The 56,782-nt window shown below is 70.8% G+C and carries 50 protein-coding genes and 3 pseudogenes (1 of these 53 cut by a window edge); 30 read left to right on the plus strand and 23 right to left on the minus strand.

What is annotated here, in order from left to right; all coding sequences use genetic code 11:
• Positions 1–542 precede the first annotated feature (542 nt).
• The 5 genes from ACFWAR_RS04270 to ACFWAR_RS04290 all read left to right on the plus strand — a co-directional run bounded on the left by ACFWAR_RS04270 (position 543) and on the right by ACFWAR_RS04290 (position 8,033).
• Positions 543–1,193, plus strand: coding sequence for a hypothetical protein (locus ACFWAR_RS04270; protein WP_385772875.1), 651 nt, complete (start codon positions 543–545; stop codon positions 1,191–1,193).
• Positions 1,194–1,253: 60 nt separating this feature from the next.
• Positions 1,254–3,926: a Helicase associated domain protein gene (locus ACFWAR_RS04275; protein ID WP_385772877.1), complete on the plus strand. Its 2,673-nt coding sequence runs from the start codon at positions 1,254–1,256 to the stop codon at positions 3,924–3,926.
• Between the two features lie 1,271 nt (positions 3,927–5,197).
• Positions 5,198–6,076 (plus strand): CPBP family intramembrane glutamic endopeptidase, encoded by an 879-nt coding sequence (locus ACFWAR_RS04280; protein ID WP_385772879.1) that lies wholly within the window; start codon positions 5,198–5,200, stop codon positions 6,074–6,076.
• A 26-nt stretch (positions 6,077–6,102) separates the two neighbouring features.
• Positions 6,103–7,329 carry a sensor histidine kinase gene (locus ACFWAR_RS04285; RefSeq protein ID WP_385772881.1) on the plus strand — a complete coding sequence of 409 codons (1,227 nt, stop codon included), beginning with the start codon at positions 6,103–6,105 and terminating at the stop codon, positions 7,327–7,329.
• Between the two features lie 5 nt (positions 7,330–7,334).
• Complete coding sequence (locus ACFWAR_RS04290; RefSeq protein WP_385772883.1) at positions 7,335–8,033, plus strand: response regulator; 699 nt, start codon at positions 7,335–7,337, stop codon at positions 8,031–8,033.
• 39 nt (positions 8,034–8,072) lie between these two features.
• On the opposite strand, the gene ACFWAR_RS04295 is transcribed toward ACFWAR_RS04290, so the two are convergent.
• A complete protein-coding gene (locus ACFWAR_RS04295) occupies positions 8,073–9,446 on the minus strand; it encodes an NAD(P)-binding domain-containing protein (RefSeq protein WP_385772884.1) in 1,374 nt (457 codons plus the stop codon).
• Positions 9,447–9,697: 251 nt separating this feature from the next.
• On the opposite strand from ACFWAR_RS04295, the gene arsM reads away from it, so the two are divergent.
• The 3 genes from arsM (at position 9,698) to ACFWAR_RS04310 (ending at position 11,556) form a co-directional block, all read left to right on the plus strand.
• Positions 9,698–10,570, plus strand: a complete 873-nt coding sequence (gene arsM / locus ACFWAR_RS04300) for an arsenite methyltransferase (RefSeq protein WP_385772886.1) — start codon at positions 9,698–9,700, stop codon at positions 10,568–10,570.
• Positions 10,571–10,687: 117 nt separating this feature from the next.
• A complete protein-coding gene (locus ACFWAR_RS04305) occupies positions 10,688–11,062 on the plus strand; it encodes an ArsR/SmtB family transcription factor (RefSeq protein ID WP_385772888.1) in 375 nt (124 codons plus the stop codon).
• The gene (locus ACFWAR_RS04310; protein ID WP_385772890.1) at positions 11,059–11,556 is read left to right on the plus strand and encodes a GNAT family N-acetyltransferase; all 498 of its coding nucleotides are present in this window, start codon (positions 11,059–11,061) and stop codon (positions 11,554–11,556) included. Before ACFWAR_RS04305 ends, ACFWAR_RS04310 begins: the two co-directional genes overlap by 4 nt.
• Before the next feature lie 269 nt (positions 11,557–11,825).
• Here ACFWAR_RS04310 and arsB read toward each other — a convergent pair whose 3' ends face one another.
• Both arsB and ACFWAR_RS04320 read right to left on the minus strand, forming a co-directional pair.
• Complete coding sequence (arsB, locus tag ACFWAR_RS04315) at positions 11,826–12,917, minus strand: ACR3 family arsenite efflux transporter (RefSeq protein ID WP_385772892.1); 1,092 nt, start codon at positions 12,915–12,917, stop codon at positions 11,826–11,828.
• Positions 12,914–13,222, minus strand: coding sequence for a helix-turn-helix transcriptional regulator (locus tag ACFWAR_RS04320; protein ID WP_266967092.1), 309 nt, complete (start codon positions 13,220–13,222; stop codon positions 12,914–12,916). The genes arsB and ACFWAR_RS04320 overlap by 4 nt, the downstream gene beginning before the upstream one ends.
• A gap of 99 nt (positions 13,223–13,321) precedes the next feature.
• Here ACFWAR_RS04320 and ACFWAR_RS04325 point away from each other — a divergent pair, with 99 nt between their 5' ends.
• Positions 13,322–13,741, plus strand: a complete 420-nt coding sequence (locus tag ACFWAR_RS04325; protein ID WP_385772895.1) for an arsenate reductase ArsC — start codon at positions 13,322–13,324, stop codon at positions 13,739–13,741.
• Between the two features lie 97 nt (positions 13,742–13,838).
• Here ACFWAR_RS04325 and ACFWAR_RS04330 read toward each other — a convergent pair whose 3' ends face one another.
• From ACFWAR_RS04330 to ACFWAR_RS04340, 3 genes are all read right to left on the minus strand, one after another.
• Positions 13,839–15,290: a CehA/McbA family metallohydrolase gene (locus ACFWAR_RS04330; RefSeq protein ID WP_385772897.1), complete on the minus strand. Its 1,452-nt coding sequence runs from the start codon at positions 15,288–15,290 to the stop codon at positions 13,839–13,841.
• 320 nt (positions 15,291–15,610) lie between these two features.
• Positions 15,611–16,663, minus strand: coding sequence for a ricin-type beta-trefoil lectin domain protein (locus ACFWAR_RS04335; protein ID WP_385772899.1), 1,053 nt, complete (start codon positions 16,661–16,663; stop codon positions 15,611–15,613).
• A 108-nt stretch (positions 16,664–16,771) separates the two neighbouring features.
• The gene (locus tag ACFWAR_RS04340; protein ID WP_385772901.1) at positions 16,772–22,561 is read right to left on the minus strand and encodes a PA14 domain-containing protein; all 5,790 of its coding nucleotides are present in this window, start codon (positions 22,559–22,561) and stop codon (positions 16,772–16,774) included.
• Positions 22,562–23,139: 578 nt separating this feature from the next.
• Here ACFWAR_RS04340 and ACFWAR_RS04345 point away from each other — a divergent pair.
• Entirely contained in the window at positions 23,140–23,334 is a 195-nt protein-coding gene (locus tag ACFWAR_RS04345) for a hypothetical protein (protein WP_385772903.1), read from the plus strand.
• Positions 23,331–23,858 (plus strand): hypothetical protein, encoded by a 528-nt coding sequence (locus ACFWAR_RS04350; protein WP_385772905.1) that lies wholly within the window; start codon positions 23,331–23,333, stop codon positions 23,856–23,858. Before ACFWAR_RS04345 ends, ACFWAR_RS04350 begins: the two co-directional genes overlap by 4 nt.
• 75 nt (positions 23,859–23,933) lie before the next feature.
• Here the strand turns inward: ACFWAR_RS04350 and ACFWAR_RS04355 are convergent, their stop codons facing one another.
• Complete coding sequence (locus ACFWAR_RS04355; RefSeq protein WP_385772907.1) at positions 23,934–24,233, minus strand: hypothetical protein; 300 nt, start codon at positions 24,231–24,233, stop codon at positions 23,934–23,936.
• 207 nt (positions 24,234–24,440) lie between these two features.
• Here ACFWAR_RS04355 and ACFWAR_RS04360 point away from each other — a divergent pair, with 207 nt between their 5' ends.
• The 4 genes and pseudogenes from ACFWAR_RS04360 to ACFWAR_RS04375 all read left to right on the plus strand — a co-directional run bounded on the left by ACFWAR_RS04360 (position 24,441) and on the right by ACFWAR_RS04375 (position 28,472).
• Positions 24,441–25,067, plus strand: a complete 627-nt coding sequence (locus tag ACFWAR_RS04360; protein WP_385772909.1) for a hypothetical protein — start codon at positions 24,441–24,443, stop codon at positions 25,065–25,067.
• 3 nt (positions 25,068–25,070) lie between these two features.
• A pseudogene (locus ACFWAR_RS04365) lies at positions 25,071–25,347 on the plus strand (transposase); the annotation flags it as partial.
• Positions 25,348–25,449: 102 nt separating this feature from the next.
• Positions 25,450–25,911, plus strand: coding sequence for a hypothetical protein (locus ACFWAR_RS04370; protein WP_385772911.1), 462 nt, complete (start codon positions 25,450–25,452; stop codon positions 25,909–25,911).
• Between the two features lie 203 nt (positions 25,912–26,114).
• Positions 26,115–28,472: a tetratricopeptide repeat protein gene (locus ACFWAR_RS04375; protein WP_385772913.1), complete on the plus strand. Its 2,358-nt coding sequence runs from the start codon at positions 26,115–26,117 to the stop codon at positions 28,470–28,472.
• Between the two features lie 161 nt (positions 28,473–28,633).
• Here the strand turns inward: ACFWAR_RS04375 and ACFWAR_RS04380 are convergent.
• Both ACFWAR_RS04380 and ACFWAR_RS04385 read right to left on the minus strand, forming a co-directional pair.
• Positions 28,634–28,781 (minus strand): annotated as a pseudogene (locus ACFWAR_RS04380) (transposase); the annotation flags it as partial.
• A gap of 169 nt (positions 28,782–28,950) precedes the next feature.
• Complete coding sequence (locus tag ACFWAR_RS04385) at positions 28,951–29,799, minus strand: SDR family NAD(P)-dependent oxidoreductase (protein WP_385772915.1); 849 nt, start codon at positions 29,797–29,799, stop codon at positions 28,951–28,953.
• 104 nt (positions 29,800–29,903) lie between these two features.
• Here ACFWAR_RS04385 and ACFWAR_RS04390 point away from each other — a divergent pair, with 104 nt between their 5' ends.
• Entirely contained in the window at positions 29,904–30,515 is a 612-nt protein-coding gene (locus ACFWAR_RS04390; RefSeq protein WP_385772917.1) for a CGNR zinc finger domain-containing protein, read from the plus strand.
• Positions 30,516–30,759: 244 nt separating this feature from the next.
• On the opposite strand, the gene ACFWAR_RS04395 is transcribed toward ACFWAR_RS04390, so the two are convergent.
• Positions 30,760–31,602: a helix-turn-helix transcriptional regulator gene (locus tag ACFWAR_RS04395; protein WP_385772919.1), complete on the minus strand. Its 843-nt coding sequence runs from the start codon at positions 31,600–31,602 to the stop codon at positions 30,760–30,762.
• Positions 31,603–31,734: 132 nt separating this feature from the next.
• Between ACFWAR_RS04395 and ACFWAR_RS04400 the strand changes: the two genes are divergently transcribed.
• A complete protein-coding gene (locus ACFWAR_RS04400) occupies positions 31,735–32,799 on the plus strand; it encodes an aldo/keto reductase (RefSeq protein ID WP_385772921.1) in 1,065 nt (354 codons plus the stop codon).
• 134 nt (positions 32,800–32,933) lie between these two features.
• On the opposite strand, the pseudogene ACFWAR_RS04405 reads toward ACFWAR_RS04400, so the two are convergent.
• Both ACFWAR_RS04405 and ACFWAR_RS04410 read right to left on the minus strand, forming a co-directional pair.
• Positions 32,934–33,738: pseudogene (locus ACFWAR_RS04405) on the minus strand (TSUP family transporter).
• On the minus strand, positions 33,693–34,031 hold the full coding sequence (locus ACFWAR_RS04410) for a MerR family transcriptional regulator (protein WP_385772923.1): 339 nt from the start codon (positions 34,029–34,031) through the stop codon (positions 33,693–33,695). Before ACFWAR_RS04410 ends, ACFWAR_RS04405 begins: the two are co-directional and overlap by 46 nt.
• 920 nt (positions 34,032–34,951) lie before the next feature.
• On the opposite strand from ACFWAR_RS04410, the gene ACFWAR_RS04415 reads away from it, so the two are divergent.
• From ACFWAR_RS04415 to ACFWAR_RS04425, 3 genes are all read left to right on the plus strand, one after another.
• Positions 34,952–35,125 carry a CsbD family protein gene (locus ACFWAR_RS04415; protein ID WP_385772925.1) on the plus strand — a complete coding sequence of 58 codons (174 nt, stop codon included), beginning with the start codon at positions 34,952–34,954 and terminating at the stop codon, positions 35,123–35,125.
• 268 nt (positions 35,126–35,393) lie between these two features.
• Complete coding sequence (locus ACFWAR_RS04420; protein ID WP_385772927.1) at positions 35,394–35,924, plus strand: DinB family protein; 531 nt, start codon at positions 35,394–35,396, stop codon at positions 35,922–35,924.
• Positions 35,925–36,208: 284 nt separating this feature from the next.
• On the plus strand, positions 36,209–36,790 hold the full coding sequence (locus ACFWAR_RS04425; protein ID WP_385772929.1) for a DUF4383 domain-containing protein: 582 nt from the start codon (positions 36,209–36,211) through the stop codon (positions 36,788–36,790).
• A gap of 92 nt (positions 36,791–36,882) precedes the next feature.
• Here ACFWAR_RS04425 and ACFWAR_RS04430 read toward each other — a convergent pair whose 3' ends face one another.
• Complete coding sequence (locus ACFWAR_RS04430; protein WP_385772931.1) at positions 36,883–38,913, minus strand: glycosyltransferase; 2,031 nt, start codon at positions 38,911–38,913, stop codon at positions 36,883–36,885.
• Between the two features lie 152 nt (positions 38,914–39,065).
• On the opposite strand from ACFWAR_RS04430, the gene ACFWAR_RS04435 reads away from it, so the two are divergent.
• From ACFWAR_RS04435 to ACFWAR_RS04455, 5 genes are all read left to right on the plus strand, one after another.
• Positions 39,066–40,388, plus strand: a complete 1,323-nt coding sequence (locus ACFWAR_RS04435) for a glycosyltransferase (RefSeq protein ID WP_385772933.1) — start codon at positions 39,066–39,068, stop codon at positions 40,386–40,388.
• A 187-nt stretch (positions 40,389–40,575) separates the two neighbouring features.
• Complete coding sequence (locus ACFWAR_RS04440) at positions 40,576–40,755, plus strand: DUF6480 family protein (RefSeq protein WP_385772935.1); 180 nt, start codon at positions 40,576–40,578, stop codon at positions 40,753–40,755.
• A gap of 74 nt (positions 40,756–40,829) precedes the next feature.
• Positions 40,830–41,324 carry a DUF427 domain-containing protein gene (locus ACFWAR_RS04445; protein WP_385772937.1) on the plus strand — a complete coding sequence of 165 codons (495 nt, stop codon included), beginning with the start codon at positions 40,830–40,832 and terminating at the stop codon, positions 41,322–41,324.
• Between the two features lie 237 nt (positions 41,325–41,561).
• Positions 41,562–41,993, plus strand: a complete 432-nt coding sequence (locus ACFWAR_RS04450) for a TspO/MBR family protein (RefSeq protein WP_385772939.1) — start codon at positions 41,562–41,564, stop codon at positions 41,991–41,993.
• Between the two features lie 20 nt (positions 41,994–42,013).
• The gene (locus ACFWAR_RS04455) at positions 42,014–42,988 is read left to right on the plus strand and encodes a MerR family transcriptional regulator (protein WP_385772941.1); all 975 of its coding nucleotides are present in this window, start codon (positions 42,014–42,016) and stop codon (positions 42,986–42,988) included.
• A 290-nt stretch (positions 42,989–43,278) separates the two neighbouring features.
• Here ACFWAR_RS04455 and ACFWAR_RS04460 read toward each other — a convergent pair whose 3' ends face one another.
• On the minus strand, positions 43,279–43,941 hold the full coding sequence (locus ACFWAR_RS04460; protein ID WP_385772943.1) for an HAD family acid phosphatase: 663 nt from the start codon (positions 43,939–43,941) through the stop codon (positions 43,279–43,281).
• A 380-nt stretch (positions 43,942–44,321) separates the two neighbouring features.
• On the opposite strand from ACFWAR_RS04460, the gene ACFWAR_RS04465 reads away from it, so the two are divergent.
• Both ACFWAR_RS04465 and ACFWAR_RS04470 read left to right on the plus strand, forming a co-directional pair.
• Positions 44,322–45,626, plus strand: a complete 1,305-nt coding sequence (locus ACFWAR_RS04465; protein WP_385772945.1) for a class I SAM-dependent methyltransferase — start codon at positions 44,322–44,324, stop codon at positions 45,624–45,626.
• 35 nt (positions 45,627–45,661) lie between these two features.
• A complete protein-coding gene (locus tag ACFWAR_RS04470; RefSeq protein ID WP_385773241.1) occupies positions 45,662–46,333 on the plus strand; it encodes an alpha/beta fold hydrolase in 672 nt (223 codons plus the stop codon).
• A 34-nt stretch (positions 46,334–46,367) separates the two neighbouring features.
• On the opposite strand, the gene ACFWAR_RS04475 is transcribed toward ACFWAR_RS04470, so the two are convergent.
• The 7 genes from ACFWAR_RS04475 to ACFWAR_RS04505 form a co-directional block, all read right to left on the minus strand.
• Complete coding sequence (locus ACFWAR_RS04475; protein WP_385772947.1) at positions 46,368–46,676, minus strand: hypothetical protein; 309 nt, start codon at positions 46,674–46,676, stop codon at positions 46,368–46,370.
• A gap of 502 nt (positions 46,677–47,178) precedes the next feature.
• Positions 47,179–47,511, minus strand: coding sequence for a UBP-type zinc finger domain-containing protein (locus ACFWAR_RS04480; protein WP_385772949.1), 333 nt, complete (start codon positions 47,509–47,511; stop codon positions 47,179–47,181).
• Positions 47,512–47,650: 139 nt separating this feature from the next.
• Positions 47,651–47,794, minus strand: a complete 144-nt coding sequence (locus ACFWAR_RS04485; protein ID WP_385772950.1) for a hypothetical protein — start codon at positions 47,792–47,794, stop codon at positions 47,651–47,653.
• 138 nt (positions 47,795–47,932) lie between these two features.
• The gene (locus ACFWAR_RS04490; protein WP_385772952.1) at positions 47,933–50,173 is read right to left on the minus strand and encodes an ATP-binding protein; all 2,241 of its coding nucleotides are present in this window, start codon (positions 50,171–50,173) and stop codon (positions 47,933–47,935) included.
• 334 nt (positions 50,174–50,507) lie between these two features.
• Positions 50,508–50,912 carry a transglycosylase SLT domain-containing protein gene (locus tag ACFWAR_RS04495; RefSeq protein WP_385771993.1) on the minus strand — a complete coding sequence of 135 codons (405 nt, stop codon included), beginning with the start codon at positions 50,910–50,912 and terminating at the stop codon, positions 50,508–50,510.
• A gap of 753 nt (positions 50,913–51,665) precedes the next feature.
• Positions 51,666–52,427, minus strand: a complete 762-nt coding sequence (locus tag ACFWAR_RS04500; protein ID WP_385772954.1) for an SDR family NAD(P)-dependent oxidoreductase — start codon at positions 52,425–52,427, stop codon at positions 51,666–51,668.
• Position 52,428: 1 nt separating this feature from the next.
• Positions 52,429–53,157, minus strand: a complete 729-nt coding sequence (locus ACFWAR_RS04505; protein WP_385772956.1) for a DUF4386 domain-containing protein — start codon at positions 53,155–53,157, stop codon at positions 52,429–52,431.
• A gap of 86 nt (positions 53,158–53,243) precedes the next feature.
• Here ACFWAR_RS04505 and ACFWAR_RS04510 point away from each other — a divergent pair, with 86 nt between their 5' ends.
• The 3 genes from ACFWAR_RS04510 (at position 53,244) to ACFWAR_RS04520 (ending at position 55,343) form a co-directional block, all read left to right on the plus strand.
• On the plus strand, positions 53,244–53,756 hold the full coding sequence (locus ACFWAR_RS04510; protein ID WP_385772959.1) for a MarR family winged helix-turn-helix transcriptional regulator: 513 nt from the start codon (positions 53,244–53,246) through the stop codon (positions 53,754–53,756).
• A 111-nt stretch (positions 53,757–53,867) separates the two neighbouring features.
• Positions 53,868–54,071 (plus strand): tryptophan biosynthesis modulator TrpM, encoded by a 204-nt coding sequence (gene trpM, locus ACFWAR_RS04515; protein ID WP_385772961.1) that lies wholly within the window; start codon positions 53,868–53,870, stop codon positions 54,069–54,071.
• A 63-nt stretch (positions 54,072–54,134) separates the two neighbouring features.
• Positions 54,135–55,343, plus strand: coding sequence for an MFS transporter (locus ACFWAR_RS04520; protein ID WP_385772963.1), 1,209 nt, complete (start codon positions 54,135–54,137; stop codon positions 55,341–55,343).
• A gap of 50 nt (positions 55,344–55,393) precedes the next feature.
• On the opposite strand, the gene ACFWAR_RS04525 is transcribed toward ACFWAR_RS04520, so the two are convergent.
• Positions 55,394–56,149, minus strand: coding sequence for a dienelactone hydrolase family protein (locus tag ACFWAR_RS04525; protein WP_385772965.1), 756 nt, complete (start codon positions 56,147–56,149; stop codon positions 55,394–55,396).
• A 234-nt stretch (positions 56,150–56,383) separates the two neighbouring features.
• Positions 56,384–56,782 carry the final stretch of a phosphotransferase gene (locus tag ACFWAR_RS04530; RefSeq protein ID WP_385772967.1) on the minus strand. 414 nt of this gene lie beyond the right edge of the window, so only the last 399 of its 813 coding nucleotides appear in the window; its start codon lies off the right edge, out of view; the stop codon is at positions 56,384–56,386.

Raw genomic sequence — 56,782 nt, forward strand, 5'->3', positions numbered from 1 at the left:
CGGCGGAGCTCGGCTTCGCCGAGCCAGAGCCGGCCCTTCGGGCCGGAGTCCTGCGCCTTCGCTACGGACTGACGCTGCGCGCTTTGGAGTGGAACACCTCCGCTGCGCTCCGGACCGAACGCCCTCGCTGCGCTCGGCCGGGGCCCTTCTGGCCCACTCTCCGCTTCGCTCCGAGTCGTGGCCGGCCCTTCGGGCCGGAGTCCTGCGCTGCGTTCCGGACCGCCTCCCGGTTCCGCTGCGCTCCACCGGGAGGGGCCCGCTCTGCGGGCCACGGGACCCCAGGCGCTGCACGAAGGTGACTCCATTTCACGGGACCTGGGCCTAGCGGCCTGTCGGTGGGTCCGCTTCGCTCCCCCACCCTCAAGGGACCTTGCGGCTCCGCCTTCAGGTCCTGAACCCGCTTCGCGGGTTTGCCCGCTACATGAAGAGTGGGTTGATGTGGGGCTTCAGTGTAACGCGAAGAGGAGAGATGATGCACATGTAGCATTGGTAAAAATGAAGGACATTTGGAGGGTCGTCAACCTCCGACAGGAGCAGTCAGAATGTCGATCAATAAGGGAATCCCTGAAGGCATCACACGCGACGCCAAATATTTCATCAGTGCCCACGGGCACTGGACCGGCCGAGCCGACCTGGAGCAGTATCGGGCTCGATGGGTAGAGGACGGAATCCCTGGCGATCAGATCGACCGCGTGGTCGCCTACGAGGCGGTCTGGGGTGGACTCGCCCTTCCTCCTTCTCCCCACTACGACGGCGGCCCGCGGACCCTGAGCGGGGACGTACCTGAAGGACCAGCACCGGACTGGCACTTCGGAGCAGGCGACCAGCGCACCGCCCTGCCCTACGCGTTCATGATCGGGCCCAATGGGGAGTTCGGTCTCCATGCAGGCACTTGGGCGCCGCTGCACGCTAGCGTCGAGGGGTGGGTGGAAGCCCTGGCGCTGGCCGACCGTGCCCGCAGGTGCGCACGCACCACCACAACGGTGACAGGCGACGAGGTGGACGGTCTTGATCTCCGCGGGTTCGAGCCTGTGCCGGAAGTCGCCGGCCTCGCAGACACCTGGTGGCGCGGCACTGACTCCCTCATCGCCGTCTACCGCGGTGAAGCCGCCGTCATGCGCGCACCACAATGCCGCACCGCCACCATCTACGCAGGACTCGACGAATGGGGGCTCAAAGGACTCAGTACGTAGCGGAAACCCCGCGACCGCTGTTCCGGGTGAACATCCGCCGTAGAGAAGACGGGACCAAAAATGCAGAGAGTCTCACTCAGGGAACACCAGGTGGACGCGAATGCGCGAATCCGCAAGTGGGTGGGATTCCCTGCGCGCAACATGGTGCCCGCTGCAGGTGCCCGTGCCACCGTCGTGTCAGCGACCGGGTCCGGGAAGACGATCACCGCCGCCTCCGCCGCCCTGGACTGCTTCCCCGGCGGCCGGCTCCTCGTCACGGTGCCCACCCTCGACCTCCTCGTGCAGACCGCGCAGGCATGGCGGCGGGTCGGTCACCGGTGCCCGATGGTCGCCGTGTGCTCGCTGGAGAAGGACGCCGTCCTGGAGCAGCTCGGCGTACGCGCCACGACGAACCCGATCCAGCTCGCCCTGTGGGCCGGCAGCGGGCCCGTCGTCGTCTTCGCCACGTACGCCTCCCTCGTCGACCGCGAAGGACCCGACGGCCCACTGGGCCAACGGAGGGTGCGCGGGCCCCTGGAGGCCGCTCTGGCGGGCGGGGAGCGGCTGTACGGGCAGACCATGGTTCCCTTCGACCTCGCCGTAGTGGATGAAGCACACGGGACCGCCGGGGATCTCGGTCGGCCCTGGGCCGCCATCCACGACAACACCCGGATCCCGGCCGCCTTCCGGATGTACCTGACCGCCACCCCGCGCATCCTTGCCGCGGCCCGCCCGCAAAAGGGCAAGGACGGGGAGGAGCTCGACCTCGCCTCCATGGCCTCCGACCCGGCGGGTACGTACGGCGAGTGGATCTACGAGCTTGGGCTGAGCGAGGCCATCGAGCGTGAGGTCCTCGCCGGTTTCGAGATCGACGTCCTGGAGATCCGCGACCCCTCCCCCGTGCTCGGGCTGTCAGAGGAGGCTCTGCGGGGCCGCCGGCTCGCGCTCCTGCAGACCGCCCTCCTGGAGCACGCGGCCACGTACAACCTCCGCACCGTGATGACGTTCCACCAGCGGGTCGAGGAAGCGCAGGCCTTCGCTGAGAAGCTGCCCGAGACCGCCTCCGAGCTGTACGTCACCGATACATCCGACGCCGACCTGGCGGAGGCGAAGAGCCTGCCGAAGTCGTCGATCGAGGCAGAGTTCTACGAGCTGGAGGCCGGCCGCCACGTACCGCCGAACCGGGTCTGGTCGGCGTGGCTGTGCGGCGACCACCTCGTCTCCGAGCGCCGCGAGGTAATCAGGCAGTTCGCCAACGGCATCGATGCAGCCGGCCACCGCATGCATCGCGCGTTCCTCGCCTCCGTACGCGTCCTCGGAGAAGGCGTCGACATCGTCGGCGAACGCGGAGTCGAGGCCATCTGCTTCGCCGACACCCGCGGCTCACAGGTGGAAATCGTCCAGAACATCGGCCGCGCACTACGCCCGAACCCGGACGGCACCACCAAAGTCGCCCGCATCATCGTGCCCGTATTCCTTCACCCCGGCGAAGACCCCGAGGACATGGTCGCCTCCGCGTCGTACGCGCCGCTCGTAGCCGTGCTCCAAGGGCTGCGCTCGTACTCCGACCATCTCGTCGAGCAGCTCGCCTCCCGCGCACTCTCCCGCAGCAGCCGGGACCGGCAGCCGCACCTGACGCGCGACGCAGACGGCCGCATCATCGGGGCCGGCGGCCAAGGCGGCGGCACCGGTGAGGAACAGACGGACCAGACCGAGGCCGCGGTGGAGTCCGCTCTGCTTCACTTCTCCAGCCCACGCGACACCGCGACCATCGCCGCATTCCTGCGCACACGGGTCTACCGACCAGAATCACTGGTGTGGCTGGAAGGGTTCCAGGCCCTACGGCGGTGGCGTGCCGAGAACGGCATCACGGGGCTGCACGCCGTCCCGTACGACACAGAGACCGAAGTCGGCATCACCGATACGTTCCCGCTCGGCCGGTGGGTCCACCAGCAGCGCAAAGCCCTGCGGACAGGCGATCTGGAAGACCACCGCAAGGAGCAGCTCGACGCCGAGGGGATGGTGTGGGAGCCAGGCGAGGAGGCCTGGGAGACCAAACTCGCCCAGCTCCGCTCCTACCGGCGAGCCCACGGCCACCTCGCACCGCGCCAGGACGCCGTCTGGGGCGAGGACGGCGAACAGATCGCGCTCGGGCAGCTGATGGCCAACCTTCGGCGGCCCGGCGGCCTCGGCAAGAACGAAGAGACGGCCAGAACGCGGGCCGAGCAGCTCGCCGCCATCGACCGGGACTGGAATTGCCCGTGGCCGCTGGACTGGCAGCGGCACTGCCAGGTCCTCACCGCCCTCGCCGACACCGAGGCGGGAGGCGTGCTGCCCGACATCGCCCCCGGCGTGCTCATGGACGGCGACGACCTCGGACGCTGGCTCCGACAGCAGAAGCAACCGGCCACCTGGGCGCGGCTGTCAGCCGAGCAACAGGAACGGCTCACCGAGCTCGGCGTACAACCCGACCAGACGCCCCTTCCCACGCCCACGCCGGACCGCGGGGCGAAGCGGCCGAGCAAGGCACAGCAAGCATTCCAGCGGGGGCTGGCCGCCCTCACCCAATGGGTCGAGCGCGAAGGCCCCCACCGACCCGTACCCCGCAGCCACGCTGAGGAGACGTTCGAGGGTGGGGCCGAGCCGGTCGTCGTCAAGCTCGGCGTCTGGATCTCCAACACCCGAGCCAGAAGGGACAAGCTCGACACCGAACAGGTCGAGGCGCTGCGGGAGCTCGGCATCGACTGGGCGTAGAGATGGGGTCGTCAGGGCCGCCAGCAGATGTCCCTGGCGGCGACCGGCGGGCCGCCGCTGGCCTGTCGGGCTGGTCAGACCGTGCGGCGATGTGGTCCCCGGGGTGCCGCCCGTAGCTTTGTGGCGACCGATACGGACCGAGTGCCCCCTGGCCAGGCCATTTGCGGCTGCCTGTACTTTGACCTGCGCATGTAGGTGGAATCGAGGGGGGACGACAGTCGTGGTGCAGTGGAGAAGGCGGAATGGAGAGCGGAGACCGGGGGGCTTCCTGAGAGGGTGCTCCGGGTTCGCCCTCGTCGTGGTTCTGGTAGGCGCGGGCAGTTGGTGGTTCGCCGATACGCACGGGCCGAAGGGGCCGTCTGACGCCTATCTCGACGGGGAGGCGTACGGTGTTGATCAGCAGGAGCAGGGGCATGTACCGAGGTACGGCTTCGCGGTATCCGAGGCAAAGCGGATCTGCGACACGGCAGTAACGGAGCTGGGTGTGACCGCGGAGGACGCCCGCGACTGGTCCGTCGGGTGCATCAACGGCCTGGAGGCTCCTCCTCGCTAAGTAATCACCGCCTGGTCCTGCCCGTGACGGGTCGTGGGGCGCGGCCTTCCGCCTAACGAGCTCGTGCACGGTTGGCGGTGCGACCTCGAAAGGTGCGGGTCCGGCGTGGACCGGACCAGCCGAAGGCCCCGGACCCGGCACCCAGGCCCCCGTCACCCCCGGCCGGGCCTGCGGCGCCGTCGTCGTCGTGGTTCCCTACCGCCGAGCAACGGCACCGGAACGGCGCACAGCGCGGCCGCCCCGCCTCCACAGACCACCAAGTCAGGCAGTCAACCCGTCGGGGGAGATTGCCGAGTACATGGACTCGGTTCCACGAAGGACATCCTGCACAAGGTCGGCAAGTCCAGCCCGAACGCGCTCCTGTTCGCCGCCGGTCCGCAACCCCCGGACCTCCCACCGGCACCCCATTCACCCCGTCGTCCCGCTCCACACGGTGACGTCGGGGGACGCCCGCAGCGCCGCCACCCGACCCCGCTCAGGTCGGCCGCGAAGCCCCGCACCACACCGCGGTAGACCTACCGGGCCCCCTCACGCCGGTCTCGCGCATCACCCGCTCGTACGGCCTTCCGGCCGACGCACAGCGCGAAACGGGGTGCCTGTGCATCCCCCGCCAGAGCTACACGCCATGTCCCTGCACGGGTGATCCCCGAAGGCCATCGGATTTCTACCGTGGTCCTCAGAGCGCCACCGCACGGTGCCACCGCGACAGGAGACCACCATGGACGCCACGTCCGACACCCAGCACGAGCCCGACTCCACCCCTGGACGGGCCCCCGACGAACGCAGTGGACGGCTGCGCCGGATCGTACGCTCGCCGCTCGGCTGGCTGCTGGCGGGCGTGGTCGGCGTCGGTCTGGTCTCGGCGCTGACGGCCACGGGTCCCGGCCCGGTGCCGGCGCTGGGCGCGGCGGCAGCAGTTGCCGTGTACTGGTGGGTATCGCACCGTCTGGCCGGGCGTGCCACGCCGGAGATCGCCCGGTCCGGAGCTGTTCGTGAGGCCCTGCTCGGTGGCGGGATCGGTCTGGGCTTCATCCTCGTCCCCGTCCTCCTCCTGACCGTCTTCGGGGGCTACTCCTTCTCCTGGGCCGGCCATGGGTTCTTCGGAATCCTGTGGACCACGGTGATGGTGCAGATCGGCGGGTCGGTCACCGAGGAGCTGCTCTTCCGAGGTCTCGCCCTCCAGGCCCTGGAGCAGATGTGGGGCAGCCGGGCCGCCGTCGTCATCACCTCGCTGTTCTTCGGCGTCGCCCACCTCGGCGCGGCGGAGGCCACCGTGTGGAGCGCCCTGGCGATCGCCGTGGAAGCGGGGGTCCTGCTGGGAGCGGCGTTCCTGTGGCGTCGTAGCATCTGGTTCGTCGCCGGGCTGCACTTCGCCTGGAACGCAGCGGAACAGCTGCTCGGCATACCGGTCTCCGGACACACCCCGGAAGGCTGGTTCACCCTGGATGTCCACGGCCCCGCTTTCCTGACCGGCGGTGGTTTCGGCCTGGAGGCATCGATCCTGTCCGTCCTGGTCGGCTCGGCCATCGCCTACTGGATGCTGCGCCGGGCCCGGGCCGGCGGCGGGATCAAGACCCGCAGCCGTGCTGGCCGCTGAGAGCGGTCGAATCCCCAGGAGACGAAGTGGCGATCCCTCAGACACTGTTCGGACTTCAGCTGCTGAGGGCGCCCTACGACCGGTGGCGGCGACGGAATGCCTTCGTCCAGGACTCCCTCCTCGCTCTGGCGCTCACGGCGCCGGCCTTCGTACCGAACTTCTCGCACATCGGCGGACAGATCAGCAACCTGCCCCAGCAGCCAGGCAACGCACTGGGCCTGCTGCTGGTCCTGGCGCAGGGCCTGCCACCGGCATTCCGCCGCCGATGGCCCGCGGGCGCACTGGCCATCGCCGCCGTCGCGTTCGCCACCCACCAGGCCCTGGGCTTCCCCACCACTTTCGCCAGCCTCGGCCTCTACCTGACCCTCTACTCCGCGGGCGCTCACCAGGTCCGCCACCGCCGCGAGGTGGCCCTCGCGCTGAGCGCCTGCTACGCCGTGCTGACCCTCCTTCTCAACGCTCTCGGTTCGCCCGAGGCGTTCCTCGACTTTCTCGCGTTCTATCTGTTCATGGCTGCTTTCTGGCTGGTAGGGAGGACCGTGCGCAAGCACCGGACACAAGAAGCAGAACGGCAGCGCCTGACCGCCGAAGTCGCCACGGCCACCGAAAGGGCGCGCATCGCCCGCGAACTGCACGACGTGGTCACCCACCACGTCACCGCCATGGTCATCCAGGCCGACGCCGCGCAATTCCTCCTCACCTCCGCACCCGAACGCGCCGGCGAGTCACTGACGCACGTGAGCGACACCGGACGCCGCGCTCTGACGGACCTGCGCCACCTCCTCGGCGTCCTCGAAGCGACCGGAGAGACCGCCTCGGAGCACCTCACAGCCACCGGCGACCGTTCACCGACCCTGGGGCAGGTGGGCGAACTCGTCGAGCAGACCCGCAGGGCGGGTCAGCCGGTCGACTTCACCGAACAGGGTGAGCGCCGGGCGCAGAGCGTGGAGGTCGAGCTCGCCGCCTACCGGGTCGTGCAGGAGGCACTCACCAACGCGGTCAAGTACGCGGCCGGACAGCCGACCCACGTCCAGCTGCGGCACATCGAGGAACTCACCGAGATCGCCGTGACCACCGACGGACCCCCCAACGCACCAGGGACGGAGCGGCCGTTCCCCGAGAGCGGCGGACGCGGGCTGGGCGGACTCCACACACGCGTGATCATGCTCGACGGCCACTTCGAGGCAGGCCCCCGCCCCGAAGGCGGCTTCGAGGTCCGCGCCACCATCCCCTTCCAGCCCAGGCAGGCGTGAACCCCGTGAGCACCGCACCCGACCCGATCCGCGTCCTCGTCTGCGACGACCAGGCCCTCGTCCGCACCGGCTACGTCACCATCTTCTCCGCACAGCCCGACATGGAGGTCGTCGGCGAAGCCGTCAACGGACACGAGGCCGTCGCGGCCTCGCGCCGCCTCGATCCCGACGTGGTCGTGATGGACATCCGCATGCCCCTGCTCGACGGCATCCAGGCCACCCGCCAACTCGCCGGCCCCGACATCGACGACACGAGCCCGCCGAAGATCCTGGTCGTCACCACCTTCAACGTCGACGCCTACGTCTACGACGCCCTGCGCGCCGGAGCCAGCGGCTTCCTCCTCAAGGACGCGCCCCCGACCGAGCTGGTCAACGCGATACGCACCGTGGGCCGCGGCGAAGCCCTCCTCGCACCCGCGGTGACCCGACACCTCATCGGCCACTACGCCGGACACCTGCGCCCCACCGGCAACGCCCGGCCGGCCAGGGACGACGTCGTGCGCGCGCTGACCCCCCGCGAACTCGAAGTTCTCCAGCACATCGCCGAAGGCCTCTCCAACATCGAGATCGCCACCGCGATGTACATCACCCCCGAGACCGTCAAGACCTACGTGTCCCGCATCCTCGCCAAACTCGGTCTCCGCGACCGGGTCCAGGCGGTCGTCCTCGCCCATCGCACAGGACTCGTCCCGGACACGACGTGAACGGGGCGGCCATGTCGAGCAGCCCGACCCCCAGCACGGTCAGCAGCCGCCGGAGGAGGCCGACTGGCCCGCGATGGTCAGCGTGGCGGGAGCCGCGCAGCAGCCTCCGCCGGTCTCCTCGGTGGCCGCGGGCCGCTCGTCGAAAAGGCCGGCGCCGCCGCAGACCCCGGTCTCCGGGAGGGTGAGTTCCACGCGTTCGGCGGCTTCCCGGTCGCCGGCCAGGTGGGCGGCGATGGAGCGGACCTGCTCGTAGCCGGTCATCGCGAGGAAGGTGGGGGCGCGGCCGTAGGACTTCATGCCGACGAGGTAGAGGTCCTTCTCCGGGTGGGAGAGCTCGTTCACGCCGTGGGGGTAGACGGTGCCGCAGGAGTGCTGGTTCGGGTCGATCAGCGGCGCCAGTTCGACCGGGGCCTGGAGGCGTTCGTCCAGGCCGAGGCGTAGTTCGGAGACGAAGGACAGGTCGGGGCGCAGGCCGGTGAGGACGATGACCTCGTCGACGGGGTCGAGGCGGCGGCCGTCCTCGGCGATCAGGGTCAGGCGGCCGTCGGTGTCGCGTTCGACGGCGTCGGTGCGGAACCCGGTGACGGCGTCGGCGAATCCCTCGTCGACGGCGGCCTTCGCGGCGAGGCCGAGGGCGCCGCGAGCGGGGAGCTGGTCGGCTTCGCCGCCGCCGAAGGTGGAGCCGGAGATGCCGCGGCGCAGGATCCAGGTGGCGTGTGTGCCCGCGCCGTCGTCGAACTGGGCGAGATCGGCGAGGTAGGCGAGTGCTGTGAAGGCGGAGGCGCCGGAGCCGATGACCGCGGTGCGCTTGCCCGCGTACCTGGCCCGGGTGGCGGGGTCCTTGAGGTCGGGGATCCGGTAGGAGATCTGGTCGGCGGCCGCGTGCTCGCCGAGGGCGGGCAGGCCGTCGCCGCCGATCGGAGAGGGGGTGGACCAGGTGCCGGAGGCGTCGATGACGGCGCGGGCCGGGATCCGCTCTTCGCTGCCGTCCGCGTTCACGACGCGGACGGTGAACGGCTGCTGCTCGCGGTCGGCGTCGACGATCCGGTCGCGGCCCTGACGGGAGACACCGGTCACGGTGGCGCCGTAGCGGACCTTGTCCCCGAGGACGTCGGCGAGGGGCTGGAGGTAGAGGGTGGCCCAGTCGGCGCCGGAGGGGTACGTCCTGCCGTCCGGTGCGGTCCATCCGGTGGGCGCGAGGAGCTTCTCGGCTGCCGGGTCGACGACCTCGGACCAGGTGGAGAACAACCGTACGTGGCCCCACTGGCGCACCGCGGCGCCGGCGGCGGGCCCGGTTTCCAGGACGAGGGGGTCGATGTCGCGGTCGACCAGGTGGGCAGCGGCGGCCAGGCCGGCGGGGCCGGCCCCGATCACGATGACGGGCAGGGTGGTGGAGGTGGCAGGGCTGGTCACGACGACTCCTCGATCTGTTTCGACGTTTGTCGATTTGGTGGCGCCGGATCAGCATCGCACCGGCTTCGATGTTCGTCAACATAGACAAACTTCAAATCAAACCGTTCGCGCCGAGTCGCGACAGGGCGCGTAGGTAGCCTCTGAGCTGTTTGTTTCGATATTCACCTATGTTGACGTTTGTCGATTCAGGGAGCAGGGTGGGTGCGAGGGCGCCTAGGCAGCGGTGCCCCGAGAGCTGGAGGAGTGCCGTCATGTCCGAGAACCCCGCCCCCGCCCCCGCCGCGATGCCCGCGATCTCCGGTGACGCCGAGCTGAGGGAGACGGTCCGGTTCCGGTACGCGGCGGCGGCCGTGCAGGTCGCCGAGGGCGGGAGCGCGTGTTGCGGGCCGTCGGCGATCGAGATCGACGCGAGCTTCGGCGCCGGCCTCTACGCCGACGCCGACCGTGGCGAGCTGCCCGCCGAGGCGGTCGCGGCGTCTTTGGGGTGTGGCAACCCGACCGCGGTCGCCGACCTGAACGAGGGCGATCGCGTGCTCGACCTCGGGTCGGGCGGCGGCATCGACGTCCTGCTCTCCGCACGCCGCGTCGGCCCGGCCGGGAAGGCGTACGGGCTCGACATGACCGAGGAGATGCTCGCCCTGGCGCTGGCCAACGCGGCCAAGGCCGGGGCGGGGAACGTGGAGTTCCTCAAGGGCGCCATCGAGGCCATCCCCCTACCGGCCGGGACGATCGACGTGGTGATCTCCAACTGCGTGATCAACCTGTCCACCGACAAGCCGGCCGTGTTCGCCGAGACCTTCCGCGTCCTGGTCCCGGGTGGGCGGATCGGCGTCCTGGACGTCGTCGCCGATGACGCCCTCACCCCCGCCCAGCGAGCCGAGCGCGGCGACTACGTCGGCTGCATCGCAGGCGCCCTCTCCTTCACCGAGTACCGGCAAGGGCTCGCAGCGGCCGGGTTCACCGACATCACCATCACGGCGACGCACCAGGTCGCCGACGGAATGCACTCCGCGATCATCAAGGCCGTCAAGCCCACCGACGCGCACTCCATGCCCCCTCTCATGCAGGCCGAGACCGGCTGCTGCGGCGCCACGGCGGCCGACAAGGCATCGGGCTGCTGCTGACGAAAGGTGCGCACGGGGGGGTGCCACGGCGGCTCGGGTGCCGCCCTCACGGGGGTGGGAAGGTTGGTCGGACGGCCGCACCCCCCCCGTTGTTTCGACATGTGTCAACATAGACGTATGTCGAATGCGAAGGTTCTGCCGCTCCTGGAGCCCGAGGCCGTCGCCCCGTGCTGCCCCCCGCTCAACGAGCGCCCCCTGTCCGCGGACGAGGCCGAGATCGCGGCGAAGATGTTCAAGGCGCTCGGAGACCCGGTGCGGCTGCGCCTGTTCTCCGCGGTCGCCTCCCACGAGGGCGGCGAAGCCTGCGTGTGCGACATCTCCGACGTGGGCGTCTCCCAGCCCACCGTCTCCCACCATTTGAAGAAGCTCAAAGAGGCGGGCCTGTTGTCCTCCGAGCGCCGGGGGACGTGGGTGTACTACCGGGTCGAGCCGTCCGTCCTGGCCGCGATGGGCGCCCTGCTGACCGGCCCCGCGAAGACCACGTCCGCGTGAGCGGCGTCCGGATCCGCCCGCTGCAGCCCGAGGACGCCGAGCAGGTCCTGGCGATCTACCAGGCCGGCATCGACGAGGGCAACGCGACCTTCGAGACCACCGTCCCGACCTGGGCCGACTTCGACGCGGCGAAACTGCCTGGCCACCGCTTCGGCGCCATCGGCGGCAACGGTGAACTTTTCGGCTGGGTCGCCGCCACCCGGGTCTCGGACCGCTGCGCGTACGCGGGCGTGGTCGAGCACTCCGTGTACGTCCACCCCGCCGCCCGCGGCCGAGGCATCGCCCGCGCGCTCCTGGACGCGCTGATCACCTCGACCGAGGCGGCGGGCATCTGGACGATCCAGTCCGGGATCTTCCCCGAGAACACCGCGAGCCTGGCCCTGCACCAGCGGGCCGGCTTCCGGGTCATCGGCACCCGTGAGCGCATCGGCCGTCACCACGGTGCGTGGCGCGACGTCGTCCTGCTGGAGCGGCGCAGCCCACAAGTCGACTGAGCGTCGTATGGGTGCGCACCCAACTGGCCGAGTTTATCTGGTTATCGGAGACCTATCGTTCCGCCCGACGACCCCGGGGCGATGGCCGACCGCCGCCTCAGGAACCGGGGCATGCGGCCGGAGGTCGTCGCGAGTGCACAGGTGGTGGGTCGGCTGGGCCGTGCGGAGTTTGGCGTCGCGGGCGTCGCGGGCGTCGCGGACCGGGGGTACGGCGGCGATCTGGACGCCGGAGTTCCCGCCACCGATCACCACCACGTCGGCGCGTTGCGTCATGAGGTGAGGGTGTCCTGGGTGAACTTGCGGCGCCAGGCCAGCGATACGTAGACGAGTGCGACGAGGACGGGGACCTCGATGAGGGGGCCGACGACGCCGGAGAGGGCCTGGCCGGAGGTGACGCCGAAGGTGGCGATGGCGACCGCGATGGCCAGCTCGAAGTTGTTGCCCGCCGCGGTGAAGGCGAGGGTGGCGGTGCGGTCGTAGGCGAGGCCGATCGCCTTGCCGAGCGCGAAGGTACCGAACCACATCACCGCGAAGTACACGAGCAGCGGCAGCGCGATCCGGGCGACGTCCCAGGGCCGGGAGGTGATGGTCTTGCCCTGGAGGGCGAAGAGGATGACGATCGTGAACAGCAGTCCGTACAGGGCCCAGGGGCCGATCTTCGGCAGGAACGTGGTCTCGTAGTTCTCGCGGCCCATCCTCTTCTCGCCGATGCGGCGGGTGAGGAACCCGGCCAGCAGCGGGACGCCGAGGAAGATGACGACGTTGAGGGCGATCTTCCACATGGAGATGTCGAGGTGTTCGCCGTTGCCGAGGCCGAGCCAGCCGGGCAGCAGGTCGAGGTAGAACCAGCCGAGCACGCCGAAGGCGATGACCTGGAAGACGGAGTTCAGGGCGACCAGCACGGCGGCGGCCTCCCGGTCGCCGCAGGCCAGGTCGTTCCAGATGATGACCATGGCGATGCAGCGGGCCAGGCCGACGATGATCAGGCCGGTGCGGTACTCGGGCAGGTCCGCAAGGAAGATCCAGGCGAGCGCGAACATCAGCGCCGGGCCCAGGACCCAGTTGATGACCAGCGAGGAGACCATCAGCCTGCGGTCGCCGGTGACCGCGTCGAGGTTGTCGTAGCGGACCTTCGCCAGCACCGGGTACATCATGATCAGCAGGCCGACCGCGATCGGCAGGGAGATCCCACCGATCTCCACCTTGGCGAGCGCGTCGTTCAGGCCGGGGATCAGGCGGCCCAGGCCGAGGCCGAGGCCCATGGCGAGCAGGATCCAGACCGCGAGGAAACGGTCCAGGGTGGAGAGCTTGCCGACGACCGAGGAATCCTCGGCGACGGCGGGAGCGTGGGTGGGGGTCACGGACAGGCCCTCTTGTTCTCGGCGGCGGTGCGCGCGGATGCGGCCAGGTCGGCGAACTGGCCGGCGAGCTGGGCGATGACGTCCGGGCGCAGCTTGTAGTACACGAAGCGGCCGCACGGTTCGGTCTCCACGACCCCGGCCTCTCTGAGGACCTTCATGTGGTTGGAGAGGTTGGTCTGCTTCGCGCCGGTCTCCTCCACGAGGTGGGTGAGGCAGAGCGTCTCGCGGGCGAGCAGGGTCACGATCTGAAGCCTGAGGGGGTCGGCCAGGACTCGGATCACTTCAGTGTCGACTGACGTCATCATGCACTGATACTGTCACATCAGTCAGGACTGACACTAGTCTGGGCTGACTTGTTGGATCGTGCCGCAGCCGGCCGACCCTGGTTGATGAAGGAAGAGACGATGTCCTCCACCCCGCTCGCATCCGTCCTGTTCGTCTGCATCCACAACGCGGGCCGCTCCCAGATGGCCGCCGGGTTCCTGCGCCACCTGGCCGGCGACCGCGTCGAGGTCCGCTCCGCCGGCTCGGTGCCCGGCGAGCAGATCAACCCCTCCGCCGTCGCGGCGATGGCCGAGCTCGGCATCGACATCTCCCACCAGAAGCCCAAGGTCCTCACCCCCGAGGCCGCGCAGGCATCGGACTACATCATCACCATGGGCTGCGGCGACGCCTGCCCCTACTTCCCCGGCAAGACCTACCTCGACTGGCAGCTCGAAGACCCCGCCGGCCAGGGCGTCGAGGCCGTCCGTCCCATCCGCGACGAGATCAAGAGCCTCATCGAGGGCCTGATCGCCGACATCGACGCCAAGAAGCGGGTCTGACCCGTGACCGACACCACCACCGCCGCCCTCTAGCGCCGCGGGCAGACGGCCTGCCCGCGGCGCCCGAGGCGCCGCGCCCGACTCGGGCGGCCTTGTGTCAACTGGTGAGCCAGATGGGGTTGGTGAAGGCCGCCGGGGCGCCGGGCAGGGGCGGTGCCTGTGCCGGATGGCGCACCTCCGCGCGTACGTACGCCGACCGGGCCGGCGTCGTACGCCACTCCAGGGGGCCGGGCCCCTGGGCGGTCAGGGCCAGGCCCTGGTCCGTGACGAGGCGCAGCTCGCAGTCCCCGGCGGCGCCGGTCACCGACAGCCGGACGAGCACCTCCGTGTCCGGCCCGCCCGTCCGGAGCCGTTGCCCGATGCCCGCGTGGGCGCCGCGCGGCGTAACGGCGGCGAAGTCGACGGAGATGGCCGAGGACTCCGCGGTGTAGACCCGCCCGGCGCGCAGGCCCGCAAGGATCGCCGTACGTGACAGGTCGTCGGCCAGGACCACGGTCTGCGGTCCGCCGACGCGGTCCGGAGCGCGGTGGTAGTCGCTGTGTGCCAGGGCAGGGAGCCAGCGCTCGTCCCCGGCTCCGCGGAGGGTGGCGTCCCAGGAGGCCAGGGAGACCTCGTCGTCGGGGGTCCAGGGGCCGTTCCACACCTCGACCGCGTCGGCCTCGCCGAACCCGAACTTCCAGGCGCAGCCGATGCAGGTGGCATGCGGGTGAGCGGGTACGACGAGGCCGCCCGCCTGCCGCACGGCGTGCGCGAAGCGCCCGAAACGGCCGTCGCGCGCCCGGTAGCGCCAATCGACGAACGTGCCCGGATCGGTGCCGACGGCCAGGACGTGGCCGGTGCGGGTGGTGATCTCCTCGCCGGTGAGGACGAGCAGGCCCGCTTCGGCGGCCCCGGCCCAGGCGGTGTGCGAGCTGTGGGTGTTGTGCTCGGAGGTGTTGATGAAGTCGAGCCCGGCGGCTCGGGCGAGAGCGACGATCTCGGCCGGGGTGCTCCGGCCGTCGGAGTGCACGGAGTGCACGTGGCAGTCCCCGCGGTACCAGGCCCGGCCACGGCCCGGCAGCCGCTCGGGCGGGTAGGCGGGGACGGCGGGAGGCGCCGGTTCGCCCGGGACGAGGGCCACGGTGATCTCGTAGGCGAGTCCCTGCGGGGCCACGGTGTACGGGCCGAGCGCGATGTACCAGCGCCCGGGCTCCAGGGGGCCGGGCAGGTAACCCGGGGTGGCGTCGTCGGCGCGGACGAAGAACTCCCCACGGGCGCCGCCCGACCAGCCGCGGAAGCCGCGGCCGCCGAGCGCGGTGCCGCGCTGGTCGAACAGCCCGATGTCCAGGGCGTTGCCCGGTGTGCCCGGCGGTGTGGGCGGCTTCTCGTACCGGTAGGCGACGCGCAACTCGCGCGTGCCCGGGGGGACCTCCAGCGGGACGTACACGAAGTCCGGTGCGCCCGCCGGGATGGTGCCGTGCAGCGTCGTCGTGGTGGCCGGCCGTGCCGCGGCCGGCGTCGAGAGGAGGGGGGTGGCGGCGACGGTGGCCGCCCCGGTTGCCTGTGCCATCAGTGCTCGTCGGCTGAGGACCATGGAGCCGAGGATGACGGGCCCACGTGAATCCGACGTGAACGCAGGGCTGTGGACACGGCCCTCCCTCACACGGCATCCGGGCCGGTAAGGGCTTCCAGCAGGGGCCGGCGGCGCCCACGCCAGACGTCGCCCGGCGGCCTGGTAGCCCAAGGGGTGCCCTCCCCCGCGGGGCCACCCGCGTCACCGCCGCCGCCCTGCTCCAGGCCCTCGCGTACATCCGCCGCAGGTTCGTCAGCCACTGAGCCGGCACCCGGACGATCCGGGTCCCGGCTCAGTGGGACGCACTTCCGGCAGGGCTACAACCCGGCGCAGTTGGTGAACGTGGCCCTGGTCCGGGCGCTGTAGATGCTCGCGCCGCCGTTGACGTCGTACTTGAGCGGCACGGTGATCGTGTCGTCGGCGGTCCACGGGAAGCCCTGGGCGTCGAAGGTCCAGGTCCCGGTGGCCTTGGTGGCCAGTTCGGACAGCGTGACCCACCCGTACTGGCGCGGGGGCACGCTCACGGTCAGCTTGTTGCCCATTTCCTGCTTGAGGTCCACGGTGGTCTCGCCGGCGACCTCTGCCGTGACGGCGAGCGTGAGCTCGGCGACACCGACGCTGCCGCTGGCGGACAGGCTTCCCCCGAGTTTGAAGCCGATCTTGTTGCTCCACCCCGAGCTGGTGCTCAGCGAGAACTCCCACGGGATCGTGGTCGAGGTGTCGTTGAACCAGATCGGGGAGACGCACGTCTCGGGCAGGGTGAACGGCGGAGTCTGACTGGTCGTGGACCACGTGCAGGTCGCGGTGTTCTTGTTGCAGCGACCGGCCGCGTAGTCCACGGCGGTGTTCCACGCCGTCTGGTAGACCGAGGCGGGCAGCGTCCACTGCTGCTGCGGGGTGTTGTCGCAGCGGTAGGTGTACACAAAGTTGTCGGTGTTGGGCGGGATCTGGACGGTCAGGCAGGAGTTGTCGCCGACCTGGCGGATCCGGAAGGCCTTCTGCGGCGACCCGTCGATCGGTTGCAGGTACCACTGCTCGGACGCGCGTCCGTCACACGGCTGTTGCCGCAGCTGGTAGCGGGGGGTGGTCAGGTCCATGCACTTGCCGGTGGTGGCGTTGACGATGGCCATGCCCGAGCCGAGGCTGACGCCCGTGTTGATGCGCCAGTTCGTGGCGGAACCCGGCGCCGGGTTGACGGAGATGAACGCGTTGTCGTCGTAGTTGCCGTTCTGGACGTCCAGCAGCTTTCCGTTGCTGACGTTGGCGAACGTCAGCTGGACGAGTGCCGTGGCCGACTCCGCGCCCTCCTCCCGCGCCGCGGCGGGCGACACCATGATCCCCACGGCCGCGCACAGCGCCGCGATGACCACGGTTGCCCTCGCCCGTAAGGCTCGTCTGCGTCTTGTTGCTTCCCTTGTCACCGGCGTGATCCTTTCGTAGTGCGAACATCAGGTGAGGGCCGGTCTGCGCACGTGCCCCTAGTACTGGTCCGATTTCCAACCGTTGCACGGGCGGCAGAGCAACTGGCCATTGTCGGGGGTCCCGGAACCGCCCTGGGCCCTCGGTTTCATGTGGTCGACATTCCACTCATCGAGAGAGGGAGTCACCCCGCGCTGTGACTGCTGCGGTTGGGTGACCTGCCGGCCGCACCATTCGCAGAGGTGGTAGCCGTTGTACTTGTCTGCGTTGGCTTGGGCGGTCGCCTTCTTACCGCCCTGCGTGAAGTTCAGGCCGTCCCTGGAGCACGCGGCAGCGGCAGCGTTGTGCACCAGTACCTGGTTCGGCCCGGCCGCGACGTAGTAGGTGTGTATGCGGCTGACGCTGAGGTTGTAGACGGTTTGGTCAGCGACCTCGCCACGGTCGTGGACGGAGCCGACCCGCACGGCTGCGGAGCCGGGTCCACCGCGGAGCAGGTCACCGCTTCTGACGGTCCCGGCCTCGACCCAGCCACGGCCCTGAATCCAGAGGGGGTGGCCGGCGGTGACGCTGAGGGCCACCGGCTGGGACCCCTCGACGCCGACGTCCACCAGGTGCTTGACGCCGTGGCCGGTGATGACGTCCGTGACGGGTTCAGCCGTGGTGTGACCGGTGGCAGGGTCCGTGGCTCGGACCTGGTCACCTTCGTGGACGTCACTGATCGGTTTGGTGGTGCCGTCGGCCATCACTACCGGGGTGTCGGGGGCGAAGGAATTGCAGGTGTTCTCCACGGCCTGTGCGGCCTTGCCCAGTGTCGAGGCTTCCTTACCGGCGGCCTTGGCCATGGTGCTGGCCAGTTTGCCGCCGGGAATCATGCCCAGCGCGTCCATCGCGGCGGCCTCTTTGTTGCCCTGCGCGAGCTGGCCGGCCGCGGCCACCCCGGAGGCGACCGACCCGACCGGGCCCGGCACGAAGGCGACCACTTCCGCCGCGGTGGTTCCTACGCGGACCACCGACTTCCAACTGAAGGTCCCGGCTAGATCCAGGCCGTTGACCGGGTCCGCGTCGACGTAGTCGTAGTCGTTTGCGGACCCGCCCACTACCGGGTCGACCTGCAGGAAGCGGCCGAGCACGGGCAGGTAGACGCGTGCGCCCATTTCGATGGCCTGCTGGCCGGCCAGGTGTTCCACCGGCCGCTGGTGCTGGCCCAACCATCCGAAGTCCATTCCACCGGAGGCGGTGGCAGGGACGGGGATGTCGGCGACAGCGCCGGTGGCGGGGTCGATGTTCTGGCCGAAGGGGTCGTAGAGGTGGAAGTCGCCGGTGCGGGTGGCAGCCCCGTCCGCGGTGAACAACACGTCCCCGTGAATGTTGGGGTAGGACCAGTTTGTGGTGGCGACCTTGTCGTAGTTCTTGGTCAGCAGCACGCCACCGGGCAGCGGCACGATCCGCTGCAGCAAGCGACCGTCCTTGTCCAGGATGAGGTCCGCGTCGTCGTGTTTGGAACTGTAGGAGTAGCGGGTGGTCCCGTTCTTCGATCCGTCGGCGGCACCGGTGACCGTGCGGGCCGTCAACCTGTCGGCGGAGTCCCTGGTGTAGGCGATCGAGGTACCGGACCCGGTCGTGGTCTGGACGTGGCGCTTGGCGGAGTCGTACCCCAGGGTGTCACCGCCGACTTTGACCGCATTGCCGCGGGTGTCATAGGCGAATGTCAGCGCGAGCCCACCGCTGGTGGAGGTCAGCCGATCGGCGCCGTCGTAGCAGTAGCCGGTGGAGACGGCCGCCGCGCCGTTAAGGCTGTCCGTGGACGCGGTGCGGTTCGTGTTCGACCCGGCCGCCTTGGCAACCCCGCAGCCGTCGGTCGGGTCGAACCGGTAGGTGAGCTGGTGATGCGGGACGGTCGCCGCGGAGAGTCGGCCCACCGCGTCGTAGGTATAGGAGTAGCTCGCGACGGGCCTCCCGTCCGCGGTCACCACGTCGTCGGTGACGCGGTTGTCGCGAGAACGGGTCACCCTGTCGACGACGGTGGACGCGACGGTCTTCCACGTCAGGGCCGTCGGCTTGCCGGAGTCGTTGCGCGTCAACGAGTCGAGGCGGGATCCGTTGCCGTAGGCGACACCGCCCAATTCGGCGGCGGCGTCATAGGCAGGGGTGGCGACGGAGGTCCCGTCCACCTTGACGTCGGTCAACTGGTTGGCGGTGTTCCAGGCGTACGTCACGGTGCTGGACACGCCCTTGACCGTGGTGGTGTCCTTCGTCAGCCGCCCGACCTGGTCGTAGGTGGCGATGGAGGTGACCCCGTTGGCGTCGGTGTAGCCGACCTCTTGGCCCAACAGGTCGATCACCGTGGTGATGGACCCGTTCTCGTCGGTCACCTTCGACGTCAGTGGATCACCGCCGACGGCGTAGTCGATGACGACGGTGCGTGCGGCCTTGCCGCCGTACGCGGGCGTGTTCTTCTTCACCACCCGGCCGCGTACGTCGTAGCTGTTGCAGGACCACGCCTCGTCGTTGACGCGCTGAGCGACCACACGGCCGGACTCGTCGTACACCGACTCACCGGTCAGCGCTGGTCCTGTACCCGGCCTGGCCGCCGTGGCGGTCTTGGCCATTCCGCCCTGGTTGGCGGCCGGGGCATTCGGATCGCAGGGGTTGGTACGGGTCTCGGTGTCGCCGTAGTACACGCTGGTGCTGCGCTTGTCGGGGTCGGTGATGTCGCCGGCGGGCAAGGACATCGCCAGTTTGCGCAGGTACCCCTCGCCCGGCCGCTCGTAGCGGGTCCGCGCCGTCAGGCCCAGACCGCCGGGATCGGCCGTCGTGGACACGGTGAGCCCGTACACCGGGTCGATGCCCGCGGTCGGGTCGGAGTAGCTGCTGGTGCTGCGCTTGGAGGGCGCTCGTTCCGTGGTGCCCCCCGAGGTGTCGTCGGTGGTGGAGCTCGTCGCCAAGCCGTAGCGGGGGGCGAGGTTCGTGCCCGATACTTGCGTCGGCGCGCCCGTGCCGGGTGGGGTCCAGGTGAAGGCCAGGGCGCCGGTGGTGCCGGAGCGGTTGTAGTAGTCGATGCGGACGCGGTGCCGGCTGCCGGCCACGGTGTTGGTGTACTTGCCGCTGACCGCGGTGGAGGGTTTGTCGCCCCAGCCGTCGACGGTCAGGACGTCGTCCACCCACAGGCGCACGCCGTCGACCGCGGTGAACCCGAGACCGTACTCGCCGGCGGTGGGGAACCGCACCTCGCCGGTGAACCGGGCCGACCAGCCGCCGGTGTTCGCCACCGGCGGGTTCGCCCCCCACGAGCGGGCCAGCGCCCCGTCGGCGGCGCCGACCCCGGTGGCGAAGGAGGTGGGGACACCCGACAGCTCCGGGTTGTCGTAGAAGGCGGCCGAGAGACCCGCGAGTCCCTCGTCGTAGGCGGTGTGGCTGTGCGGCATCTTCGCCGCGCACGCGGGGGTCGGGGTTTGGCCGTCGAAGCAGGACGCGGGAGCGGGGCCGTACTTGTCGACGGGGCGGTCGGCGTGGTCGTAGACCGTGGTGGAGCGCCGACCGGCGCTGTCGACCGCGCCGGTGGCCTGGTCCTTCGCGTTCCACTCGGCGGAGATGGTCGCACCGGTGAAGTCGGTGGTGACCAGCGCACGGCCCGCGTCGTCGTACGTCACGGTGCGCGAGCGGGTGGCGTCGTACACCCCGGCCAGCGCCACGGTGGCCTGCTTGCGTTCGAGGTAGTACTGGTAGAAGTGCTCGGCCCGCAGCCCGCTGGAGCGGCCGTCCGGCGCCGGAGCCAGCACCTGGACCGCGCGCAGGGCCGGTGGTTCCTGGGGCTGCTCGAGCACGGTGGCGTAGCCGATCACCGTACAAGCGGCGGCCGTGTCACCGGTGTTGGTGCACCCGTTCTCCTCGGACGGGGCCTGGCGGGCCACCCAGTCGTAGGCCAGGCTGCCGCGGAGGGTGGCCAGCGGCCCGATGCTGTCCAGGGCCTTCTGCTTCTCCTCCTCGTTGTCGCCGGCCTCGTCGTAGCGCTGTTTGGCCGAGGCGCGGCCGACGTAGTCGAAGTCCTGCATGGCCGCGCCGGGGTTCTCGATCCGGGCGAGGGTGCCCATCTGGTACCACAGCCGGGTCTCGCTGCCGTCCCAGTACCGGATCCGGCACAGCATCTGCTGGGGCGCCCGGTCCGCGCCCGGCGGGCGGGAGGTGCCGCCGTAACAGCCGTCGCTGCCATCGGTGTTGTAGAAGAGCTGGTGCGAGCGGCCGGAGACCGGGTCCTTGATCCGGGTCAGGCGCGCCGGGCTCCCGCCATAGACGTACTGCAGGGCGGCGGGCTTCTTGCCGTCCAGTACCGACTCCACCGCCGCGAGCCTGCCGTCGGCGTTGAACACCGACACCGTCTCGCCCTCGGTGACCGTGATCTGCCCCTTGCTGTCGAAGGCGAGCACGCCGTCCTCGCCGACCGGTGGCGTGTAGCCGCCCGCGGACGCCTTGGCCCAGGTGTGCTTGCCGCCGGCGGAGTCGGTGAGGACCACCGATCCGTCCAGCATCTCGGCGCGGCTGTAGCCGCTGGACTGCGCCGACAGCGTCCAACCCCCGGGCAGCGACTGCGAGTCCGAGGAGAGCAGCCACTCCGTCGGCACGATCCGCGGCTCCAGGTTGTGGGCGCGCTGGTCGTCCGCGCCGGTGCTGCTCTTGGCCCACAGCACCATGCGGGGGCGCTGGTCGCTGTGGTGGTAGAGCTCGACACGGATCGGCACGAGCTGGCCGGCCTTGAGGGCGACCTCCTGGGCCTGGCGCGGGCCGGGCAGCAGGAAGTCGTCGCCGGGATCGGCAGGGGCGGGGTTGTCGTAGACGAGCTTGTCGCCGACCCAGACCCGCGCGCCGTCGGTGTGCGCGCCCGCGAACTGGAAGTCACCGGTGACCGCGGCCTTGAACTGGCCCTCCCACCGCACGACGTACCAGTCCTTGTCCAGCGCCGGAGGCATCGGGTTGTCCCGCCACGGCTGGTTCTCCGGGTTGCCGGTCCACGGGACGCCCCAGTCCAGATTGACCTGCGACTCGCCGCGCACCATCACGGGAGTCGCGTCCGGGGTGCCCGTGTGCCGCGAGTCGTTGAAGTAGGAGGCGCGCACTCCGTGCGGCGCGCCCTGGCGGGAGTTGTAGGCGAGGCTGACGCCGGCCGACCCGCCGACGGTCTGGAACGCCGGACCGGCGGCCTCGACGTGCGCGTTGCCGTTGAACAGGTTGACCGTCACCGGCCCCAGGTGGTCGGTCGGTGCCGGTCCCGGATCGCCCACCCGCTGGTTGACGGTGAAGTGCCCGACCCACTGCGGCGGAGTGGCCGTCGTCGCGCCGGCCACGGCGGTGGCGGCGGTCCAGGTGTAGCGGCCGCCGTCGTGCAGCACGTGCTTGGGGACCGTCCACTGCGGCTGGTCGAGGCACCCGGAGTCCACCACGCTGCCCGAGCGGCCGTCGAATCCGGTGGAGATCTTGAAGCAGTACAGGTAGCCGTCACCGATCGGGTCCACCTGCAACACCGGCGTCTCGCTGCCGAGCACCGCGCCGTCGACCGGGGCGACCGGACGGGTCTGCGGCGCCGTTTCGGCGTCGGCGCCGCGCACCGCCCTGCGCGCGTCGAACCGGACGTGCTCGCCGGTCGCCAGGGGCGCGAAGTCGACCTTCGGCAGCTTCGACGGCGCCTTCGGCGCCGGCAGCCCTTGCGGCTTCTGCTCGGCGGGCGTCGGCACCGAAAGGAGCGGCAGGTTCCGCGGCACCTTCTTGGACGCCGCCGACGCGGCCGACGCCGGGGGCGTGCCCCCCGCCTGCGCCAGCGCCACCACCAAGGCCATCGCCAGCGCGAAGACCGTCATCCGTAACCACGACCGTGCGGATAATCGAACTCTGCCGCTGTTCCCGGGCATCAAGACCCCTCCCACCTCATGGACCTCTACCGGAACGCGATGGTGCGTCCCGCCACTGCCGTGGGGGCTCGCTCCGGGCCGAGCTGGGAAGCTACCGGCCGACCGGCCGGCTCGGATTGGATAAAACCGACCTGTTCCGACCGGGCCGAACGGCCGTCAGAGCACCCGCGATCGACGGGCCCGCGCCACGGCCGAAGTACTCCCATGTCAGGGACATGATCAGACTTTCGGGTCGGAGGCATCGCCGGATCCCGACCCCCTTCCGGGCGCGGAAACTGGTGGGCCGTCCACTGCGACTTCCGGAACCCGAGGTGTTGATTCCTGCCTGCTCTCCGTCGGAGGCGCAGCAGGAAGAGGAGCGGCGCGAAGGCGGTACGTACCCGACCCGAGGGGCGAGCGTCCACGGGCCTTGCGGCTGGTGGAGGGCCGCCGGTCACCAATGGCCGGGTGCATGTCCTGTACGACGGCCCTGTGCGGCTCCACTCTCGTGGTCGGCGCCCACGCCTCGGACCGGAAGGCTGTACGACATGACCTCAGCGGGCAGAAGGAACACCCCCGCGCAGGACTTCCTCGGGAGCCTCGCCTTCCTCGCCCTCGGCGCGGCCCTCGTCCGGTGGTCGGGCGACACCTGCGTCAGCTCTGCGAACGACAGGCAGTTCGAAGGTGGCGCGCTGCTCAATGATGGTTCTGACGGTCTCTTCACCCACCAGGGGATCCAGTGAAGCTTCGCCATGCGCGCTCGATAGCCGTGTTCCTCGTCGTCCTCGTCACTCTGACCGGAGGGCGCGGATCCCGCGGCGGGAGTTGCGACGACCACGCCCGTTCCGGGTCTCCTACCCATACGTCGAGCGGCGGCTCGGGAGCGGCTGACAACGGCGACGACCACGACGGCAATCAGGCGACGGCGACTCCGTCGCCCGCGAGCACCACGACGTTCGGTGAACAGGACGTCTCCATTGACAAGTGCGAGCTCACAGCGAGGTCGGATGTCCTCGGCAACGTCCGCCTCACGTATCGCATCACCAACGGCAACTCCGAAGGGAACGCGAAGTACGACATCACCTTCGCGGTGCTGCGGACCTCGGACAAGCAGGTCCTGACGATGCCCACCGTGTCCGTGCCGATCCTGGCGCCGGGAAGGACTTCGGCCGGCACCCTCATGGAGACGGCCGCGACCCGCGACGACGACATGCGCAGCCTCGACGCGCACTGCATCGTCAGCCGGGTCGAGAAGACCCCGGCCTGACTGCGCGGTCCCTCCGGACAGCATCAGGCAGCAGGCCCGCCCTCCGACCTTCGTCGTGGTCACGTGCATCCTTGCTCACCAGTCGATCTCTCCGTCCTCGCCCACGGAGGGATCGGCGATGGTGTCGAGCCTGTCGGGCCGATCGTGGTGTTCCATGGCTTCAGCGACCTCGTGGAGCCATGCTCCGAGGCTCGGCCACCCCAGGAAGTAGGCATGGTCCGCGTGCGGGGCACGACCGAGATGGTCATGCCACAGGCCCGGGCCCGCATCGATGAACTGCTCATCGCCATGGCCGCCGGCGAAGGGGATCCACCACGTTCCCCACCACGGAGTCTCCTGCTCGTCCGGGTCGTCCTCGCCCTCCCAGATCCTCATGCGGCGCTGCCTCGCGTCCGCGATTGCAGCCGTGGAGTACAGCGGGCCGCACGGCAGAATGCCGAGAGCTGCAGCATCTCACCCGGGTTCAGCACCAGGCCGAGAGGTGCAGGCTTGGGTCTGTCCCGTGACTGGGCGCGGTGCCCCCTTGCCTTCCCGGGTCGGGTCGGGTCGGGTCGGGTCGGTGGCTGGTGACAGGATCGAAGGGTGCTGATCAAGGGATACGACGTCGGCCCGTTGGTGGCGGGCGAGTCGCTGCTGGCCCGCCCGGGCTTCTGGTCGAACTACCTTCTGTCGATGTGTAGCGACGGGGGGGGGTGTGCTGAGCCGCCGGTTCCGGAGTGGTTCGGTGAGGACGGCGCCGATGCCGATGCCCTATCCGAGGTCCTCTTCGACCCTGAACGCTGGCCCGTGTTCAGAGTGCCAGCCGCAGACAGCCCCGGAGCCGTGGTGATCTACCGCAATGTGGATGGCGACTACGGCACCGACTACCTCCTCACCCATCCAGGCAGGGGCTGCGCCGAGCAGATCGCCAGCTGGGATGGCGACTTCGCGGGCACTGGGCTGACATGGAGTGAACTCATCCGGATCGCTGACAGCCCGTCCTTTGTGGCCGATGGCGTCCATGACACGGCCATCCGCCTTCTGCTGCTACTTCCCCTCCTCACCGACCCGGACCTGCCGGGAACAGCATCGGTGAGTATTGCCGCCGCCCTGGCCGTGGCCGGCGCACCGCAAGTCACCGCGTCCGTCGCGGCGGAGCACCTGCTGGCCCACCTCACGAGGAGGTCCCGACACGACCCCTCGTGGGCGACTCCGCTCAGCGGCAGCTGAGAGGCGGACTGCATCATCGACCACCTCGGGCCGATGCTCGCGCTCCAGCCCCGCAAGCGGATCGCGAAGGACACTGTCCTCATCCGGACGGCACTCCGGTCCCCACCCGCGACACGCCATCGCCGAGCGGTCGAAGAACTACCGGTACTCCACCGACCACCAAGTCGTCATTGACGCTGACACCCGCCTGATCGTCGTGGTCGGTCGGCCACTCTCTGGAAACCGCAACGACTGCAAGGCATGGGAGGAGTCCGGCACCAAGGGCGCCGTGGGCAAGACCTCGGGCTGCCTCTCAGGGCAGTGGCTTTCGTGTTCCGGGCGCGGCAGGCGGTGGGGCGGTCTACCGTTTCCGTAGGACCTGAAAGCGAGTTGGGGGATCGTCTTGACCGGTGTGGAGATCGCCGTCGGCTACGTGTGCGCGTATCTGGTGAGCAAGGCGCGACGGGCGGGACGGCAGGCGGATGCCGAGGTCGACCGGGTGGTCGACTCCGGTATGGAGCGGGTCCATGACCTGGTTTCCGGCGCACTCGGCGACGACCGGGCGTTGGAACTCGCGGAGGAACAGGCCCAGTCCGGGGAGGTCTCGGAGCGGACCCGGCGACGGCTGACCGATGCAGTTGACGAGGCGGCCGAAAGCGATACGGTCTTCGCTGACGCACTGCGGGAGGCCATCGATCAGTTGCAGGAAGCGGCCGAGGCATCCGGGGCGGTGATCGCTACCGGGGACGGCATCGCAATCGGCGGTAACGTGTCGCTTCGAGCCGAGAGCGGATCTGCGGCGGCGCTGCGGATGGGTGACGTGAGCTTGGGAAACCCTCCGGTGCCGGGCTCGCACCAGACCTGAGCGCGCCCGGCACACCTCTCACCCCGGATTTCGCCCGACACGGCGGCGAGCACATCACGGCCCTGGCCGGCGCCATCGCCGCCCGGTCCATCCACACCGTCAACAGCTACGCCGCCCCGCGGGCGCCGACGGAGCTGCCGCATCAGGTCGGAGTCGTTCCCTCCCGCGCACGATCCTTCCAGGCGCGGGCCGAGGCCGAGCAGTTGCGCCTCGCTGTGGACGGCGGCGGGACGGCAGTGCTGGGCCAGGTCCTGACAGGTCTGGGCGGGGTCGGTAAGACCCAGCTCGCAGCCGATCACGCCCGCCGCGCCTGGGAGGCCGGGCAGATCGAGATTCTGGTGTGGGTTGTCGCCAGTAGCCGTGCCGCGATCATCGCCGCCTACGTCCAGGCCGCTGCGGAGATCTGCGGAACCGACGCTGCCGACCCGGAAGAGGCCGCTGCCATCTTCCTGGCGTGGCTTCGCGCGAAGCAGCACAGGTGGCTCGTCGTACTGGACGACTTGGCCGACCCCGCCGACATCCGCGGTCTGTGGCCGCCCGACGTCCGCCACGGCCGCACGCTCGTGACCACCCGCCGCCGCGACGCGGCCCTGACCGGAGCAGGCCGTCACCTTCTCCAGATCGGCGTGTTCACCCCCGATCAGGCCGCGGCTTACCTCGACACCGCGGTCCCCGAGCACCACCGGACCGAGGAGGCCGAGCTTGCCGGTCTCGCCTCCGACCTCGGTTACCTACCGCTGGCCCTGTCCCAGGCCGCCACCTACCTGTCCGACCAGGGCACGAGCGTCGCCGCCTACCGCCGCCTGCTGGCCGACCGTACCCGGACACTGAGCGACGCCGTCCCCGAGCAAAATGCTCTGCCCGACGACCAGGGCCAGACCCTGGCTGCGCTGTGGTCCCTGTCCATCGAGCGCGCAGACCAACTGCGCCCGGCCGGTCTGGCCCGGCCCATGCTCCAGCTCACCGCCATGCTCGACCCCAACGGCATCCCCCAGACCGCCCTCACCAGCCCACCCGCTCTGACCTATCTGAACGACCACCGGACCGCCAGCCGACAAGCGGTACCCGTGACCGCAGAGGAAGCCGTCGGAGCTCTGCGGGCGCTGCACCGGATGAACCTCATCGACCACACATCCGACAGCGACCGACCCGCCGTCCGCGTCCACCAGCTCGTCCAGCGCGCCACCCGTGACGCCCTCGGCGCGAGTCACCGCGCTGGCTGCATCGTGGCTGCGGCCGACGCACTTGTGCTTCGCTGGCCGGCGATCGAGCCCGACCCCGACCTCGCTCGCGGTCTCCGCAGCAATGCGAGCGCGCTCGCCATAGTGGCTGAGCAGGCGCTTTTTGCGGCCGGGGTTCACGAGGTGCTGTTTCGTCTGGGAGGCAGCCTTGGGGACAGCGGGCAGTTGCGTGCGGCCGAGGCCCACTTTCGCGGCGTGGTTCAGGCAGCCAACGAAGCACTCGGCCCCGACCACGCTCACACTCTCGTCGCCCGTCATGACCTCGCACACTGGCAGGGAGAGGCGGGTGACCCCGTCGGCGCTGCGCAAGCCTTCGCCAACCTCCTGCCCGACCGACTACGAGTGTTGGGCCCCGACCACCCCGACACGTTGAGTACCCGGAACGATCTCGCCTACTGGCAGGGAGAGGCGGGTGACCCCGTCGGCGCTGCGCAAGCCTTCGCCAACCTCCTGCCCGACCGACTACGAGTATTGGGCCCCGACCACCCCCAGACCCTGAGCAACCGGAGCAACCTGGCTCGCTTGATCGGTGAGGCGGGTGATCCAGCCGCTGCTGCAGCGGCGTTCAGTGAACTTGTGGCCGCTTATCAACAGGTGCTCGGACCGGATGATCCAAACACGCTCATCACCCGTCACAACCTTGCGCACTTGTGGGGCAAATCGGGTCACCCTGCCCTCGCCGTGGACACCTTCGCCGACCTTCTCCCCGACTTCCTGAGGGTTCTCGGCCCTGACCACCCCGTCACCCTTACCGGACGGCACAGCCTCGCCTATTGGCAGGGACAGGCGGGCGATCCGGCGGGGGCGGCAGACGCACTTTCCGAACTTCTCAACGACCGATTGCGGGTCCTCGGCGCCGACCACCCCGATACCCTCACCACCCGCAGCTACCTCGCCTACTGGCGAGGAAGGGCGGGTGATCCGGTAGGCGCGGCTGAGGCTGCCGCCCAACTCCTGGCCGACCGATCGCGGGTTCTCGGCCCCGACCACCCCGACACCCTCACCACCCGCAGTCACTTCGCCAGATGGCAGGGCCAGGCGGGTGATCCGGTAGGCGCGGCTGAGACCGCCGCCCAACTCCTGGCCGACCGATCGCGGGTTCTCGGCCCCGACCACCCCGACACCCTCACCACCCGCAGTGATCTCGCACACTGGCGCGGTATGGCGGGGGATCGACAAGGCGCGGCCGATGACTTCGACGAACTTCTCATCGACTGCATGCGGAGCTTGGGTTCCGCCCACCCCGTAACGCTTGCCGTCCGCGACGACCTCGCCCGCTGGCACGAGCGAGCCGTAGGCGATCTGGGGTCGACCCAGTGACCTGAGTCAGAGGTTCGGTGGCACTAGGCGGCGACTGTGTCGAGGGTCTCGTCGGCTGTCCTCGAAGGGTTTGGGCTGGTCGTTCCAGCCGGTCAGCCATGATCGGATGTCGCGTTCGAGGGCCTGGAGGGAGCGGTGGACTACGCGCTTGGGCGTCTTCTGGGTGAGCTCGGCGAACCATCGCTCCACCAGGTTCAGCCACGGTGCACCCGTGGGCGTGAAGTGCAGATGGAACCGCGGGTGAGCCAGCAGCCACTTCTTGATGTCGGGAGTCTTGTGGGTGGCGTAGTTGTCCAGGGTCAGGTGGACCTCGAATCGAGGTCACCCGGCGCAATTCGTTGACCTGCGGTGACGCAGGACTTCCGAGGAGTCGGTACCCGCCCGAAACAAGACACTTCCCGGCTTGCCGGGCATCCGCGGATCGCGCCGCCGGGGGCATCGCGGCTGGCAGCGCCTCGGCCCCCGGCGGGACTCGCGATTACCTGTCGACGGCGTCGGTCACGCGCTTCCAGCCGTCCAGGTCTGCGATGCGTGCCTCCAGTGCGGCGCGCATGCCTGTGGCGCCGGAGGTGCCGAGGGCCAGGCGCAGCGGCGGATTGTGGCTGTCGACCGCCGCCCGGATGCCTTCGGCGATCCGCGCCGCGGAGGAGAACGCGGACGCCGGCAGCTCTCCGATGCCCTTCTGAACCTCGCGAACGGTCTGGTCGTAGTCGGCCAGGCCGGCCGCGACATCGAGGTTGGCCAGGAAGGGGGTCGCGGTCAGCCCGGGCTGGATGATCGTGACCTTGATGCCGAGCGGTGCGACCTCGGCCACCAGTGCGTCCGACAGCCCCTCGACCGCGTGCTTGGTCGCGGCCAGCAGCCCCACGCCGGGATGAGCGGACTGCCCGTAGACGGACGAGCCTTGGAGGATGTGCCCGGATCGCTGGGCGCGGAGCACCGGCAAGGTCGCGCGGAGCACGTTGAGCACGCCGAAGACGTTGGTGTCGAACACGGCGCGAATCTGCGCGTCGGAGGCCTCCTCGATAGCTCCGAACAGTCCGTAGCCGGCGTTGTTGGCCACCACGTCGATGCGGCCGAACCGTGCGAGCGTGCGCTCCACCGCTTCCCGGACGGCCTGCTCGTCGCGCACGTCCGCCTGGATCAGGAGCAGGCGCTCACCGTGGACCTCGATCAGTTCCTCCAGGGAAGCGGTGTCGCGGGCGAGCGCCGAGACGACGTCGCCGCTCTGCAGTGCCTGGAGCGTCAGTTCGCGGCCGATGCCGGACGTCGCGCCGGTGATCAGCCATGCGCGGGGGTGGGTCTGCGGGTTTGATGTCTCAGTCATGTTGCGACCGTATTGAGTTAGCGCGCAACACGTCAAGTGGGGTGGCGCCCTTGGTTGCCCGTTAGACGAGTTAGCACCTATTGCTGCTGATGTAAGATGAGGGCATGAGCAGTGCGACAGCCCCACCTCCCAAACTCGGCCCGCGTACCGCCACACCGGCGGTGGATACCGTGCTCGCGTTCGTGAACACGCGCGCGGACGGGTCCGGTCGGCGGGAGTTGTTCGGGGATGGGGAATCGTTCGCGGCGTGGCGGGCGGAGTACGACGAGTTCGGCGGCGAAACCACGGCGACCGATGCTGATGCCGCGGCCGCGCGCGAGCTGCGCGACGCCCTGGTGACCGTGCTGCTCGCGCACTCGGGCGACGAGGAGAGCCTGGGTGAGCCGCTGCAGCGGGCCGAGCGGCACCTGCGGCGCGCGGGGTCGCTCTACCCGCTGGCGACGGTGATCACGGCCGATGGCGTCGAGCTGACGTCGCCGCAGGCGGGGGTGGAGCGCGTGTTCGGAACCGTACTGGCCGCGGTGACGACCTTCGCCCAGAGCGGTGACTGGGGGCGCATCAAGGCGTGCCGGAACCCCCCGTGCCATTTCGGTTTCTTCGACCGCACCCGCAATGGTGGAGGGCTGTACTGCAGTCCCGGCTGCGGCTCCCAGGTGTCCATGCGCAACTACCGCCAGCGGCAGCGCCAAGGGAGTCAGGCGCCGCCCCAGGCGTGAGGACGCGCTGCCGTCGCGGAGCCTTCCGCGACGGCAGGGCCGAGGTAGGCGCCGCGGTGGCTTTCCTGCTGATGCGCCCCGCCCTCGACAGCCCACCTGACCGGCCTCATGCGGTCGAATGACCATCGAGGTGCCTCGGGTGATCGTCAACAGTTCGGTGCGCTGCCGGTCACCAGCGGTGTGCGAAGCATGGTGGGTTTCACCGGCCACTGCGGCCCGCCGGTCGCCTGAGTTGTACGGCGGCTCAGGCAGTGAGCCTGGACGCGTTGGTCGCGCACAGCCGGTCCAGGGACTTGCGGCTCTCCTCGTCCGCGGCACGGTAGACGAGCAGGCGCAGTTCCGGGTCTTCGAGCGGTAGCAGGACTTCGAAGTCGACGTTGATGGGGCCTACGGCCGGGTGCCGCAGCATTTTCCGGCCTCGTCCGTTGACACTGACCTCTCGCTCCGACCACAAGCGGGCGAAGTCCTCGTCCTGCGTGATGAACTCGGCGATGAGGTCGGAAAGTTCCCGGTCTTCCGGGTGTGCGGCCCACGCCGCGCGCAGGTGGGCGATCCCGTCGCGCAGTGCCTGCTCGCGGTCGGCGTAGAAGCCGCGCATCTCCGGGTGCAGCAGACACAGCCACATCGCGTTGCGCCGTGACGGCGGCACGGCCTCGAAACCCGGTAGCAGCCGGGCCATTTCGAGGTTCCAGGCGAGGATGTCGTAGCGGTGGTCCAGCAGCATCGCCGGCAGCGGGGAGAGGTCGCCGACCAGGCGGGCCAGCGACGGTGCCGCGGCGGCGGCCGGCCCACCGGTGGTGCCGGGGCGGCGGTGTCCGGCCAGGTCGAAGAGGTAATCGCGTTCGCTCGGATCCAGGCGCAGGGCGCGGGCCAGCGCCGTCAGCACCTCTGCCGAGGGCCGCAGCCCGCGGCCCTGCTCCAGCCGGACCACATAGTCGGTGCTCACCCCCGCCAGTTCGGCGACCTCCTCTCGGCGCAGCCCCGGTGTTCGCCGGGGCTGCCGGCGCGACGGCAGGCCCAGCCGGTCGGGGTCGAGGCCTTCGCGCCTGCTCCGAAGGAAGGCGGCCAGCTCCTGGGTGGCGTCCATGGTTCGCATCGTCATGCCCGGTCCAACCGTCAGGGTGGGACCGCTCTTCCCAGGAAGTGCCGTCCCTTACCCCCCGGGCGCCGCCGCCGCAGACTCGGTCCCGGCAAGAGACCACGAGCACAGGAGGACCTGATGGCACTGACCCTCGACACCTACCGGCTGCTGGGCCGCTCGGGACTGCGGGTCTCACCGCTGGCCCTGGGTACCGCGACCTTCGGGACCGAGTGGGGCTGGGGCGCCGAGCGGGCCGAGGCCCGCAAGCTGTTCGACCACTACGTCGAGCTCGGCGGCAACCTCCTCGACACCGCCGACACCTACACCGACGGCAGCTCCGAGCGCCTGCTGGGCGAGTTCGCCCGCGAGGAGCGCGAACGCCTGGTGCTGGCGACCAAGTACTCGACGCTGCGCCGCCCCGGCGACCCCAACTCCGGGGGCGGTCACCGCAAGGCCCTGTTCGGCTCGGTGGAGGAAAGCCTGCGGCGGCTGGCCACCGACTACATCGACCTGCTGTACCTGCACGTCTGGGACTTCCGCACGCCCGTCGAGGAGATCCTGCGCGGCCTGGACGATCTGGTCCGGCAGGGCAAGGTGCTGTACGTGGCGATCTCCAACACCCCGGCTTGGCAGGTCTCCCGGATGCAGGCGATCGCCGACCTGCGCGGCTGGTCACCGCTGGTCGCGCTGCAGCTCGAGTACAGCCTGATCGAACGCACAGCGGAGCGCGACCTGATCCCGATGGCCCGGGAACTGGGCCTGGGCGTGGTCCCGTACTCGCCATTGGGTGGCGGGGTGCTCAGCGGCAAGTACAGCCGGGACGACGTGGCCGGGACGAGCGCCGGAACCGGCGACAGCACCCGCAGGAATCACAACCTGACCCTGGGCACGCTCACCGAACGCAACCTGGCCGTGGCCGACGTCGCCCGGGAGGTCGCCGCCGACCTGGGCCGCACCCCGGCCCAGGTCGCGCTGGCCTGGACCCTGCGCAACCCGGGCGTGGCAACCACCCTGATCGGGGCCCGCACCCCCGCCCAGCTGGAGGAGAACCTGGGCGCCCTGGAGATCGAGTTCACGGCCGCCCAGATGGCCCGTCTGGACGCGGCGAGCGCGATCGAGCTCGGCCAGCCACACGACCTGCTCGCTAGCGACAACATGCGCCATGTGACCACGGGCGGCCTGCGCATCGAGACCCGCCGCTGACGGCCGCCCGCCAGCGGCGATGGCCGCGGTCACGCGGACGGTTGGCCGTGCTCGCCGAACCGGGCGTGGAGGAGTGCCTGGTCGGGAGTTCGTGCCGTACCGGGTGCTGCGGAAGTCGACGGCCCGGGGGGGGATCAGCCGAGGGATTCGGCGGCGTAGAGCCCGCCCACGGTGGCGGCCAGGATCCCGAGGAGGAGGCGGAGGGCCTTCTCGGGGAGGTGGGGCTGGAGACGGGCGCCGAGGTAGCCGCCGATCAGACCGCCCAGGCCGCAGGCCGATCCGAGCCACCAGTGCGGCGCGATGTTTCCCGGGCCGGTCAGCGCGAGCAGGGCGTAGGTGGCGGCGCCGACGGCGGAGGTCGCGAACGTCGAGGCCAGTGCGGCGGGCGCGACTTGGACCACCGGCATGCCGCGGCCGACGAGGATGGGGGCGAGGAGGGAGCCTCCGCCGATGCCGTAGATCCCGCCGACCACCCCCACCCCCAGGGCCGGCCACGTCACCGCCCGCTCCGACAGGCCACGATCGCCGGGCGGGCGGTCATCAAGCGGTCGGGGCCTTCGGGGTGGCAGGAGGGTGCGGGCGGTGAGCCATAGCCCGAGCGGGAGCAGGCGGGAGCAGAAAGGCGGCGACGAGGGCCTTGAAGACGGTCGGGCCCGGGAGCGCGAACACCCGGATCGCCGCGCCCACCACGACACCGGGCAGGGTCCCCAGCAGGAGGCGGCGGACCAGAGGACCGTGGAAGGCGCCGGTACGGCGGTAGCGCCACAGGGCGCCGGGGCCCGCGATCAGGTTGTAGAGGAGGTTCGTCGGCGTCACCGCCGGGGACGGGACGGCGAAGACGCTCAGCTGCACCGGCAGCAGGAACACCGCCCCCGACACTCCTCTTCGCCGTCTCAGGCTGCGGGTGTCGGGTTCGCGGATTCGGCGGCGCGGCGGTATTCGGCGTTGATGCGCTGGGCCTCTTCGAGCTGGTCCTCGAGGATGATGATGCGGCAGGCGGCCTCGATGGGGGTGCCCTGGTCGACGAGTTCGCGGGCGCGGGCGGCGATGCGCAGCTGGTAGCGGGAGTAGCGGCGGTGTCCGCCCTCGGAGCGCAGCGGGGTGATGAGGCGGGCTTCGCCCAGGGCTCTGAGGAACCCCTGGGTGGTGCCGATCATCTCGGCGGCCCGGCCCATCGTGTAGGCGGGGTAGTCGTCGTCGTCGAGACGGTCGAACGAGTCGCCTGCTGTCATTGCACCTCTCTCATGGCACGCGTGGAGGGGCCCTGATGCCGTACGGCACCAAGGCCCCGAAGGAACTGCTACACCATCTGCCGGTCTTGATACTGCGCCGGCTTCCTGTATCCGCTGACCCGCCCGAACAGGGACGGGAGATGCGGGGATCGCGGTTGCTTGACCGGAGACCACCTCGCTATCGATGTCCTGCGGTACCCGGGCTCGGCCTTCCGCCCGGGCGATCCTGATGGCGCCCAATCCCTCCGTTCATCCCTCGGGTGATCAACTGCTTACTGAGCGGGGAACTGCGTACTGCTGGTACCGCGAACTGCGTGTGCTGCTGCACTCGGTACTACTGGTACTGCTCGTGGCCTGAACATGCGCCACGTTCCGGCAGCCAGCCCCGTCGCCCATCCTGCGTCTGCTCTGGCTTAGAACCCCACTGCCGAACTTCCCGGTGCGCGCGCCCGCAGCCGACGCCTTCACCGAGGTGCTGCTCACTTCACTGCACTGCCGGGTACTGCCATCACTGCGTTCACTGCGGTGCTGCCTGTGGCGGCCCCTGATGACTGCGGGCCACCCGGTCCGGCCGTCAGCCCCGTCGCCGTCCTGCACAAGCCTGGCTTCGGAACTCCACCACCGCACCGTCCAACCAATGCAACTGCGGATGCCGCTGCCCGGCGGTTCGTCTCTGCCGGGCCCTTCTTGACTGTGCTACGAGAGAAACCATAACCACGCCATGCTCCAATGTCTACTCTGGCCGACATAGATTTTCCTGTGCGTGTCTCTGAGGTAATCGGGTGCCGTCGGGTCGAGCGGCCCTGCCTGGCCCTCACGAGCCCGGGCAGACCCTGTCGCAGTTGACCCCGTTTACGGGAGCTCCCAGCGGCCATACGGGGTTGCGTAGGGCGTTTCCACCGAAGAGGGAGTGATCAGTTGTGTCTGGTGAGCAGAAGGCCGAGGCGAAGGGCGAGCAGGCCAAGGGCAAGCTCAAGGAGGCCGCTGGACGCCTGACGGGCAACGAGCGGCTGACCGCCGAGGGCCGTGCGGAGCAGGCCAAGGGCGATGCGCGTGAGGCCAAGGAGAAGGTCAAGGACGTCTTCAAGCACTGAGCCCATGCCTCAGGGTCGGGACCGCGCCAGCGGTTCCGGCCCTGGCGTGTGTCCGCGTGCTGTCGGTGTAGGCGAGGCGGCGGCGGGCTCGGGCCGGTGCGGTTCTGCCTGGCCGAAGAGGAGTGCGTAGCCGCCGGGGAGCCGGCGCAGGATGCGGGCGGGGAGGTCGGGGGCGACGGGGTCGCCAGCCGTCAGGCCGCCGAACGCCGCTATCCGCGCCTACGCCCCGGCACCACTGGAAGGTGACGGGCGTTGTTACGGTCCCGACATGACCGACACCCCCGAGCGCATCGAACGCGTCCCCTTCACCGGCGACGAGAAGTCAACCCTGCTCGCCTCGCTCGACCAGCACCGCGACATCGCCCTGTGGAAGCTGGAGGGCCTGGACGACGCGCAGTCGCGCCGCCCGCTGACTCCGTCCGGCACGAGCCTGCTGGGCCTGGTGAAGCATCTGGCGGCGATCGAGTACGGCTGGTTCTGCGAGACCTTCGGCTACGAGACCGAGAAGCTCTGGTTCGCTCCCGAGGACGATCTGACCGTCGGACCCGACGAGACGACCGCCCAGATCGTGGACCTGTACGGGCGGGCGAGGAAGGCCGCCGACCGGGTGATCCACGACCTGGACCTGGACCACCAGGGCACCTCGTGGGATGGCACGACGGTGTCGCTGCGCTGGGTTCTGGTGCACATGCTGGAGGACACCGTGCGGCACACCGGCCACATGGATATCGTCCGCGAGCTCATCGACGGCTCGACCGGCGACTACCGCACCACCTGGGATCCGGACCCCGCGGCCTGACGGGACCTCACGCCAGCGCGGGGCCGTCCAGCATGAGCGTCCCCGCGCCGGCGCCCCGGCCGGGACGGGTGCGTGGGGAGGCGTGCGGTCGGAGGCTGCCGGCTCGGCGACCTACGCGAAAATGGTGCATAAATGGTGCAAATTGCCCCTGCCATTCGCTCCGCATAGGTTCGGCTCGTCAGATGCCCTCCAGTGGCGGCCGGGGCGCTTCTCCGGAGTGATCCGAAGGAGACTCCCCCATGGCCGTCAAGCGGCGTACTGGCACCCTCACGTAAGGAGCCGACATGAAGCTGAGTGACGAACTACCCGTCGATCACCGCCTCGCCGCCGTCTATCGCTACGGCGCCCTGCTCTGCGGTCTGATCCTGATCGCTTTCGGGATCCTGGGCTTCGCGGACGCCCTGCACCCCTTCGACACCCGCGGTGCGACGATCGCGGGGATGACCACCAACACGACCCTCAGCGTCATCTCCGTGGTCGTCGGACTCGCGCTCGCCTCGGGCGCCGTCATCGGCGGCAATTTCGCCTCCACCCTCAACATCACCGTGGGAGTGCTGTTCCTGCTGAGTGGCTTCGCGCACCTCTTCATCCTCGACAAGAGCGCCAACGTCCTCGGCTTCGGCATGACGAACGTGCTGTTCAGCTTCGTCATGGGGTTGATCATCATGACCTTCGGGATGTACGGCCGTGTCTCCGGCAAGCTCCCCCACGACAACCCGTACTGGCAGAGCCGCCACGCGGGCCACGAAACGGGCCGGTCCGCACGGGCCCGTACCGCCCTCACCGGTCGGACGGCCCACCCTGGTGCCCGTGTCTCCCGCGGCGCCGCGACAGGCCCTCTCGACTCGGGCGAGACCTCGCGATGACACGCGCCGCTGCGCCAATGGCGCACCAGCCTGGGGCGGAGGACTGCGCCGGGACGGGGCTGCTCTCGGATCCGGCCGGTGGGGTGGACCGTTCACGTAGGGCGTGACGACGTTCCGATCCTCGCCAGCCCCGTGTAGACGGCGGCGAACGCCGTAGCCGCGGCGTCGATGGAATAGCGCGCCCGGACCGTGGCACGGGCGCGGCGGGTCATGGCACGGACGGCGGCCGGGTCCAGGTCCAACAGCCGCTCCAGCCCTTCGGCCAGGGCGGTGGACGACGAGGTGTCCAGGAGGATTCCGTTGACCGTGTCCCGCACGTAGTGCGGGATGCCGCCGCGGCCGGTGCCCGCGACCGGCAGGCCCGCGTCCATGGCCTCCAGCACGGCAATGCCGAACTCCTCCTTCGCACTGGGACAGACGTAATAGGCTCGGCCGGCGGTTTCCGGGTCGGCCAATGCCCGCTCCAGGCACCGGACCACGTCATTGGGCATCGCGGGCACCAGCGCCAACCGCGCCGCGGCATCCGGGTGCTCGTCGAGCAGGGCGTCGATGGCGCACCGCACCTCCAGCTCCGCCGGATCTCGCCTCTCCGCCCGGGCGGACCCGCCCACCACGACGAGCGTCGAGCGCTGGTGGAGACCCGATTCGATCCACGCGCGGACCAGGACGTGCTGCTGCTTGAGCGGGTGGAGGCGCCCCACGGAGAGCAGAAGGGGCATGCCGCGCGCGGTCGGGTCGAGGGCCGAGGTGCGCCCGACGGCGAAGAGGCCCTCCCGCAGCCGTTTCTGTCTCAGCGCTTCGTCGTCGGCGGGCCGGTAGGCGGTGATCCCCTCCTGAGGCGCGCTGGGTCCTTCCCCGCCTCTGACCCCGGCGAGCTGCGGGAAGTAGCGGACCAACTCGCCCGTGCCGCCCCGGCCGGGGATGCCGATGACTTCGTCGGCACGGTCGACGAGCCTGTCCGCCGCGAAGACGCGGTGGAGGTCTTGTCGCAGCTCCTCGGTTCCGGGCCCGTTGGCCGTCGAGCGTCCGGCGTGCCGTTCGGTGACGCGGCGGTGCGGATCGGGCGTAGCGGTGAAGATCAGGCGCGCGCCCAGTTGCCGAGCGGCTTCGGCGACCGCGAGAGAGGCGTCGTCCGCGTATCTCACATGGACGAGGTCGGGCTGTCGGCCCAAACCACCGAGGACCTTGCTGGTCCACCAGGTCAGTGCGGCTCCGGCGGGATTCCCGGCCGTGGCGGTGTCGTGGGGGGCGGTCGGCAGCGTGAGCGTCCAGTGTCCGGTGCCCCGGCCGCGCAGGAGGTCGGGCTCTTCGCCGAGTTCCCGCGCGTCCTTCGTCACCAGAGTGATCACCGCATCGATGCCCCGTGTCCGCGCGAGTGCGTCGCCCAGGCCGGCGAGAAGGACTCCGAGACCTCCGCTGCTCCCCTCCCCCGGGTTGTCCATCTCGCCGAGCAGCATGGACTGGACCACCAGCAGGCCGTCGCCGTGCGGCAGGTCGGGGGACGCGAACAAGCGGCCGCCGCCTGCGGCCACGAGCAGCAGGCGTTCGTACGCGTCACCGGCCGTGTCGGGCGTGGGAAGGATCCGGCGCAGGTCGGGGTGGCCCGCGAGGTGGCGCCAGAGCGAGAGCCGGGCCGGCCTTGTGCTGAGGGGCCGGCTGCGGGCCAGGTCGGCCCATTGGTCGGGCTCCAGGACCCGGAGGTGCCCCGCGGTCGCGAGATCGATCAGGTGGGCCAGGGTCCCGGGATCGGTGCAGCGCAGGATCGCGTCGCGCAGTCCGCGCCGGACGCGCGCGGTTCCGTGGAGGTGGACCGAGCGGGCCCAGGCCTCCGCGACCGTACTGCGCAGTCGGTGGTCCCCGCTCAGTGCGGTGGCCAGGAGGGCTTCGGGGGCGAGCACCCTTCGGAGCCTCAGGGCGCGGCGTAGGGAGGCGGTCCTCGCGTCGAGGGGATCGTGCAGGGGGCGGGCCGCGGGCCAGTGATGTCCGGGGAGGTACTCGGCGTACAGGAACGACGTCAAGGTGCCCGGGGCGAAGGCGGTCCCCAGTGCTGTCCCGGGAGCCCAGAAGCTCTGGCGGGCCGCTACGAAGGGGTCGGTCCCGTCCTGCGGGGTGGTTGCGTCCATGGGGCGCTGCTCTCGCTCGGGCGGATGGTCACCCTCCCTTCCGCCGGGCCAACGGCTTCGGATGCGGGCACATGTTCGTTCCGGGGCTGCCTCCGGACCCGGGCCCGGCGCCGAAGAGGGCATGACAGCCCTCTGCCGGAAGTAGGTCCCTCATGCCGCGTGTCACCGTGATCGCTCCGCCGTTCCACTCGCACGCGGCTCCCCTGTCCGTGCTGGCCGGCGAGCTCCGTGCGACGGGGGCCGAGGTCACGTTCGCCTGCGCGGAGGGATTCGCGTCCCTGGCCGAGGCCGCGGGGGTGGAGTTCACGCCGCTGCGGATCGGCCGCAACGCGAACACGGGAATCGCGCGGCGCACGGTCCAGGCCGAGGACGAGGCGCGACGCCTGGAGGAGTTCCTGGAGGCGACCCGGGGCGGGGCCGTTCCCGCCCTGCTGGTTCAGGCACGGCACCGCAGGGCGGACATGCTGGCCGCACCGGAACGGGTCCTGGCGGAGCTGCGGGCCCTGCATGCCGAACGGCCGGCGGACTGGTACGTGGTCGACCAGCTGAGCTACTCCGTGACGCTGGCCCTGCACTGTCTGGACCTGCCGTACGCGACCTTCTGTCCCGGCCATCCCAGCTATCTGCCGGCCGCACCCGGTGCCCTGTTCGGAGTTCCCTACGCGTGGCCGCAGGCAGTGCGGCCGACCCCTGCGGATCTGCGGACGCTGCGCGGCGAGGCGCGGGCGAACGACCACTCGTTCACCGCGCTCTTCGCGCGCTTCATCAGCCGCCACGCGCCACACCGCCCCGTGCCGAGGCGGGCGTTCACCCTGTGCTCGCCCCGCGCCGTCCTGCTGAACTATCCCCGGCTCGACTGGCTGCCCCCGCGCCCCGAAGGGCCGGCCTACGTGTTCAGCGGACACCTCACCCCCACCGGCACGCTCGATCCGGGCCCGTTCTGGAGGGCCGAAGCGCGCCGGCTGCGGCAAGCGGGCCCGCGCCTGGTCCTCGTCGCACTGGGGACGTTCCTGTCGGCCCGGCGCGACGTACTGGAATCGGTGACCCGGGGGATCCTCGCCGAGCGCCCCGACACTTCCGTGATCCTCGCCGCCGGGGACCAGGCGGAAGCACTGGCGGGTCTGGCGGGCCCCCGGGTCGCGGTGGCCGCGACCGTACCGCAGCAGGCACTGCTCCAGCAGGTGGACGCCATGGTCCACCACGGAGGCAACAACTCGTTCACCGAGTGCCTCGCGGCCGGTGTGCCCGCCCTCCTGCTGCCCTTTTCCAGTGATCAGTTCTCCGTCGCCCACGACGCCGAGAGGGCCGGCGCGGGCTTGTGCCTGGACCCGTACCGGCTGGACCCGGCAACGGCCGGCCGGGCGGTCTCCGCGCTGCTGGACTCCCCCCGGCACGCCCTCGACGAACTGCACGGCCACGTCCGCGCGCACGGTCCCCGAAGAGCCGCCCGCGAACTGGCCGGGCTGATGGCGTGACCCGGGCCCACTGGTCCCGCGTCCCGATCGGTCCTGGCACCGAGGCAGCCGCCGGGACGCGTCGAGCATCGCGGGGTGCGGGACCGGCACGGCGGCCAAGCGGTGCACGAACGCTGCGACGTGCGCCCGGGTGGCCGACGCCGGACAGTGGGGGTAGGGAACGACCTCTTCTGGCAGAGGAGACACCATGAGCACCCATCGCGTCACGCCCACGGAAACCCCGCCGGTGGAGGGCTCCACGGCCGAAGCGCACCAGGAACGACCTGACGGCGGGGTCTGGGAGCACCCGTGGTTCCTCTTGGGGCTGATCGTGCTCGGCACGGTCCTCGTCGCGGGCTTCTTCGCGGCGCGGATCGCCGGGCTGTAGGCGCGGGGCCCAGAGGACGGCGTGACGGCCCGGGTGGGGCGGGGCTCCACCGTGCGGGGCCGAAGGGAGCGACGATGAGGACAGCCGGGCCGTCGGGTCGGGACCCCGAGTCCGTGTGGGACTACCCGCGACCACCGCGTCTCGAACCGGACGACAGGCACGTGGTCGTGGAGTTCGCCGGAGCTCGGATCGCCGACAGCCGCCGCTCGGTGCGGGTCCTGGAGACGAGCCATCCCCCGGTCTTCTACATCCCGCCCGAGGACGCGTGCCGCGAGCTGCTCGTGCGATCCGAGACCCGGACGTGGTGCGAGTGGAAGGGCAACGCCACCTACTGGGACCTGCGCGTCGAGGGCAGGGCCGTGGTCTCCGACGCGGCGTGGAGCTACGCGGACCCCTCCCCCGGATTCGGCGCGATAGCCGACTTCCTCGCCTTCTACCCGTCCCGGGTGGATCGCTGCCTGGTCGACGGCGAGGAAGTCGCGGCGCAGCAGGGCGACTTCTACGGAGGCTGGATCACCTCCGACGTCAGGGGGCCGTTCAAAGGCCCGCCCGGCACTCGGGGGTGGTGATGCCGGACGCCTCTCGCCGACCGCATGCGCGCGGTGCATCCGGCAGGGGCTCCACAGGCGAAGAAGAGACGGACCAGCGCCCTCGCGCGGGCAGCGCAGCGCGTCCGAAGTCATCGAGTCTCCCGGGAGCCGGACGTGGCACATTCCGCGACACCAGCACCGAACCCGCAACCGACCCCGACCCCGACCCGCCCTAGCCGTTCAGGACACTGGGGAGCGCTCGCGGGCTTCCTCGTCGTGACCTATGGCGTCGCGGCCCTGGGGGCACTCGCCTCCGCCGACGCGGGTGAGGTCTACGCGGCGCTGGAGCGGCCCGACTGGGCCCCGCCGGCCTCGTTGTTCGGACCTGTCTGGACCGTGTTGTACGCGATGATGGCGGTCGCGGCCTGGCTGGTCCGGCGGCACCCCGACCGATCGTCCGTGCGGCGGGCTCTCGTCTGGTGGTCGGTTCAGCTCGCCCTCAACCTCGCCTGGACCCCGCTCTTCTTCGCGGGCCGCCGGTACGGACTCGCCCTCCTGGACATCGCTCTGCTGCTGGCCGCGCTCACCACCACGGTGCTGTTGTTCCGTCGGCTGAGCCGCTTGGCAGGGCTCCTGCTCGTCCCGTACCTGCTGTGGGTGGTCTTCGCCACCGCCCTCAACGCGTCCATCTGGCAGCTGAACACGTGAAGGTCCGCCAGGAGGGCCCCGTGACGGTGCAGCAGCCGGTGGTCGGCATGAGTACCGGGGCCGTGGCACAGCGGCTCGGTGTGGCGGCGGCGACGTTGCGCTCGTGGGAGAGGCGTTACGCGATCGGCCCGGCCGTCCGCGTGGTCGGCAAGCACCGCCGGTGGCTGCCGGAGGACATCGCGCGCCTGGAGGAGATGTGCCATCTGACCGCATGGGGGGTGCCGCCCGCGGAGGCGGCGCGCGCCGCGCGGCTGGCGGCCGCAGCAGCCTCCGGGGAGGGAGCCGATGCTCCCGGGGCCGGCGCTGGAGCCGGGGCGGGGCGGACTCCGGGTGGCTCGGCGGCTCTGCCGCTCGGGTCGGTGCGCGCCGAGTGCCGCGGCCTCGCCCGTGCGGCGGTGAGACTGGACGGGGACGCGGTGGAGCTGCTCCTGGAGCGGGCCATCGAGGACCATGGCGTCGTGGTGGCGTGGGAGGAGATCATCGCGCCGACGCTGCACGCCGCCGGCCGCAAGTGGGCCTCGTCGGGCGAGCGGTACATCGAGGTGGAACACCTGCTGTCCTGGCTCGTCTCCTCGGCCCTGCGGCGTCCGCGTCCGCCGCGCCGCCCGCCTCGCGAGGGGCTTCGGCCGATCGTTCTGGCCTGCGCTCCCGGGGAACTCCACAGCCTTCCGCTGGAAGCACTGCGCGCAGCTCTTGCCGAGGGCGGGCTGCCGGTGAAGATGTTCGGGCCGGCGTTTCCGGTCGGCGCTCTGAGCGAGGCGGTGCGACGGGTGGGGCCGTCCATGGTGGTGGTGTGGGCCCAGGGCCGCCCGGCAGCCGCGGCAGAGCTGGTGCGCGCGGTCGAGGGAGTCGAGTGGGGGGTGCGGGGGGCGAGGTCCCACTCCACGCTCCTGGTCGCGGGGCCCGGCTGGAACTCCGTCCCGCAAGCCGGCTCCAGGCGGCTGACCGGCCTGCGTGCGGGTCTCGACCTGATCGAACAGCACCTCGCACGCTGACGCGACGGGATCGGATCCGGCAGACAGGGGCGCCCCTGATCTGCGGTGCCGGGCTCAGCGGAGGATCACGAGGGCCTCCTCGGACCTGTGCAGACATCGCGATCCGCACCGAACCCGCAGGCCCCCACCTGTTTCAAGACCCAGCACGCGTGTCACCAACGCCCCCCCCGGGACAACACACCACGGAAAGGGCCCCGCATCGGGGCCCCTCCTGTGGTTCACGGCGGGTCTCAAGAGTCCGGTAGACCCTGGTCGAGCGGGCGACCGAGTACTCGACCGCCGCCTGGGGTCTAGGAGAGCTTGCCGTCGTAGTCCGGCAGCTTGACGGTGCGCTCGGCGTGGCCTCCGACCAGGTCGCTCTGGTTGTTGCCGATGTTGGCGATGATCGTGTAGCCGCGCGCCTCGATCTCGGCCCGCTTGGCCGTCTTGTATGCGCTGACCTCGGTGAACAAGGCGGGGAGGTCGCGAACGTAGAGGCCCGAGACCGGGTAGCCGACCGCCTTGAGGTTGCGCTCGGTGAAGGAGTACACGATCCCGGGCCGGGCGGTGACGAAGAAGATGGCGACCCCGCGGTCGTTGGCGTACCGGGTCAGGTCGCGGACCTTGGCGATGGCGGGTGTCGGGGAGGTCCAGAACCAGTGGAAGTCCGTCTCCAGCGAGGAGTTGTCGATGTCGAGGACGATCGCGGGCTTCTCTCCGGCGGGCGCGGCGGCGATGCGCTGCTCGATCGCGGGCCGTACCGCGTCGATGGCGACGGCGACGTCGCGCTGCCAGGTGGCGTAGTCGATGCCGAGGAGGAGCGCGTTGCCGCCGGGCGCGGACGCGGTGGCGGCCGGGGCGACCGTCGCCGCGCGGACCGTGGCGGGGGCCGCCTGGGCGGTGGCGGCCGGAAGCAGGGCCAGTACGGCCGCTACTGCGGCCACCGTGGCGGCGGTGGTACGGGGGCTGCGCATGCGGGGATGCTCCTCAGTCACTCATTGGCATGTACGTGATCAGAATGAACAGCGGCCGCACGCATGTCTACTGGCCGGTAAGTAACTTTTCATTGCCGGGCGGTGAACGAGTTCTCGCCAGCAGGGGCTCGACGGCCCGTGAACGTCCGCCTGTACGGCCGCTGAGCACACCATGTCCAGCGCGCCCGCAGCGTCGTCTCGGCAGTCGCCGTCGCCGCCTCGACGGTCTGCCTGCCGAGCGCGCAGGCCGCCACGGTGAGACCGGTCGTCGCAGCGGCCAATCCATCGGGCCGCCGGCTACGAAGTACGGGTGACGCCGGAACGCTCCACCTCGACCGCCTCGGCGTCCTTCAGCTTCTCCTCCTGGAAGGGACCGCCCGATGAGGCCCGTAGCGGACCGACTGGCCGACCTCCTCGGTCAATTCCTCGACGGCCCGCTGCCCTTGCGGTTGCGCGCCTGGGACGGCAGCGAGGTGGGCCCCGCCGACGTGCCCGTCGTCGCTCTGCGCGGGCCCGCCGCACTGCGCCGCCTGCTGTGGCAGCGCAACGAGCTCGGGCTGGCCGAGGCCTACGTCGCCGGTGACATCGACGTCCACGGGGACCTGGCGCAGGCCCTCGGCCGGGCCGGCCGGTCGGTCCGTGACCGGGAGGTCCGGCGGCCAGGTGCGGCGGCCCTGGCCGCGGCCGCCGTGCTGGCCGCGGGACTGGGGGTGGCGGGCCCGCCACCCCGGCGGCCCGAGGGCCGCGCCCGTCTCGTCGGCCGTCCGCACAGCGCCGCCCGGGACCGGGCCGCCATCGGCCACCACTACGACCTGTCGAACGAGTTCTACGCCCTCCTCCTCGATCCGGCCACGATGGCCTACTCCTGCGCCTACTGGTCCCGCCCGGCGGACCCCTCGTACGGCCTGGCCGAGGCCCAGACCGACAAGCTCGAGCTGATCTGCGACAAGCTCGGGCTCGGCCGCGGGGACCGGCTCCTGGACGTCGGCTGCGGCTGGGGCTCCCTTGCCGTCCACGCCGCCCGGGAACGCGGAGCGCGGGTCACGGCCGTCACGCTGTCCGCGGAGCAGCGGGACTTCGTCGTCCTGCGGGCCGCACGCGAGGGCGTGGCCGACCTGGTGGACGTCCAGCTGCGGCACTGGCGGGACATCGACGGCGGAGAGTACGACGCGGCCGCCACCGTCGAGATGGGCGAGCACGTCGGGGACCGCGAGTACGCGCGGTTCGCCGGGCTGCTGCGGGCGGTGCTGCGGCCGGAAGGCCGCCTGCTCGTCCAGCAGATGTCCCGCGGGGCCACGGCCCCCGGGGGCGGCCGCTTCATCGAGACGTACATCGCTCCCGACATGCACATGCGTCCGCTCGGCCGGACCGCGGACCTGCTGGAGTCCGCCGGTCTGGAGGTCCGCTCCGTCGAGTCCTTGCGCGAGCACTACACGAGGACCATCGACGCCTGGCGCGCCAACCTGGAGGACCGGTGGGTGGAGGTCGAGGGCCTCGTCGGGGAGACCACCGGGCGGGTCTGGCGGCTCTACCTGGCCGGGGCTTCCCTGGCCTTCGCCGAGGGCCGCATGGGCGTCGACCAGTTCCTCGCCGTGAACCCGACCCGCGAAGGCGCGTCGGGGATGCACGCCGCCGCGTCGCCCTGCATCCCGTCCACCCGCTCCGCGCGGGGGGCCCGGCCGTGACCGGTGGGCACCGGGGTACGGGCACCGGCGCGGCGATGGTCCCGGTCTTCGGCCACCGTCTGCCGCGCGAGGCGAAGGCAGCGGTCCTGCTGCTCCACGGGGGCCGGGCGGACGGGCCGGGGCCGCCGCCGCGGATCAATCTCCCGGCGCTGCGGATGCGGCCGTTCGCCACCGCGCTGCTGCGCGAGACCTTCGCCGATGACGTGCTCGTCGCCCACGTCCGCTACCGGCACCGCGGCTGGAACGGGACGCACGCCCACCCCGTCGCGGACGCCGTGCGGGCACTGGACGAACTCCGCGCCGTGGCGGGGCCGGTCCCCGTCGTCCTCGTGGGCCACTCCATGGGAGGGCGCGCCGCCCTGCGCGCGGCGGCGGATCCCCGGGTGAAGGGGGTCGTGGCCCTCGCGCCGTGGTGGCCCGAGGCGGAACCCACCGCCCATCTGGAGGGTCGGACCGTCGTCGCCCTGCACGACGAGGCCGACCGGATCACGAGTGCGGCCGACACCTGGTCCTGTCTCACGCGTGCCCGCAGCGCCGGAGCGCGGGTCCAGGGGATCGCGATGCCCCGCGGCGGACATGCGATGCTCCGCGACGCCCGCCGGTGGCACCGCCTCGCCGCGGAAGCCGTCAGCGCCGCGCTCGACGACCGCCCGCCCCCGTCCGGCGGCGCGGGGACGGTCCACCCGGCCGGAGACGCCGCACGGTAGGGGCGGTCGGGGCCACGGGGTCCCTGAGCCGGCTTTATCCTCCTTCGCCGTCATACGGCGGCGGGGGAACGCCGTAGGCGGCGTCAAGCCGATTGATGATCTTCCGGAGTTCCCGGGCGCCCCGTGGTGACATCACGTTCATCACCGTCTCGAGGAGAGCGCGGGCCTCCAAAGGGTTGCCGCAGCAGTACCAGTGCACGTTGCCCAGCTCGTAGTCGTGCCAGTGCTGCCGCTCGGGGCGGCGGACGTGGTCGCGCCACAGGCGCACCGCGACGGTGACATCCCCTGGTCGCAGGTAGTTCCGAGTGCGTTCGAGGTGGGCTACCTCGGAGAGTGCCCGCAAGGAGGCTCCGTCGATGGCGGGTCGCGAAGCCTGTGTCCGGTACAGAGGGAGGCTCGTCCGGACGTCCCTCGGCCGTCTACGCGGCATGGATCTTTCGGTTCGTCATCACGCGGCCCACGGTGTCACGATCGCGCGCGCTTCTCGAACGAGTTCACGCAGCTCGCCGTCGAAGGAGCCCACCTGGTCTTCGACACCCAGCGCCGTTTCCGGAACACCTCTGTCCTCACCGAGGTTCGTACCGGCTGCTCCCAGGACGGAAGGGCCCTGGTGTCGACGTCGGTTCTCGGTACGCCCGGACCCGCTGACGAGCTGGCCATCCGCGCCGACCTGTCCGAGGTGTACGTCACGGACACCGAGGCATGGGAACCCGTCCACCGTACGACCGTCCACGACACTCTCCCGGAGAAATGGAGGCGAACGCTCGGCCGATCGCCCGGTCCGGACCAGTCCGCCCTTTCCATCCGGAGGGCTTACACCGCAATTCGGGTGGTTTCCCTGGCTGTCACTCGCGGATCAGGAACACTTCGTCGGGGAAGCACCATGCCCAGTCCTCGTCGGGAGCCATGGATGCCGCGACGGGATGCCCGGTCGCCAGGTAGTGGGAGTAGGCATGCCGTCCCCGAGAGCTGTCACAACACCCGATGTGCCCGCAGGTCAGACACCGACGCAACCGCACCCAGGTCCATCCGCGCGCAAGGCAATCAGCACAACCCTCTCCCAGCGCCGTACCAGGAGTCGGCGTTGGCGTTGGCGTTGGCGTCACGGTGTGCGAGCAGGTTCGCCCCTGTGGGCGGCCGCCGTCCGGTGCCACTGACCACGCTGTGTCCTGGCCCATGGCGTTCCCCCTCCTCGGCTCCCGCTCTCGCCACACGCTAGGGCGAGAAACCTCAGCACGCCTGTCGGCAGCGGGAACGGAGGAGCCGAGGAACACCGGCATTGGACGGCCTGCCGCCCGAGCCAAAGCGGCGGTACCCCTACTCCTCCTGCACCGGGGCCGCGCGGCGCTGCGCGCGCCGTCGAACCCACAGGTAGAGGGCGTCGTCGCCTTGGCGCCCCGGTGTCCGGTCGGCGAGCCCACCGCCCACCTGCACGCCCGTACCGTCATCGCCCTGCACCACGAGGCCGACCGTGTCACCAGCTCGGCCGACACGTGGTCCTACCTCACGCACGGCCAGTCGGCCGGAGCCCGGGTCCTGGGTACCAGCCGTCCGCCATCGGGCCCCGCCGACCGTCAGGTCGGCCGGGCCCACGCACGGCTACGCCCGGTTCGCGGCGGCGACGTCGCGGTCCAGTTCCCGCGTGAGCACCTCGTCGTGGATCTCCTCGGCGATCCCCCGAGCCTGTGCGAACCGCCGCAGTGCCGCCGCCGTGGCGCCGGATTCGACGCTCACTCGCCCCAGCCCTTGCAGCGCTCTGCCCTCGCCTCTGCGATCCCGTAGCTGCCTCGTCATGTCGAGGCTCCTGCCGAACGAACGGCCCGCGGCGTCCGTGTCCCCGTTGTCCAGCTCGGCCTGAGCGAGGCCGCGCCAGGCGTACGCCTCGGCCCGTCGGTCCCCGAGGTTCTGGAACTCCGCCAGCGCCTCCCGGAACAAAGGGATGGCCTCACCGACCCGCCGCTGGCCGCCCCGGACCACCGCGAGGCTCCGCAGTGCCTGTGCGGTGAGTCGGCGGTCCCCAGCGTTCCTGAGATGCTCGGCCGCCTCCATCAGCCGCTCCGCGGCCGGCTCCCAATCCCGCCGGTTGCGGTGGATGATGCCTTGGACCAGCATGACGGCGCCCGTGCCGTGCTGGTCGCCGGACGCTTCGTAGCCGGTCAGCGCTTCGCCGTACAGAGCCATGGCATCGTCGAGGCGACCCAGGTCGCGCCGGAGCGCACCGGTGTCGAAACGGGTAATGGCTTCGGCCCAGCGGTTGTTCGAGCGTCGAGCCGCGTCCAGCGCCAGGTCGACCGCGGTCCCCCAGTCGTCCCAGGCGGCCAACATCTCGAAGAAGGGCGCGCCGATGTGGGTGAGTTCCCAGGAGGCGTCCCAGAGTTCCCGCGCGTTCGCGAGCCGCACGCACGCCACGACGTTGTGCTGCTCGGTGGTGAACCAGGTGATCGGGTCGCGCAGCAGCCCGTCGAGATGGACGTCGTCGACCTCGTGTCGCGGGTGGGTGCTGGTCTTGCGCACCTCGCCGGGCTGGAACCGGTCTTCCGCCGTGGCCGCGAGGGTGAGGTACGCGCCCAGGAGCCTGCCCGTCGCCGTCGCGGACTCGGGTTCCGGCTGCTCGCGGGCGAGCGCGCGGAGCAGGTCGTGGAAACGGTAGCGGGGGGTGCCCGTTTCGTCGGGCCCGATGGCGTCGAGCATTTGGGCCGACACCAACGCGCCAATGTGGCGTTCGGCGACGCGCAGGGGCACGTCCATCAGCGCGGCGAGCGGCCAGGCCGCGAAGTCGGCGCCGGGAAAGAGCCCGAGCAGTCGGAAGGCCCGCTGCTCCGCCTCCGGCAGCCCTCGGTAGCTGATCATGAAGGTGGACCGGACATCGAGGTCTCCGATTTCGAGTTGGTCCAACCGTTCGCGCTCGTCTGCGAGTCGGTCGGCGAGGTCCGCCACCGGAATGTCCGGACGCTCGGCCAGCCTGGCTCCAGCGATGCGTACGGAGAGCGGCAGGTGACCGCACAGCGCCACCAGCCGCAGTGCGGAGGCGGGGTCGCCGGCCACCCGGTCCGCGCCGGCAACCCGGCCCAGCAACTCGAGCGCTTCTTCGGGCTCCAAGAGGTCGAGCACGATGGTTTGGGCTCCTTCGAGGGTACTCAACGGACTGCGGCTGGTGACGATCACCGCGACGTCCGGGGCGCCTGGCAGGAGCGGACGTACTTGCCCGGGCCCGTTGGCGTTGTCCAGGACGATGAGCAGGCGTCGCCCGGCTGTCAGTGTACGCAGCATCTGCTCGCGGTCGGGGCTCGCATCCGGGATCGTCCGCGGGTCGACGCCCAGGGACCGCAGGAAGGTGGCAAGGACCTCGTTAGGGTCGGCGGGCAGGGGGTCGTACCCCCGTAAGTTCGCGAAGAGCTGCCCGTCGGGGAACTGGGACGCCGAGCGCTGGGCCGCCCGTACCGCGAGGGTCGTCTTGCCCAGGCCCCCCTTGCCCGCGATGGCCACGAGCGGACCGGTCACCCGATCCGGCGAACCCAGCAGGGCCTGTATCCGGCCGAGTTCCTCGCTGCGTCCGGTGAAATCGGCTATGTCGCGGGGCAGTTCACGCGGCACCGGATGGTGCGGCAATTCCGGGGCTCCCGGGGTGCGGCCGGCTTGCATCCAGGCCAGTGATCCGCCCACGAGCGCGGTCACCCCGGCGAACGCATACTGTGCCGGTCCGACCTCCCCGAACGCCTGCCATCCGGCGGCGGCCGCCGCGAACGCGCCAGCGGTACCTGCCAAACCCACGAGCCATCGCACCGCAGTTGGATTCACCACGCGGATGATAGTGGCTGCGTAGGTCTCAAGCGAGAGCACTTGTGGGTGGGCTCCGGCATCACCCACCCGCTGTCCTGGGAACGGATGGATGAATGCCGGTGAGTGCGGTGATCCCCTCGTGACGAGACGGCCGGCGAGGCCTTGGATGTCCACGGATGGGGGCTGATGATGGGCCGCTGTTGAATGCGTCCCGCTGTGGCAACTCTTGCTGGAGAGGCGGACGCCGCTGGTCGCCGTGCCGCCATTGCATCGTGGACCGGCATTTCACGACAGGTGGGTTAGACGTTAGACGGCCGTAAACGCAAAGGAGCTCGGCCGGGAGTTCCCGGCCGAGCTGTCTCGCGCGTCTGTGCGTGTGCTGTCCTGTGGCGGCTTAGTACCAGTGGTGGTTCTGCCAGAAGTTCCACGCGCCGACGGGGCTGCCGTAGCGGGAGTTCATGTAGTCCAGGCCCCACTTGATCTGGGTGGCCGGGTTGGTCTTCCAGTCGGGGCCCGCCGAGGCCATCTTCGAGGCCGGCAGGGCCTGGACCAGGCCGTACGCGCCGGAGGAGGCGTTCGTGGCGGTGTGGTCCCAGCCGCTCTCACGGGAAATGATCTGGTTGAACGCCGCGAACTGCGCCGGGTCCTTGATCATCTGCTGGGCGATCGCCTTGGCGCTCATCGGGGCGGCCTGCGCGGGAACCGCGGCCAGCATGGAACCGGCGACGCCCAGGGCGAGGACGGTACCCGCGAGGGTCTTCTTGGAAGCGGCGATGCGGCGGATGACGGCGTTGGACACGGATGGCCTTCCGAAGGGGACGGGGACGGTCGCCGCATGCCGAGGACATGCGTGAGCCACTCACGCGGTGGAGAGGGGATCGTCGGCGGGAGCGGGAGGCCGGGGGTGAGCCCGGGGGATCTCCGTCCGCCTTGCGACTCATCCAGTTCTACGGGGCTTCCCGGGCCCTAGCAACGACGTCGCGTACTAGCGTCCCTCGCAGGCGAGGAGCAACGACCCGCGCAGCCCGGGAGGCATCCGCGCAGGCGGGAGCAGGCAAGAGGGCGCCGGGACAGGGCGTACGGGGACTACGATCCCGCTTCGTATGTGACCTGGGTCCTGTGGGTCGGGTCACCACCCAGGGCCCCGGATATCACCCTCCGTGGCTGTACGTACCCGTTTCGAGGAAGGCGCCCCGGCGGATTCGGCCCCCGTATCGAAGGTGACCGGTGCGTCGAGGGCCGCGTTCCATGGCGCAGCCAACAGCTCTTTCAGCGGCGTGCAGCAGCCTCCGAACGTGATTCGCCGCGACCGGTCGGCCAGACCGCGGGCCAGAGTCCGCGTTGCCCTGGGGCTGCTGGGAACCTGGGGGCCAGGGCCGGCACTGCTTCGCCTTCCCTGCCCCCCTGTCGGCGGCCTCTCTGCCGATCTGCCGATCCGCAGAGGGACCTACTTCCGGCCTCGTTGCTTTCGGCCGCCGCTCGTCCTCTTGTCGCGGGACTGGGGAGCCTGTGGCTCCACAGTCCGCAGGAGACGTCCTGTGCTGTGGCCCGGTCACCCCGTGATGCGGCCGCCCGCGACGTCGAGGGTGATTCCGCTGAGCCAGGACGCCCCGTCCGAGGCGAGGAAGAGTGCGCAGGCGGCCACGTCTCCGGGAAGGCCGAGCCTGGGCAGTGGGTGGGCCTGCGCGAGCTGCTCCTGGATCGCCATCGGTATCGCGGCCGCGGTGCGTTCGGTCAGGATCACCGAGGGCGCCAGGCAGTTGACGCGGATCCCGCGCGGGCCGAGCTCGGTCGCCAGGTGCTGGGTCAGCATCACCAGCCCGGCGTTGGCGACCCCGTAGGCGAGGTTCGCCTGGCTGGGTCGGCGGCCCGCCGCCGAGGACATGGTGATCACGCAGCCTCGGCCGCGCTCCAGCATGCCGGGCAGGAAGGTCCGTACGGTCAGGAAGGTGGAGGTGAGGTCCGAGTCCAGGACCTCGCGCCAGCGCTCCTCGGTGAGTTCGGGGGTGGGGACCGGGCGGCCCTGGCCGCCCGCGAAGGCGGCCAGTACGTCCACCGGGCCGAGCCGCCGCTCGGTCTCCTCCAGGACCCGGGCCAGCGCCGCCGCGTCCGTGACGTCGGCGGTCACGGACATCGCCGTACCGCCCACGGCGCCGATCGCGTCCACCACGCCGCCCAGGGCCTCCGCGTTGCGGCCCACGACGCAGACCCGGGCGCCCTCGGCGGCGAAGGCGCGGGCGGTGGCGGCTCCGATGCCGCGGCTGCCGCCGGTGACGACGACCGTACGGCCGTCCAGTTCGGGGTAGCTCGTCATCTCAGCGCGCCCCCGCCCGGCCGAGCCCGTGGCGGGTGCGCGGCAGCTTCACCGCGGCCCACACCAGCCAGGCGAGCCCGCCGAAGCGCAGTACAGGCAGCAGGTACTGGAACCCGTCGACCACCAGCCCGAGCAGGGCCAGCATCCCCACGGCGCCCAGGATCAGTCCGGCCCAGGCCAGCGGCCTCGGCAGCAGTCCGGCGAGGAGTCCGGGGACGGCGACCCCGGCGAGCAGCAGGGCGAACATCGCCGAGTACGCGGGTCCGCCGGCGAAGAACGCCAGGTCGGCCAGGGCTCGCGCGAGGTCGGGCCCGGCGCTTTCCGCGAGCCGGGCCCCGGCCCAGCCGGACATGGCGCTCAGCATCAGGGCCGCGGCGGCCAGCACCCCGCCGACCAGGGTGATCGCGGATCCGGGTGCGGTGATGCCCAGCGCGCGCAGTCGCCGGTAGAGGACGGCCGCGATCAGGGCCATCGGGACGGCCGCGCCGAGCAGGAGGAGGGCGCCGAGCTCGGCGGTGGTGCGGTGCTCGGCGGCGTACCGCAGGACCTCCAGGCCGGAGGCGTCGGGGTGCGGGGTGGCCCGGTTCAGGATCACGTAGGCGATGGTCAGACCGGTCAGGGCCAGTACGGGGGCCAGCAGCGGCGGCCCGGACTGGGGCCCTCGGCCCGTCCGGTCGGCCGGATCCGCGGGGGCAGGTGCGGCGGGTGCGGGGGCAGGTGCGGCGGTCATGGCGTTCTCGTCTCCTCGTCCGTCAGTCCGTTCCTTTCAAGAATGATTACAAGCTGAAACGATTGTCAAGCTGTTACGGTTTCCTCATGGGAACGACGGATGACGGTGGCGGCGGCCCGCGCCCGCACGGTGGCGTGGCCTTCCTGCTGGCCCAGCTCGGCGCGCACGCGGCCGGCCGCTTCGCCGAGCGGGTCTCCGCGCTCGGCCTCACCCCCGCCCAGGCGGGGCTGCTGCGCCTGCTGGCCCGTAATCCGGGCCGCAGCCAGCGCGAACTGGCCGACGTACTCGGCATGCCCCCGAGCCGCTTCGTGGCCTTCGCCGACGACCTCGAGGCGCGCGGACTGATCGAGCGCCGCCGCAACCCCGAGGACCGGCGGCTGTACGCGCTGTTCCTCGGCGACGCCGGAACCGCTCTGCTGGCGGATCTGCGCGAGGTGGCGACGGCACACGAACAGCAGATCTGCGAGCCCCTGTCGGCGGAGGAACACGAACAACTGACCGCCCTGCTCGGCCGACTGGCCGCTGCCCAGGGCCTGACCCCGGGCGTCCACCCCGGCTACCGCTCCGCGCAGACCGCCCGCACCGCGCCGCCGACCTGAAGGGGCCATTTCGGCGCCCTGGACGTCCCGCTGGAAGCGGGGCCTGCGGCCCGGTGGATGCGGGGCTTTCGCCCCGGGCCGGACGCCTGCGTCGGCGGCTAGGCTTCGCTCATGCCTCTTGCCACCCGTCTCGCCCGCGGTTGCCGCCCCCGCGGCTGCCGGGCTCCGGCGCGTCGGGTGCACGGACGGCGCGTGCGGTACGCGATCGGGTCCGAGCGCGGTCAGGTGAACGGGATGCGATGGCTCCACAAGCCGTCCGCAGCCCTGCTCCTCCCGTGTGCGGGCATGCGCGTGACCTTCTCCGCCGGCGCGTGATCTTCTCCACCGGCCGAAGGTGGTCCGCGCCGCCCGCGTGAGTTCACCTGGACCGTTTCCGCGATGCCCTCCACCACGCTTCCTCCCCGTTCAGAGCCAGCACCGGAGCGGAGCAGGCTCCCCTGGTCGCCGCTGCTGGCGCTGGCCCTGGCGGCCTTCATGACCGTGCTGACCGAGGCGCTGCCCGCCGGTGTCCTGCCGGAGATGGCCCGTGACCTCTCCGTCAGCGAGTCCGCGATGGGCCAGTCGTTGACGGTGTACGCCATCGCCACGGGCGTCTCGGCCATCCCCCTGGCCCGGACCACGGCCACCTGGCGGCGCAAGAAGCTGCTGCTGACCGCCGTGGCCGTCATTGGCATCGCGAACACCGCCACGGCCGCCTCCGCCAGCTACCCGCTGACCATGGTCCTGCGCCTGCTCGCGGGCGTCGCCGCCGCCGTGGTCTGGTCCGAGCTCGTCGTCCACGCCCGTCGCATGGCACCACCCCACCTGCAGGGCAGGGCCGTCGCCGTCGCCCTGGCCGGCATTCCCCTCGCCCTGTCACTGGGGATCCCCCTGGGCACCCTGCTCGGCTCGCTGTGCGGCTGGAGGCTCACCTTCCTCCTGATCAGCCTGCTCACGCTGGCCCTGCTGGGCTGGATGCAGGCCGTACTGCCCGACTTCGCGGGCCAGCGCCCCGAACAGCGCCGGCCCATCCTCAAGGCGCTGCGGCTCCCCGGAGTCGTACCGGTCCTCTTCACCGCCGCGGCCTTCATGCTGGCCCACAACATCCTCTACACCTACGTCGCGGCCTTCCTCGACGCCTACGGCGTGGGCGGCTCCCGAGGGAGCGTGCTGCTCGTCTTCGGAGCGGCCTCCGTGGTGAGCATCCTCACCGCCGGGGCCCTCGTCGACCACCACCTGCGGACCCTGACCATCGCCAGCGTCACCCTGTTCCTCGCCGCGGCCACCCTCCTGGCGACCCTGGCGCACGGCTCCGCCGCGGTCTACGCCGCCACCGTGCTGTGGGGGCTGGCCTGCGGTGGCATCGCGACCCTCCTGCAGACCGCGGTCGCCGACGCCGGAGGCGACCGTGCCCAAGCCCTGTACGTCACCGTCTGCAACTCCGCCATCGCCGGCGGCGGCGCGGTCGGCGGTACCCTCCTCGCGGCCTTCGGCCCGGCCTCCTTCCCCCGCGGCGCACTGCTGCTCCTGGTACCGGTACTGATCGTCGTGGTCGCGGCCCGCACGCACGCCTTTCCGGCGCTGCGCTCGCACGAGGCGACCACATAGGCTCCGATCCGGTCCGGAGCGATGTCGTTGGACCTGGTCGTTTCCCTGAACTACGGGGCTGTCTGCGGCATTGCCCCCGGACCATCCGTCACGGGCAGGCACTCGGTGAGGAGGTCGACGACGTCGCGCCAGGCTCGCCGTGCGTGCTGCGGGTGGTGGCCGACGCCGGGGACCGTGGGATGGTCGACCGGTGGGTGGTGGAAGGCGTGCAGGGCGCCACCGTAGACCGTGAGGCGCCAGTCGACGCCCGCGGCCTGCATCTCGGCGGTGAACGCGCTCCGTTGCGCGGGCGGCATGATCGGGTCCTCCGACCCGACTCCGGCCCACACCGGGCAACGGATGTGCGCTGCCTCGCCCGGTCGGCCCGTGGTGGTCGCGTTGACCGTTCCGATCGCGCGCAGGTTGACGCCGTCGCGCCCCAGTTCCAGCGCGATGGCGCCCCCGGTGCCGTAGCCGATGGCGGCGATCCGGTCGGGGTCGGTCCGCGGTTCGGCACGCAGCACGTCGAGCGCCGCGTGGCCGATGCCCCGCATCCGGTCGGGGTCGGCGAGCAGCGGCAGGCAGCGGGCGAGCATCTCCTCGGGGTCGCCCAGATAGCGGCCGCCGTGCAGATCGAAGGCCAGCGCTACGTATCCCAGCGCGGCGAGGGCGTCGGCCCGGCGGCGCTCGACGTCGCTGAGCCCCATGCCCTCCGGCCCGAGCAGCACCGCGGGCCGACGGCCGACACCGGCCGGGAGTGCGAGGTACCCGATCATCGTCAAACCGTCGGCCGGGTACTCGACGGTACGCGTCGCTGTCGTCGTCATGAGACAGGACCGTAGCGATCGTCGAGCCCGGTCCGGCCGGTGTTCTGCCGCCGGCGGAACAGCGCGGGTGTCCCTCCAGCCCGTCTTTTGTCCGAGGAAGATCGACGGCTGGGAGCTCCGTCGGGACGCGGTCGTCCGCGGTCACGAGATCGTGACCGGCAGGAGACGGGCAGGAGACAGGCACGGCCATGGCGCGCTCATCGAGCACGCGTTGGGCCGCCAGGCCGAGGGAGATCATTGCTGACCGGGCACGATGCGTGGCCCTACACGTTCATCGCTGATGACTCGGGCGGCGCATGCGGCAAGGTCCCGCTGCCCACCAGCGCGCCCCTTGGGGACGTACAGACGGCGATCTTCACGCAACTCGCTGACTACACCCGCGCACATCACGGCGTCGAGATCGAGGTCGAGTGGTCCCTCCTGACGTCGGATTCGTGGGTGGGTCGCGTCCGGCGCGTCACCACGGAAGAGCCTGCTCCGGCTACTTCGCCTGACCGCCTGTGAGACCGGGACGGCCGAGGCCCGGTCCTGGACGCGGGCGGCCGGTCGGCTCCGCTCGAAGTCCACGAGTGCGAGCCCGACCTCCGACCACAACCAGTTCCTCGGCTGGTTGTCACCGTGGATGTAGCCGAG

Origin of the sequence: Streptomyces sp. NPDC059917 (genome assembly GCF_042730635.1) — a bacterium.
Classification (GTDB): domain Bacteria; phylum Actinomycetota; class Actinomycetes; order Streptomycetales; family Streptomycetaceae; genus Streptomyces.

Excerpts from the sequence above, each read along its gene's own strand:
- ACFWAR_RS04270 (WP_385772875.1), top strand. The coding sequence starts at position 543 with ATGTCGATCAATAAGGGAATCCCTGAAGGCATCACACGCGACGCCAAA.
- ACFWAR_RS04275 (WP_385772877.1), top strand. The coding sequence starts at position 1,254 with ATGCAGAGAGTCTCACTCAGGGAACACCAGGTGGACGCGAATGCGCGA.
- ACFWAR_RS04280 (WP_385772879.1), top strand. The coding sequence starts at position 5,198 with ATGGACGCCACGTCCGACACCCAGCACGAGCCCGACTCCACCCCTGGA.
- arsM (WP_385772886.1), top strand. The coding sequence starts at position 9,698 with ATGTCCGAGAACCCCGCCCCCGCCCCCGCCGCGATGCCCGCGATCTCC.
- ACFWAR_RS04305 (WP_385772888.1), top strand. The coding sequence starts at position 10,688 with ATGTCGAATGCGAAGGTTCTGCCGCTCCTGGAGCCCGAGGCCGTCGCC.
- ACFWAR_RS04320 (WP_266967092.1), bottom strand. The coding sequence starts at position 13,222 with ATGATGACGTCAGTCGACACTGAAGTGATCCGAGTCCTGGCCGACCCC.
- ACFWAR_RS04325 (WP_385772895.1), top strand. The coding sequence starts at position 13,322 with ATGTCCTCCACCCCGCTCGCATCCGTCCTGTTCGTCTGCATCCACAAC.
- ACFWAR_RS04330 (WP_385772897.1), bottom strand. The coding sequence starts at position 15,290 with ATGGCACAGGCAACCGGGGCGGCCACCGTCGCCGCCACCCCCCTCCTC.
- ACFWAR_RS04340 (WP_385772901.1), bottom strand. The coding sequence starts at position 22,561 with ATGACGGTCTTCGCGCTGGCGATGGCCTTGGTGGTGGCGCTGGCGCAG.
- ACFWAR_RS04345 (WP_385772903.1), top strand. The coding sequence starts at position 23,140 with ATGACCTCAGCGGGCAGAAGGAACACCCCCGCGCAGGACTTCCTCGGG.
- ACFWAR_RS04355 (WP_385772907.1), bottom strand. The coding sequence starts at position 24,233 with ATGAGGATCTGGGAGGGCGAGGACGACCCGGACGAGCAGGAGACTCCG.
- ACFWAR_RS04385 (WP_385772915.1), bottom strand. The coding sequence starts at position 29,799 with ATGACTGAGACATCAAACCCGCAGACCCACCCCCGCGCATGGCTGATC.
- ACFWAR_RS04390 (WP_385772917.1), top strand. The coding sequence starts at position 29,904 with ATGAGCAGTGCGACAGCCCCACCTCCCAAACTCGGCCCGCGTACCGCC.
- ACFWAR_RS04395 (WP_385772919.1), bottom strand. The coding sequence starts at position 31,602 with ATGGACGCCACCCAGGAGCTGGCCGCCTTCCTTCGGAGCAGGCGCGAA.
- ACFWAR_RS04400 (WP_385772921.1), top strand. The coding sequence starts at position 31,735 with ATGGCACTGACCCTCGACACCTACCGGCTGCTGGGCCGCTCGGGACTG.
- ACFWAR_RS04410 (WP_385772923.1), bottom strand. The coding sequence starts at position 34,031 with ATGACAGCAGGCGACTCGTTCGACCGTCTCGACGACGACGACTACCCC.
- ACFWAR_RS04420 (WP_385772927.1), top strand. The coding sequence starts at position 35,394 with ATGACCGACACCCCCGAGCGCATCGAACGCGTCCCCTTCACCGGCGAC.
- ACFWAR_RS04425 (WP_385772929.1), top strand. The coding sequence starts at position 36,209 with ATGAAGCTGAGTGACGAACTACCCGTCGATCACCGCCTCGCCGCCGTC.
- ACFWAR_RS04430 (WP_385772931.1), bottom strand. The coding sequence starts at position 38,913 with ATGGACGCAACCACCCCGCAGGACGGGACCGACCCCTTCGTAGCGGCC.
- ACFWAR_RS04435 (WP_385772933.1), top strand. The coding sequence starts at position 39,066 with ATGCCGCGTGTCACCGTGATCGCTCCGCCGTTCCACTCGCACGCGGCT.
- ACFWAR_RS04440 (WP_385772935.1), top strand. The coding sequence starts at position 40,576 with ATGAGCACCCATCGCGTCACGCCCACGGAAACCCCGCCGGTGGAGGGC.
- ACFWAR_RS04445 (WP_385772937.1), top strand. The coding sequence starts at position 40,830 with ATGAGGACAGCCGGGCCGTCGGGTCGGGACCCCGAGTCCGTGTGGGAC.
- ACFWAR_RS04460 (WP_385772943.1), bottom strand. The coding sequence starts at position 43,941 with ATGCGCAGCCCCCGTACCACCGCCGCCACGGTGGCCGCAGTAGCGGCC.
- ACFWAR_RS04465 (WP_385772945.1), top strand. The coding sequence starts at position 44,322 with ATGAGGCCCGTAGCGGACCGACTGGCCGACCTCCTCGGTCAATTCCTC.
- ACFWAR_RS04470 (WP_385773241.1), top strand. The coding sequence starts at position 45,662 with ATGGTCCCGGTCTTCGGCCACCGTCTGCCGCGCGAGGCGAAGGCAGCG.
- ACFWAR_RS04480 (WP_385772949.1), bottom strand. The coding sequence starts at position 47,511 with ATGGGCCAGGACACAGCGTGGTCAGTGGCACCGGACGGCGGCCGCCCA.
- ACFWAR_RS04500 (WP_385772954.1), bottom strand. The coding sequence starts at position 52,427 with ATGACGAGCTACCCCGAACTGGACGGCCGTACGGTCGTCGTCACCGGC.
- ACFWAR_RS04505 (WP_385772956.1), bottom strand. The coding sequence starts at position 53,157 with ATGACCGCCGCACCTGCCCCCGCACCCGCCGCACCTGCCCCCGCGGAT.
- ACFWAR_RS04510 (WP_385772959.1), top strand. The coding sequence starts at position 53,244 with ATGGGAACGACGGATGACGGTGGCGGCGGCCCGCGCCCGCACGGTGGC.
- trpM (WP_385772961.1), top strand. The coding sequence starts at position 53,868 with ATGCCTCTTGCCACCCGTCTCGCCCGCGGTTGCCGCCCCCGCGGCTGC.
- ACFWAR_RS04520 (WP_385772963.1), top strand. The coding sequence starts at position 54,135 with ATGCCCTCCACCACGCTTCCTCCCCGTTCAGAGCCAGCACCGGAGCGG.
- ACFWAR_RS04525 (WP_385772965.1), bottom strand. The coding sequence starts at position 56,149 with ATGACGACGACAGCGACGCGTACCGTCGAGTACCCGGCCGACGGTTTG.